The sequence below is a fragment of the Streptomyces sp. GDS52 genome (assembly GCF_052246875.1).
Taxonomy (GTDB): domain Bacteria; phylum Actinomycetota; class Actinomycetes; order Streptomycetales; family Streptomycetaceae; genus Streptomyces; species Streptomyces cathayae.
Genome location: NZ_CM125966.1, coordinates 736,931 through 794,601 on the forward strand (window position 1 = coordinate 736,931; position 57,671 = coordinate 794,601).

At 71.8% G+C, this 57,671-nt stretch carries 43 protein-coding genes and 1 tRNA gene (1 of these 44 cut by a window edge); 16 read left to right on the forward strand and 28 right to left on the reverse strand.

Annotated features, from left to right (window positions below):
• Nucleotides 1–234: 234 nt before the first annotated feature.
• Nucleotides 235–1,134 carry a ribokinase gene (gene rbsK, locus ACTWJ9_RS03395; RefSeq protein WP_387040766.1) on the reverse strand — a complete coding sequence of 300 codons (900 nt, stop codon included), beginning with the start codon at nt 1,132–1,134 and terminating at the stop codon, nt 235–237.
• Entirely contained in the window at nt 1,131–2,201 is a 1,071-nt protein-coding gene (locus tag ACTWJ9_RS03400; RefSeq protein ID WP_443295179.1) for a LacI family DNA-binding transcriptional regulator, read from the reverse strand. Before ACTWJ9_RS03400 ends, rbsK begins: the two co-directional genes overlap by 4 nt.
• Before the next feature lie 414 nt (nt 2,202–2,615).
• Between ACTWJ9_RS03400 and uriH the strand changes: the two genes are divergently transcribed.
• The 3 genes from uriH (at nt 2,616) to ACTWJ9_RS03415 (ending at nt 6,766) form a co-directional block, all read left to right on the forward strand.
• Entirely contained in the window at nt 2,616–3,563 is a 948-nt protein-coding gene (gene uriH, locus ACTWJ9_RS03405) for a uridine-preferring nucleoside hydrolase UriH (protein WP_279332535.1), read from the forward strand.
• On the forward strand, nt 3,560–4,999 hold the full coding sequence (uriT, locus tag ACTWJ9_RS03410; protein ID WP_443295180.1) for a uridine transporter UriT: 1,440 nt from the start codon (nt 3,560–3,562) through the stop codon (nt 4,997–4,999). Before uriH ends, uriT begins: the two co-directional genes overlap by 4 nt.
• A 348-nt stretch (nt 5,000–5,347) precedes the next feature.
• Nucleotides 5,348–6,766 carry an MFS transporter gene (locus tag ACTWJ9_RS03415; protein ID WP_279332537.1) on the forward strand — a complete coding sequence of 473 codons (1,419 nt, stop codon included), beginning with the start codon at nt 5,348–5,350 and terminating at the stop codon, nt 6,764–6,766.
• A gap of 154 nt (nt 6,767–6,920) precedes the next feature.
• Here ACTWJ9_RS03415 and ACTWJ9_RS03420 read toward each other — a convergent pair.
• The 4 genes from ACTWJ9_RS03420 to sucC all read right to left on the reverse strand — a co-directional run bounded on the left by ACTWJ9_RS03420 (nt 6,921) and on the right by sucC (nt 10,819).
• Nucleotides 6,921–7,005, reverse strand: a tRNA-Leu gene (locus tag ACTWJ9_RS03420).
• 141 nt (nt 7,006–7,146) lie between these two features.
• Nucleotides 7,147–8,703, reverse strand: coding sequence for an aldehyde dehydrogenase family protein (locus tag ACTWJ9_RS03425; RefSeq protein ID WP_279332539.1), 1,557 nt, complete (start codon nt 8,701–8,703; stop codon nt 7,147–7,149).
• An 89-nt stretch (nt 8,704–8,792) separates the two neighbouring features.
• Complete coding sequence (gene sucD / locus ACTWJ9_RS03430; RefSeq protein WP_387041361.1) at nt 8,793–9,677, reverse strand: succinate--CoA ligase subunit alpha; 885 nt, start codon at nt 9,675–9,677, stop codon at nt 8,793–8,795.
• 11 nt (nt 9,678–9,688) lie between these two features.
• A complete protein-coding gene (gene sucC / locus ACTWJ9_RS03435; protein ID WP_387041358.1) occupies nt 9,689–10,819 on the reverse strand; it encodes an ADP-forming succinate--CoA ligase subunit beta in 1,131 nt (376 codons plus the stop codon).
• A 225-nt stretch (nt 10,820–11,044) separates the two neighbouring features.
• Between sucC and ACTWJ9_RS03440 the strand changes: the two genes are divergently transcribed.
• From ACTWJ9_RS03440 to ACTWJ9_RS03455, 4 genes are all read left to right on the forward strand, one after another.
• Entirely contained in the window at nt 11,045–12,727 is a 1,683-nt protein-coding gene (locus ACTWJ9_RS03440) for a thiamine pyrophosphate-binding protein (protein ID WP_279332542.1), read from the forward strand.
• A gap of 11 nt (nt 12,728–12,738) precedes the next feature.
• Entirely contained in the window at nt 12,739–13,971 is a 1,233-nt protein-coding gene (frc, locus tag ACTWJ9_RS03445) for a formyl-CoA transferase (RefSeq protein ID WP_279332543.1), read from the forward strand.
• 3 nt (nt 13,972–13,974) lie between these two features.
• Entirely contained in the window at nt 13,975–16,119 is a 2,145-nt protein-coding gene (locus tag ACTWJ9_RS03450; RefSeq protein WP_387041353.1) for an acetate--CoA ligase family protein, read from the forward strand.
• 121 nt (nt 16,120–16,240) lie between these two features.
• Nucleotides 16,241–17,626: an OFA family MFS transporter gene (locus ACTWJ9_RS03455; protein ID WP_279332545.1), complete on the forward strand. Its 1,386-nt coding sequence runs from the start codon at nt 16,241–16,243 to the stop codon at nt 17,624–17,626.
• Nucleotides 17,627–17,753: 127 nt separating this feature from the next.
• Here ACTWJ9_RS03455 and ACTWJ9_RS03460 read toward each other — a convergent pair whose 3' ends face one another.
• The 19 genes from ACTWJ9_RS03460 to ACTWJ9_RS03550 form a co-directional block, all read right to left on the reverse strand.
• On the reverse strand, nt 17,754–18,971 hold the full coding sequence (locus ACTWJ9_RS03460; RefSeq protein ID WP_279332546.1) for a sugar phosphate isomerase/epimerase family protein: 1,218 nt from the start codon (nt 18,969–18,971) through the stop codon (nt 17,754–17,756).
• 158 nt (nt 18,972–19,129) lie between these two features.
• Nucleotides 19,130–20,536 (reverse strand): nucleotide pyrophosphatase/phosphodiesterase family protein, encoded by a 1,407-nt coding sequence (locus ACTWJ9_RS03465; RefSeq protein ID WP_443295181.1) that lies wholly within the window; start codon nt 20,534–20,536, stop codon nt 19,130–19,132.
• The gene (eboE, locus tag ACTWJ9_RS03470; RefSeq protein ID WP_387041845.1) at nt 20,533–21,702 is read right to left on the reverse strand and encodes a metabolite traffic protein EboE; all 1,170 of its coding nucleotides are present in this window, start codon (nt 21,700–21,702) and stop codon (nt 20,533–20,535) included. The genes ACTWJ9_RS03465 and eboE overlap by 4 nt, the downstream gene beginning before the upstream one ends.
• A gap of 3 nt (nt 21,703–21,705) precedes the next feature.
• On the reverse strand, nt 21,706–22,599 hold the full coding sequence (locus tag ACTWJ9_RS03475) for a TatD family hydrolase (protein ID WP_279337856.1): 894 nt from the start codon (nt 22,597–22,599) through the stop codon (nt 21,706–21,708).
• A complete protein-coding gene (locus tag ACTWJ9_RS03480) occupies nt 22,599–23,378 on the reverse strand; it encodes an EboA domain-containing protein (protein ID WP_443295847.1) in 780 nt (259 codons plus the stop codon). Before ACTWJ9_RS03480 ends, ACTWJ9_RS03475 begins: the two co-directional genes overlap by 1 nt.
• A 41-nt stretch (nt 23,379–23,419) precedes the next feature.
• Nucleotides 23,420–24,382 (reverse strand): sugar phosphate isomerase/epimerase family protein, encoded by a 963-nt coding sequence (locus ACTWJ9_RS03485; RefSeq protein WP_279332551.1) that lies wholly within the window; start codon nt 24,380–24,382, stop codon nt 23,420–23,422.
• Nucleotides 24,379–25,452, reverse strand: coding sequence for an SCO3242 family prenyltransferase (locus ACTWJ9_RS03490; protein WP_279332552.1), 1,074 nt, complete (start codon nt 25,450–25,452; stop codon nt 24,379–24,381). Before ACTWJ9_RS03490 ends, ACTWJ9_RS03485 begins: the two co-directional genes overlap by 4 nt.
• Complete coding sequence (locus ACTWJ9_RS03495; RefSeq protein WP_443295182.1) at nt 25,449–26,651, reverse strand: inositol-3-phosphate synthase; 1,203 nt, start codon at nt 26,649–26,651, stop codon at nt 25,449–25,451. Before ACTWJ9_RS03495 ends, ACTWJ9_RS03490 begins: the two co-directional genes overlap by 4 nt.
• Before the next feature lie 162 nt (nt 26,652–26,813).
• On the reverse strand, nt 26,814–30,527 hold the full coding sequence (locus tag ACTWJ9_RS03500; protein ID WP_443295183.1) for a ThuA domain-containing protein: 3,714 nt from the start codon (nt 30,525–30,527) through the stop codon (nt 26,814–26,816).
• A 269-nt stretch (nt 30,528–30,796) separates the two neighbouring features.
• Nucleotides 30,797–31,795 carry a sugar phosphate isomerase/epimerase family protein gene (locus ACTWJ9_RS03505; protein WP_279332555.1) on the reverse strand — a complete coding sequence of 333 codons (999 nt, stop codon included), beginning with the start codon at nt 31,793–31,795 and terminating at the stop codon, nt 30,797–30,799.
• 15 nt (nt 31,796–31,810) lie between these two features.
• On the reverse strand, nt 31,811–33,028 hold the full coding sequence (locus ACTWJ9_RS03510) for a Gfo/Idh/MocA family protein (RefSeq protein ID WP_279332556.1): 1,218 nt from the start codon (nt 33,026–33,028) through the stop codon (nt 31,811–31,813).
• Nucleotides 33,029–33,108: 80 nt separating this feature from the next.
• Nucleotides 33,109–34,158, reverse strand: a complete 1,050-nt coding sequence (locus ACTWJ9_RS03515) for a substrate-binding domain-containing protein (RefSeq protein WP_279332557.1) — start codon at nt 34,156–34,158, stop codon at nt 33,109–33,111.
• Between the two features lie 17 nt (nt 34,159–34,175).
• A complete protein-coding gene (locus ACTWJ9_RS03520) occupies nt 34,176–35,195 on the reverse strand; it encodes an ABC transporter permease (RefSeq protein ID WP_279332558.1) in 1,020 nt (339 codons plus the stop codon).
• Entirely contained in the window at nt 35,192–36,709 is a 1,518-nt protein-coding gene (locus ACTWJ9_RS03525) for a sugar ABC transporter ATP-binding protein (protein WP_388705047.1), read from the reverse strand. The genes ACTWJ9_RS03520 and ACTWJ9_RS03525 overlap by 4 nt, the downstream gene beginning before the upstream one ends.
• A 217-nt stretch (nt 36,710–36,926) precedes the next feature.
• The gene (locus tag ACTWJ9_RS03530) at nt 36,927–38,108 is read right to left on the reverse strand and encodes an ROK family protein (RefSeq protein ID WP_279332560.1); all 1,182 of its coding nucleotides are present in this window, start codon (nt 38,106–38,108) and stop codon (nt 36,927–36,929) included.
• Nucleotides 38,109–38,379: 271 nt separating this feature from the next.
• The gene (locus ACTWJ9_RS03535) at nt 38,380–39,057 is read right to left on the reverse strand and encodes a GntR family transcriptional regulator (RefSeq protein ID WP_279337857.1); all 678 of its coding nucleotides are present in this window, start codon (nt 39,055–39,057) and stop codon (nt 38,380–38,382) included.
• 149 nt (nt 39,058–39,206) lie between these two features.
• Nucleotides 39,207–40,154 (reverse strand): beta-ketoacyl-ACP synthase III, encoded by a 948-nt coding sequence (locus ACTWJ9_RS03540; RefSeq protein WP_279332561.1) that lies wholly within the window; start codon nt 40,152–40,154, stop codon nt 39,207–39,209.
• A 164-nt stretch (nt 40,155–40,318) separates the two neighbouring features.
• Complete coding sequence (locus ACTWJ9_RS03545; RefSeq protein ID WP_202277041.1) at nt 40,319–40,474, reverse strand: MFS transporter small subunit; 156 nt, start codon at nt 40,472–40,474, stop codon at nt 40,319–40,321.
• Nucleotides 40,443–41,804, reverse strand: a complete 1,362-nt coding sequence (locus tag ACTWJ9_RS03550) for an OFA family MFS transporter (RefSeq protein ID WP_387039162.1) — start codon at nt 41,802–41,804, stop codon at nt 40,443–40,445. Before ACTWJ9_RS03550 ends, ACTWJ9_RS03545 begins: the two co-directional genes overlap by 32 nt.
• A 245-nt stretch (nt 41,805–42,049) precedes the next feature.
• Between ACTWJ9_RS03550 and ACTWJ9_RS03555 the strand changes: the two genes are divergently transcribed.
• The 6 genes from ACTWJ9_RS03555 to ACTWJ9_RS03580 all read left to right on the forward strand — a co-directional run bounded on the left by ACTWJ9_RS03555 (nt 42,050) and on the right by ACTWJ9_RS03580 (nt 49,990).
• A complete protein-coding gene (locus tag ACTWJ9_RS03555) occupies nt 42,050–43,021 on the forward strand; it encodes a 2-dehydropantoate 2-reductase (RefSeq protein ID WP_279332563.1) in 972 nt (323 codons plus the stop codon).
• Nucleotides 43,018–44,955, forward strand: a complete 1,938-nt coding sequence (locus tag ACTWJ9_RS03560) for a molybdopterin oxidoreductase family protein (protein WP_279332564.1) — start codon at nt 43,018–43,020, stop codon at nt 44,953–44,955. Before ACTWJ9_RS03555 ends, ACTWJ9_RS03560 begins: the two co-directional genes overlap by 4 nt.
• Nucleotides 44,956–44,981: 26 nt before the next feature.
• Entirely contained in the window at nt 44,982–46,814 is a 1,833-nt protein-coding gene (locus tag ACTWJ9_RS03565) for an NAD(P)H-dependent oxidoreductase subunit E (protein ID WP_443295184.1), read from the forward strand.
• Entirely contained in the window at nt 46,811–47,671 is an 861-nt protein-coding gene (locus tag ACTWJ9_RS03570) for a 2Fe-2S iron-sulfur cluster-binding protein (protein ID WP_279332566.1), read from the forward strand. The genes ACTWJ9_RS03565 and ACTWJ9_RS03570 overlap by 4 nt, the downstream gene beginning before the upstream one ends.
• A gap of 35 nt (nt 47,672–47,706) precedes the next feature.
• Nucleotides 47,707–48,591, forward strand: coding sequence for a formate dehydrogenase accessory sulfurtransferase FdhD (gene fdhD / locus ACTWJ9_RS03575; protein WP_443295185.1), 885 nt, complete (start codon nt 47,707–47,709; stop codon nt 48,589–48,591).
• A 130-nt stretch (nt 48,592–48,721) separates the two neighbouring features.
• Nucleotides 48,722–49,990, forward strand: coding sequence for a DUF4185 domain-containing protein (locus ACTWJ9_RS03580; RefSeq protein ID WP_443295186.1), 1,269 nt, complete (start codon nt 48,722–48,724; stop codon nt 49,988–49,990).
• Here the strand turns inward: ACTWJ9_RS03580 and ACTWJ9_RS03585 are convergent.
• Nucleotides 49,926–50,984, reverse strand: a complete 1,059-nt coding sequence (locus tag ACTWJ9_RS03585; protein ID WP_443295187.1) for a bile acid:sodium symporter family protein — start codon at nt 50,982–50,984, stop codon at nt 49,926–49,928. The two genes, ACTWJ9_RS03580 and ACTWJ9_RS03585, sit on opposite strands and share 65 nt — an antisense overlap.
• Nucleotides 50,985–51,205: 221 nt before the next feature.
• Between ACTWJ9_RS03585 and ACTWJ9_RS03590 the strand changes: the two genes are divergently transcribed.
• Together ACTWJ9_RS03590 and ACTWJ9_RS03595 are read left to right on the forward strand one after the other, a co-directional pair.
• Entirely contained in the window at nt 51,206–52,135 is a 930-nt protein-coding gene (locus ACTWJ9_RS03590) for a LysR family transcriptional regulator (protein ID WP_443295848.1), read from the forward strand.
• Nucleotides 52,136–52,219: 84 nt separating this feature from the next.
• Nucleotides 52,220–53,047, forward strand: coding sequence for an aldo/keto reductase (locus tag ACTWJ9_RS03595; RefSeq protein WP_443295188.1), 828 nt, complete (start codon nt 52,220–52,222; stop codon nt 53,045–53,047).
• A gap of 110 nt (nt 53,048–53,157) precedes the next feature.
• Here ACTWJ9_RS03595 and ACTWJ9_RS03600 read toward each other — a convergent pair whose 3' ends face one another.
• A complete protein-coding gene (locus ACTWJ9_RS03600) occupies nt 53,158–54,069 on the reverse strand; it encodes a class I SAM-dependent methyltransferase (RefSeq protein ID WP_279332572.1) in 912 nt (303 codons plus the stop codon).
• 170 nt (nt 54,070–54,239) lie between these two features.
• Nucleotides 54,240–55,961 carry a glycoside hydrolase family 6 protein gene (locus tag ACTWJ9_RS03605; RefSeq protein WP_387042455.1) on the reverse strand — a complete coding sequence of 574 codons (1,722 nt, stop codon included), beginning with the start codon at nt 55,959–55,961 and terminating at the stop codon, nt 54,240–54,242.
• A 584-nt stretch (nt 55,962–56,545) separates the two neighbouring features.
• On the opposite strand from ACTWJ9_RS03605, the gene ACTWJ9_RS03610 reads away from it, so the two are divergent.
• Nucleotides 56,546–57,671, forward strand: partial view of a glycoside hydrolase family 48 protein gene (locus tag ACTWJ9_RS03610; RefSeq protein ID WP_443295189.1) — the 5' portion only. 1,790 nt of this gene lie beyond the right edge of the window; only the first 1,126 of its 2,916 coding nucleotides appear in the window; it begins with the start codon at nt 56,546–56,548; the stop codon falls past the right edge of the window.

Consider the following 57,671-nt stretch of genomic DNA (forward strand, 5'->3'; position numbering starts at 1 on the left):
TCCCGGTGAGGGTTCATGACATCCGCGTACGCGGCTTCAGGAGACCGCCATTCAACAGGTGCAGGACACATCAAAACGATCTTGTCCGGATTCTTTCTCAAGTTGAGATCTTCGGTGGTCCGCCGTGGGCCGTGCCGAGGCCCCGGGCGCGGATGCGGTGTGGATTCCGCGCGGGCTGCCCTCAGCCCGCGCCACGGCGACGATCTCCCCGGCGCCTCCGGCCGGAACGGCGTTTCAGCTGTTCTTCGCGAGGAAGGCCTCCACCTCGTCGCGGCGGGTGAGGGAGGGCTGGGCGCCCGCCCGGGTGGTGCTGATCGCCGCGGCGGCGCAGGCCCAGCGGGCGGACCGCTCGAGGGTGCGGCCCTCCGCGAGGGCGACGGCGAGCGCGCCGCAGAAGGAGTCACCGGCGGCGGTGGTGTCCACGGGCCGGACGGAGAAGGCGGGGACGTGCAGGTGCGAGGCGCCCTCGAGGAGGAGCACCCCGTCGCCGCCGAGCGTGACGATCACCGCGCCCGCACCGGTCAGTTTCCGGGCCGCGGCGACGACCTCGTCGATCGTCTCCGGTACGGGCGTGCCGGTGAGGGCCGCCAGTTCCGTGCGGTTGGGGACCAGTACGTCGACGTGGGGCGGCGGGACGGCGCCGGCGACGGCGGGGGCCGGGTTGTGCAGCACGATGCCGCCGGCCAGCCGCGCGGCGGCGTGGTTGGCCTCGTCCGGGACCTCCTGCTGGAGGACGGTCACGGCCGCCTTCCGCAGCACGTCCGCCGCGGCCTCGCAGTCGGCGGTGCTCACGCGGGCGTTGGCACCGGGGCTGACGATGATGGTGTTCTCGCCCGCCGGGTCGACGGCGATCAGGGCGCGGCCGGTCGCCACGCCCGGGGTGCGGGTGATGTGCGTGACGTCCACGCCCTCGCTCCGGACGGCGTCGAGCATGACGTCGGCCGCGTCGTCCTCGCCGACCCGGCCGACGAAGGAGACGTTCCCGCCGAGCCGGGCGGCGGCGACGGCCTGGTTGGCGCCCTTGCCGCCGGGGTGCTGGGCCATGTCACCGCCGAGGACCGTCTCACCGGGAACCGGATGCCGGGGAACCGGCGCGACGAGGTCCAGGTTCAGGCTTCCGACGACTGCGATCACTGTTCTACCTCTGGGGTGCGGGTGCTGCGGATGCCGCGAACGCCCCGGGTGTCCTCGGCCGAGGACACCCGGGGTGCGCTGGATGCGCGTACGACGAGTTCGGGGGCGAGACGGACCGACCGGCGCGGCCCGTCGTTCTGTCCGGCCAGCCGGTGGCCGAGCAGGTGCACGGCTTCGGCGGCCAGTGCGCGCACGGGTTGGCGGACGGTGGTCAGGGCCGGGTCGGCGAGATCCATCATGGGGATGTCGTCGAAGCCGGTGACGGCGATGTCGCCCGGGACGTCCCTGCCGAGTTGTCGCAGCCGCTGCAGTACGCCGACCGCGAGGAGGTCGTTGGCGCAGACGACGGCGTCCGGACGGGACGGCAGGATCCGCTCCGCCGCGGTCCGCCCCCACTCCAGCGAGAAGTCGCCGAGTTCGACCTGTCCGGAGCCGCGCGGGAGCAGGGCGCCGGCCTCGGCCTCGTACGCCGCGAGCCGCTCGGCCGCCGCCGAGCCGGTTCCGGCGGCTCCCACGAAGCAGACCCGGCGGCGGCCGGTGGCGACCAGGTGGTCCATGACGAGCGCCATGCCGGTGGCGTTGTCGGTCGCGACCGAGTCGGCGACGCCGGGGCCGCAGCCGCGGTCCAGCAGGACCAGCGGCACGTGGGCCGCGGCCTTCTCCACCGCGGCCCGGCTCCGTTTCCCGTCGACGGGGATGACCAGCAGGGCGTCGACCTGCCGGTCCAGGAGATCGGCGATCCGGGCGGCCTCGATCTCCGGGTCGTCGTCGCAGTCGGCGAGCAGCACGGCACGTCCCTCGGCGTGCAGGGCGTGCTCCACCTCCCGCACGAGAGAGGGGAAGAAGGGGTTGGTGATCTGCGGCAGGACGAGGCCGACGGTGCCGGTGGAGCGGCTGCGCAGGGCGCGGGCGACCTGGTTGGGCCGGTAGCCGAGCTCCTCGGCCGCCTCCCGTACCCGGCGGGCCGTCTCTGCCCCGACCGGACGGGTCCCGGCCAGGACCCGGGAGACCGTGGCGACGGAGCAGCCCGACGCGCGGGCCACCTCCCTCAGGGTGACGTCGGTCACGATGCGGCCCCCTTCGTTCGGTTCGGCTGCGCTGGGCCCGGTCGGGCTTCACCGGGCGGGAAGCGGCCTCCCGGAAACAATTCCGGCAAACGTTATCACCGCACAACTGCCGAGCATCGGCTCATTCACACTCAAGTATGTGATGTCCGACATTGACAAGGGCGCGTGCTTGGGTGAAATTTCTGGAGAACGTTTTCCCACGCTATGGCCCAGGGATGCGGGCGGTGATGTCCGCTCCTGTGGTCGGCGACAGCGATTCCGTACGTGTCGATGCCCCCGGCAGCGCGGCGGGGGCCGCTGCCACCTCCGGCGCCGGAGACGTGAGCCGACGCACCCTCCGCAGTGGCCCGCCCGCGGCCGCCGCTGCGGAGTTCCATCTCCTCACAGACCCGCTAGAGCGAAGGGGCTCTTCCGATGACCAGGAAAATCATCCTCGACTGCGACCCCGGGCACGACGACGCCATCGCACTGCTGCTGGCGCACGGCAACCCCGACATCGACCTGGTCGCCGTCACGACCGTGGTCGGGAACCAGACGCTGGAGAAGGTGACCCGCAACGCCCTGTCCGTGGCGCGCATCGCCGGGATCACCGGTGTGCCCTTCGCCGCCGGCTGCCCGCGACCGCTGGTGCGGGCCATCGAGACAGCGCCGGACATCCACGGCGAGACCGGTCTGGACGGACCGGTGCTGCCCGAGCCGACCCTCGAGCTGGACCGCCGGCACGCCGTCGACCTCATCATCGACACGGTGATGTCGCACGAGCCCGGCGAGATCACCATCGTCCCGACGGCGGGCCTGACCAACATCGCCCTCGCCGCGCGCAAGGAGCCCCGCATCGTCGAGCGGGTCCGCGAGGTCGTCCTGATGGGCGGCGGCTACCACGAGGGCAACTGGAGCGCGGTCGCCGAGTTCAACATCATCATCGACCCCGAGGCCGCCCACATCGTCTTCAACGAGAGCTGGCCGGTCACCATGGTCGGTCTCGACCTGACGCACCAGGCGCTGGCGACGCCCGAGGTCGCCGAGCGGATCGCCGCGGTCGGCACCAAGCCCGCCAAGTTCGTCGGCGAGCTGCTGGACTTCTTCGGCGCCACCTACAAGGAGGCGCAGGGCTTCGAGCACCCGCCCGTGCACGACCCGTGCGCGGTCGCGTACGTGATCGACCCCTCCGTCATGACGGTGCGCAAGGCTCCCGTGGACGTCGAGCTCAGCGGCGGTCTGACCCTGGGCATGACCGTGACGGACTTCCGCGCCCCGGCCCCGGCCGACTGCCACACCCAGGTCGCGGTCGAGCTCGACCGCGAGCGGTTCTGGGACCTCGTGGTGGACGCCCTCGAGCGGATCGGTGACGTCGAGGCATGAGCGCACCCACCACTCTGAACCGGCCCGGCGAGGCGTCGGGCCGGCGCACGACCCGGGTGGGCGTGCTGATGGTCGCGCTCCTCGCGGCCTGTTTCGCCTTCCAGCTCAACGCGAGCATGCTCAGCCCCGCGCTGAAGAACATCGAGGAGAGCTTCGGCGCCAGCTCGGCCGAGATCGGGCTCACCCAGACCGCGTTCTTCACCTCGGCGGCCCTGTTCTCGCTCTTCCTGCCCCGGCTGGGTGACGTCCTCGGCCGCCGCAAGGTCCTGGCCGGCATGCTGGCGGTCATGGCCGTCGGCTGTGTCGTGGCCGCACTGGCGCCGAGCGTGCCCGTGCTCTTCGTCGGCCGCATCATCCAGGGTGTGTCCGGCCCGGTCGTCCCCCTCTGCCTGATCATGCTGCGGCAGGAGGTGAGCGAACCGAAGAAGTACGGCACCCTGCTGGGCGTGATCACCGCCGTCAACGGCGGCATCGCCGGTGTCGACGCCCTCGCCGGGGGCTACCTCGCCGACACCTACGGCTTCCGGTCGGTCTTCTGGACGATGGCCGTCGTGGCGGTCCTCGCCACCGTGCTGGTCGCCACCCTGACCCCCGAGACCAAGGCGCCCAACGCGACCCGGATGGACTGGCCGGGTGTCGCGCTCCTCGTCGTGTCCGTCGGCGCACTGCTCACCGCGCTGAACGAGGCCGGCAAGCTCGCCGACGCCCACTGGCTCCTGGTCGCCGTCCTCATCGTCGTCGGCGCGGTCGCCTTCGCCCTGTTCTGGCGGACCGAAGACCGCAGCACGCACCCGCTGGTCGCCACCCGGCACCTGAAGCAGCGCTCGACCTGGGCGACCCTGCTGACCACCCTGCTCACCATGACGGGCGTGTTCGCCGTCATGAACGGACTGATCCCGGCGCTCGCCCAGGACGGGAACGCCGGACTCGGCATGGGCGCCGAGCAGTCCGCGTGGTGGACCCTCACCCCGTACGCCCTGGCCGGTCTGGCCATGGGGCCCCTCGCCGGCCGGCTCGCCGCCACCTTCGGGTACGGCCGCGTCCTGCGGCTGGGGCTGATCGGGGCCGTGGCGGGTGTGCTGCTGATGATCCTCACGATCGACTCCCAGTCCCGCCCCATGCTGCTGCTGACCTCGATCCTGGTCGGCATCGCCTACGCGGGTGTGGCGAACATCGTGCTCAACGGGCTCGGCATCGTCCTGTCCCCCAAGGACAACCCGGGCTTCCTGCCCGGTCTCAACGCAGGGGCGTTCAACCTCGGCGCCGGTCTCAGCTTCGCACTGCTGTACGCGGTCAAGACCGCGGCCCTGCCGGACGACCCCACGTCGCCCGCCGACTACACCGCCGGCATGATCGCCGGAGTGGTCATCCTGGCCGCCGCCTTCGCGACGTCCTTCATGATCCCGAAGCCGGTGGAGGCCGAGACCCGCGACTGATCCGGACCTTCCGGCACCGCCTCGCTCCGGCGGCACCCGGTGCGGCGACATGACGACGGCCCGCGGCACGGGCCGGGAATTCCTCCCGGTCCGTGCCGCGGGCCGTTCGCCGTTCGCCGTTCGCCCGCCGACTGCCCCGGCCCGCCCCTGCGCGCGCTCAGGACACCCGGCACCACGAATTCGTCTCACATGTCGATACGAGCTGACTGGCACGTGAGATGTCTGAGAGCCTTGAAATGCCTGTACCGTGCACACGACCTTCCCCCGGGGAAGGCTCCTGCTGTCGGACGGACCGTCGGCGGCACACCGCCGGCGTCTGTTCTCCGCCCTCGTGCGAAAGACCGAGAAATGCCCGCACCAGCCACCACCCCAGCCCCGGCGCCCGTCAACTCGCGGTCCCGTGTCCTCGTCGCGAGCCTCATCGGCACGACGATCGAGTTCTACGACTTCTACATCTACGCGACCGCCGCGGTCCTGGTCTTCCCCTCGCTCTTCTTCCCGAACAGCGACCCGACCACCGCACTGCTGTCGTCCTTCGCGGTGTTCGGCGCCGCCATGGTCGCCCGCCCGATCGGCGCCGTCGTCTTCGGACACCTCGGCGACCGGCTCGGCCGCAAGGGCACGCTGGTGGCCTCGCTCCTCACCATGGGCATCGCCACCTTCCTCATCGGCGTGCTGCCCACCTACGCGCAGGCCGGCTGGATCGCGACCGCGCTGCTGGTGCTGATGCGGCTCGCCCAGGGCTTCGCGCTGGGCGGGGAGTGGAGCGGCGCCGCGCTGGTCGCCACGGAGAACGCGCCGAAGAACAAGCGCGCCCTCTACGGCACGTTCCCGCAGCTGGGCGCCCCGCTCGGCTTCATCATCGCCAACGGCCTCTTCCTGATCATCGGCGCGCTGCTGCCGTCCGCCGCGGGCGCCGACCCGTCGCAGCCCTCCGAGGCCTTCCTGAGCTGGGGCTGGCGCATCCCGTTCCTGTTCTCGGCCGTGATGGTCGCGATCGGCCTGTGGGTGCGGATGCGTCTGGTCGAGGCACCGGTCTTCGCCAAGACCCAGGAGGCCGGGCTGGTGCGGAAGCTGCCGCTGGCCACCGTCTTCCGCAACCACTGGAGGCAGCTGGTCCTCGGCACCTTCTTCATGCTGGCGACGTACGTGCTCTTCTACCTGATGACCACGTTCTCGCTGAGCTACGGCCGTACCGCGACGGACGCCGCCGTGCCCGGTCTGGGGTACAGCTACACCACCTTCGTCCTGATGATGATCTTCGGGGTGCTGTTCTTCGCCGCGTTCACCCTGATCTCGGGTCCGCTCGCCGACAAGTACGGCCGCCGCGCCACCCTGATCTGGGTCACCGTCGGAATCCTGGTCTTCGGGCTGGTGTGGGTGCCGCTGATCGGCCTGGGCACGCTGGGCGTGGTGCTGTGGCTGGTGCTCGGCTTCACGCTGATGGGCATGACCTTCGGCCCGATGGGCGCGCTCCTGCCGGAGCTGTTCCCGACGAGCGTGCGCTACACCGGTTCCGGCATCTCGTACAACGTCAGCTCGATCCTCGGCGCGGCCGTCGCCCCGTTCATCGCGGTGGCGCTGTGGGAGGCCGCCGACGGCTCGCCGCGGCTGGTCGGCGTCTACCTCTCCGCGATGGCACTGCTGACCCTGGTCGCCCTGCTCATCGGCAAGGAGACCAAGGACACCGCCCTCGACGAGGGCGAGGCCACCGCCGACGCCGCCGTCGGCCGGGACGAGGTCCCCGCCGCCACCGCGGCCCGCTGAACCCGTCCGGCGTTTCACCGCGGCCCCTTCCCTCGTGCGAGGGAGGGGGCCGCGGTGTCTTCTGTACGGGCGCCGTCGGACAGCGCCCGTGGACACACGAAAAAGGGCCGCGACCGTAAGGTCGAGGCCCTTGCATCCGTATCGTCACTGCGAGTGTCCGAGGGGGGACTTGAACCCCCACGCCCGATAAAGGGCACTAGCACCTCAAGCTAGCGCGTCTGCCATTCCGCCACCCGGACCAGGTGTGTGCCGCCGTGTCAGGGGCGTTCCCCTCGGCGACGTGGACAACCATACCAAGGTTTCGCAGTGCCTTTCACCTGCGTTTCCGTGCCCCGGGCAGGGGTTGCTCGCCCTGCCCGGAGCACGGGGTGCGGGGCTCGTCAGGGCATGAGGTGGTACTCCGGGAAGTTGCCCGGCAGCCGCTCTCCCGCCGGACCCTGTGTCACGGCGCGGACCAGCAGCTCGCCGCCGACGAACGCGCCGCGCCAGGAGGCGCCGAACCCGCCGAACAGTTCGTCCCGGTCGCCACGGGAGCGCGGGGTGCCGTGGCCGACCTTGAACGCGCGGATCTGCGGGGCGAGTCGGTCGTAGGTGGCCCGGTCGTCCGTGGACAGCGTGGCCACCAGTGCGCCGTTGGACGCGTTCATGGCGGCCAGCAGCTCCGCCTCGGTGTCGACCAGGACGATCGTGTCGACCGGCCCGAACGGCTCCGCGTGGTACAGCGGCGACGACGGGGGCGGGTCCAGCAGCGTGACGGGCTGGACGTACGCCGAGGTGTCCTGGCCGGGCAGGAAGCGGGCGTCCGCCTCCTCGCCGTGGTGCAGCGGTACGGCGCCGCGGTCGACGGCCTCGGTGATCTGGTCGCGCAGTTCCTTCGCCTTGGCCGCGTTGATCACCGGCCCGAAGTCCAGCCGCGGGCAGGGGTCGTCGGGGTGCTCCACGGCGAGCGGGTGGCCGATCCTGAGCGTGCGCACCGCGGGGAGGTACGCGGCCAGGAACTCGTCGAACAGCCGGCGCTGGACGACGAAGCGCGGATACGCCGTGCAGCGCTGCTTGCCGTAGTCGAAGAGCTTGGGGACGACCGCCGCGAGCGCGTCCCAGTCCGAGTGGTTCCAGATGCCCCAGGTGTTGAGGCCCTCCTGTTCGAGGATGTGCCGCTTGCCGAGGTCGGCGACGGCCGTGGCCACCGCGGCGCCGGTGTCGCGGCCGCCGACGAAGGAGACGCAGCCGATCTCGGGCGCCCGCAGCAGGGCCTCCGACAGTTCGCCCCCGCTGCCGCTGACGAGGGTCACGGGGATCCCCTCGCGGGCGGCGAGCGCCGCGGCCAGGGTCAGACAGGCGACGCCGCCGTCGGTCGGGGTCTTGGCGATGACCGCGTTGCCCGCCAGCGCCTGGACCAGCAGGGCGTGGACGAGCACGCTCATCGGGTAGTTCCAGCTCGCGATGTTGGACACCGGCCCGTCCAGCGGGGCCCGGCCGGCGACCATGGCGTCGATGCCGTCGACGTACCAGCGCACGCCGTCGATGGCCCGGTCGACGTCCGCCTGGGCGAGCCGCCAGGGTTTGCCGATCTCCCAGACGAGGAGGAGGGCGAGCAGTTCGCGGTGTTCGGTGAGGGCGTCCAGGGTGGCGGCGACGCGGGCGCGGCGTTCCGGCAGCGGGACGTGCCGCCAGGCGCGGTGCTGGTCGAGCGCGGCACGTACGGCGTCCTGGGCGGTGGCCCGGTCCAGGCGCGGCGGGCCGACGACGGGGCTGCCGTCGACGGGGCTGACGGCGGGCAGTGTGCTGCCGTCGGCCTGCCAGGCGGCGTTCCAGAGGTTGAGGACGCGGTCGTCCCGGAAGGCCTCGGGGGCGACGGCGAGGCAGCGCTGCCAGGCGTCGGTCCAGGAGGTGCCGGCTTTGAGGGTGAGAGTGGGTGGGGTGAGGGTGGATGCCATGCGGTTCGCTCCGCTCTCGGTGCACAGTCGAGAGGAGGGGGCCCGGGGGCCGCCCTTGGACAGATGTGCGGCCGGGGTGTGGGGGTGGGTCACCGTCCGGCTTCGAGGACGGCGAGTACGTGTCGTGCCGTTTCCGTGGGTGTGCCACCCACCCGGACGCCGACGGCTTCCAGGGCGTCCTTCTTCGCCTGCGCCGTGCCCGAGGAGCCGGAGACGATCGCGCCCGCATGGCCCATGGTACGGCCCTCCGGTGCGGTGAAGCCCGCGATGTAGGCGACGACCGGCTTGGTGACGTGCTCGCCGATGTAGGCGGCCGCGCGCTCCTCGGCGTCGCCGCCGATCTCGCCGATGAGGACGACGAGGTCGGTGTCGGGGTCCTCCTGGAAGGCGGCGAGACAGTCGATGTGGGTGGTGCCGACGACGGGGTCGCCGCCGATGCCGACGCAGGTCGAGAAGCCGATGTCCCGCAGTTCGTACATGAGCTGGTAGGTGAGCGTGCCGGACTTGGAGACCAGTCCGATGCGGCCCGGTTTGGTGATGTCGGCGGGGATGATGCCGGCGTTGGACTGCCCGGGGGTGATCAGGCCGGGGCAGTTGGGGCCGATGACCCGGGTGCCCTTCTGCCGTGCGTACGTGGTGAAGGCGACGGAGTCGTGGACGGGGATGCCCTCGGTGATGACGACGGCCAGGCCGATGCCGGCGTCGGCCGCCTCCACGACGGCGGCCTTGGCGTGGGCGGGCGGTACGAAGACGACCGTGACGTCGGCTCCGGTCGCCTGTATGCCGTCGGCGACCGATCCGAAGACGGGCACCGCACGGTCGTCGAAGTCGACGGTCCGGCCGGCCTTTCGGGGGTTGACCCCGCCGACGACGTTCGTGCCGGCGGCGAGCATCCGCCGGGTGTGCTTCATGCCCTCGCCGCCGGTCATGCCCTGGACGAGGACCTTGCTCTCCTTGGTGAGGTGGATCGCCATGTCCGCTCTCCTCAGGCTGTGGTGGCGAGTCGGGCCGCGCGGTCGGCGGCGCCGTCCATCGTGGTGACCTGTTCGACCAGCGGGTGGGCACGCTCGTCGAGGATGGCCCGGCCCCGGGCCGCGTTGTTGCCGTCGAGGCGTACGACGAGCGGTTTGGTCAGCCGGACGGTGTCCAGGGCGCGGACGATGCCGTCGGCCACCGCGTCGCAGGCGGTGATGCCGCCGAAGACGTTGACGAAGACGGACTTCACGGCCGGGTCGGAGAGGATGACGGACAGTCCGTCCGCCATGATCTGCGCCGACGCCCCGCCGCCGATGTCGAGGAAGTCGGCGGGGCGGGCCCCGCAGCCGGCGACGACGTCGAGGGTCGACATGACCAGGCCGGCGCCGTTGCCGATGATGCCGACCTCGCCGTCCAGTTTGACGTAGTTGAGGCCCTTCGCCGCCGCGGCCGCCTCCAGCGGGTCGGCGTGGGCCGAGTGCTCCGCTCCCCACCGGGCCTGGCGGAAGCGGGCGTTGTCGTCGAGGGTGACCTTGCCGTCCAGGGCCATGATCCGTCCGTCGCGGGTGCGGACGAGCGGGTTGACCTCGACGAGCAGGGCGTCCTCGCGGACGAGGACCTCCCAGAGCCGGACGAGGACGTCGACGGTCTGCGGCGGGAGGCCCGCCGTCTCGGCGATGCGGGCCGCGGTCGCCGAGGTGACGCCCTCGACGGGGTCGACGGGGATGCGCGCGACGGCCTCGGGGCGGGCTGCGGCGACCTCCTCGATGTCCATGCCGCCCTCGGCGGAGGCGATGGCGAGGAAGCGGCCGGCCGCGCGGTCGAGGACGTAGGAGACGTAGAACTCGTCCTCGATCTCCACGGGCTGGGCCAGCATGACCTCGCCGACCGTGTGCCCCTTGATGTCCATGCCGAGCATCTGGCGTGCCGTCAGTTCGGCGGCGGCCGGGTCGGCGGCGAGCTTGACCCCGCCCGCCTTGCCGCGTCCGCCGGTCTTGACCTGTGCCTTGACGACGACGCGGCCGCCGAGCCGGCGGGCGATCACGCGGGCTTCCTTGGGCGTGTCGGTGACCTCGGCCTTCGGCACCACGATGCCGTGTTCCTCGAAGAGTTGCCTTGCCTGGTGTTCGTACAGGTCCATCTCGGCTCCTGTCTGCGAAGTCGCCGGAAGGTCGCTGGGAGAAGCCGGGGTCCGGCGTGGGAAAAGTGGCGCGCACCCCCTGGACACCACTCATGGGATGCGGGATAACAAGCTTCATACAGTATTCGTCGACTGTATGCAATGTACTGCGAGAGCGGTGCGCGAGTAGTGCGCGAGTAGTTCGCGAGAGCGTTCCCACCCCCTATGAAGGGACAGGACTTCGCCATGCCCGACGACACACAGGACCTGATCTCAGGCGGTCACCTCGTCGCCAAGGCCCTCAAGGCCGAGGGCGTCGACCGCATCTACACGCTGTGCGGCGGCCACATCATCGACATCTACGACGGCTGCGTGGACGAGGGCATCGAGGTCGTCGACGTACGTCACGAACAGGTGGCCGCGCACGCGGCCGACGGCTACGCCCGGATCACCGGCAAGCCCGGCTGCGCGGTCGTCACCGCGGGCCCCGGCACCACCGACGCCGTCACCGGCGTCGCCAACGCCTTCCGCGCCGAGTCGCCGATGCTGCTGATCGGCGGTCAGGGAGCCCTGACCCAGCACAAGATGGGGTCCCTGCAGGACCTGCCGCACGTCGACATGATGAACCCCATCACCAAGTTCGCGGCGACCGTGCCGGACACGGCACGCGCGGCGGACATGGTGTCGATGGCCTACCGCGAGTGCTACCACGGCGCGCCCGGCCCCTCCTTCCTGGAGATCCCGCGCGACGTCCTGGACGCCAAGGTCCCGGCGTCCGCGGCACGCGTGCCGCGGCAGGGCGCCTACCGCGCCTCGACGCGCTCGGCCGGCGACCCCGAGGCCGTCGAGAAGCTCGCCGACCTGCTGACGCACGCCGAGAAGCCGGCCATCCTGCTCGGCAGCCAGGTGTGGACCACCCGCGGGACCGAGGCGGCCGTCGAACTCGTCCGCGCCCTCGACATCCCCGCCTACATGAACGGCGCGGGACGCGGCACCCTGCCGCCCGGCGACCCGCACCACTTCCAGCTGTCACGCCGGTACGCCTTCACGAACGCCGACGTCATCGTGATCGTCGGCACGCCCTTCGACTTCCGCATGGGCTACGGCAAGCGGCTGTCGCCGACGGCGACCGTCGTGCAGATCGACCTCGACTACCGCACCGTCGGCAAGAACCGCGACATCGACCTCGGCATCGTCGGCGACGCGGGGCTGGTGCTGAAGTCGGTGACCGAGGCGGTGTCCGGAAGGATCAACGGCGGTGCCTCCCAGCGCAAGGAGTGGCTGGACGAGCTGCGCGCGGCCGAGCAGACCGCGCTGGAGAAGCGGCTGCCGCAGCTCAGGTCCAACGCCTCGCCCATCCACCCCTACCGGCTGGTCAGCGAGATCAACGACTTCCTCACCGAGGACTCGATCTACATCGGGGACGGCGGCGACATCGTCACCTTCTCCGGGCAGGTCGTCCAGCCCAGGTCGCCCGGCCACTGGATGGACCCGGGCCCGCTGGGCACCCTCGGCGTCGGTGTCCCCTTCGTGCTCGCGGCCAAGCAGGCCCGGCCCGACAAGGAGGTCGTCGCCCTCTTCGGCGACGGTGCCTTCTCCCTGACCGGCTGGGACTTCGAGACCCTCGTCCGCTACGACCTGCCCTTCGTCGGCATCGTCGGCAACAACTCCTCGATGAACCAGATCCGTTACGGCCAGGCCGCCAAGTACGGCAAGGAACGGGAGCGGGTCGGCAACACCCTCGGCGACGTCCCGTACGACAAGTTCGCGCAGATGCTGGGCGGTCACGGCGAGGAGGTCCGCGACCCCGCCGACATCGGCCCCGCGCTGCGCCGGGCCCGCGAGTCGGGCAAGCCGTCCCTGATCAACGTCTGGGTGGACCCGGACGCGTACGCCCCCGGAACCATGAACCAGACGATGTACAAGTGAGGTGCACGCCCATGACCGCCAAGGCACTTGACGGCATCCGCGTCCTGGACATGACGCACGTCCAGTCCGGGCCCTCCGCGACCCAGCTGCTGGCCTGGCTCGGCGCGGACGTCGTCAAACTGGAGGCCCCCACCGGGGACATCACGCGCACACAGCTGCGCGACCTCCCGGACGTCGACTCCCTCTACTTCACGATGCTCAACTGCAACAAGCGGAGCATCACCCTCAACACCAAGACCGAGCGCGGCAAGGAGATCCTCACCGAGCTGATCCGGCGCTCGGACGTCATGGTCGAGAACTTCGGACCGGGCGCCGTCGATCGGATGGGCTTCACCTGGGACCGCGTCAAGGAGATCAATCCACGGATCGTCTACGCCTCCATCAAGGGGTTCGGCGAGGGCCCGTACACCGACTTCAAGGCGTACGAGGTCGTCGCGCAGGCCATGGGCGGGTCGATGTCGACCACCGGTTTCGAGGACGGGCCGCCGCTGGCGACGGGGGCCCAGATCGGGGACTCGGGCACGGGCATCCACGTGGTGGCGGGCATCCTCGCCGCCCTGTTCCAGCGGGAGCACACCGGGCGCGGGCAGCGGGTGAACGTGGCCATGCAGCACGCGGTGCTCAACCTCTGCCGGGTGAAGCTGCGCGACCAGCAGCGCCTGACCCACGGTCCGCTCGCCGAATATCCCAACGAGGACTTCGGCGACGAGGTTCCCCGGTCCGGAAACGCCTCCGGCGGCGGGCAGCCCGGCTGGGCGGTCAGGTGCGCGCCGGGCGGACCGAACGACTACGTGTACGTCATCGTGCAGCCCGTCGGCTGGAAGCCGATCAGCGAGCTGATCGGCCGGCCGGAGCTGGCCGAGGACCCCGACTGGGCGACCCCCCGGGCACGGCTGCCCAGGCTGGGCAAGATGTTCCAGCTGATCGAGGAGTGGTCCTCGACGCTGCCCAAGTGGGAGGTGCTGGAGCGGCTGAACGCGCGCAACATCCCGTGCGGGCCGATCCTGTCCACCAAGGAGATCATCGAGGACGCCTCGCTGGCCGCGAACGGGATGGTCGTCACCGTCCCGCACCCCGAACGCGGCGCGTTCGTCACCGTCGGCAGCCCGCTGAAGCTCTCCGACTCCCCCGTCGACGTGGTCGCCTCCCCACTGCTCGGCGAGCACAACGAAGAGGTGTTCGTCGGCGAGCTCGGAATCGGCGACGAGGAACTGCGTCTGCTCAAGTCGAACGGGGTGATCTGAGTGATGGCCGAGGACCGCACGCTCCGGGTGCGCGCACTGCTCGACGCGGTGCGCGCCGACGGGCGCACCGCCCTCACCGCGCCCGAGGGCAAGGTGCTGGCGGACGCGTACGGGATCGCCGTACCGGGTGAGGAGCTGGCGACGGACGTCGAGGAGGCCGTGGCGTACGCGGCGCGGTTCGGCGGGCCCGTCGTGATGAAGATCGTCTCACCGGACATCCTGCACAAGACCGACGCCGGCGGTGTGATCGTCGGTGTGGAGGGCGCGGCCGATGTGCGGGCGGCGTTCTGCCGGATCGTGGAGAACGCGCGTGCCTACGACCCCGCCGCCCGGATCGACGGTGTGCAGGTGCAGGAGCTGCTGCCGCAGGGGCAGGAGGTCATCGTCGGCGCGGTCACCGATCCGACGTTCGGGAAGGTGGTGGCGTTCGGGCTCGGCGGGGTGCTCGTCGAGGTGCTCAAGGACGTCACCTTCCGGCTCGCGCCGGTGGAGGCCGACGAGGCTCTGTCGATGCTGGACTCGATCCGGTCGGCGGAGATCCTGCGCGGGGTGCGCGGCCGGGAGGGCGTGGACCGGTGGGCGGTCGCCGAGCAGATCCGCCGGGTGTCGCAACTCGTCACGGACTTCCCGGAGATCGCCGAGGTGGACCTCAACCCGGTGATCGCCACCCCGGGCGGGGCCGTCGCCGCGGACATCCGGGTGATCCTGTCCACCGAGACGCCCAGGGAGCGCCGCCAGTACTCGCGCGAGGAGATCCTGACCTCGATGCGGCGGCTGATGCAGCCGCGTTCGGTGGCGGTGATCGGCGCCTCCAACGAGGCGGGCAAGATCGGCAACTCGGTGATGCGCAACCTCGTCGACGGCGGTTTCGCCGGGGAGATCCACCCGGTGAACCCCAAGGCCGATGACATTCTGGGCCGCAAGGCGTACAAGAGTGTCACGGACGTCCCCGGTGAGGTGGATGTGGCGGTCTTCGCGATCCCCGCCAGGTTCGTGGCCGCGGCGCTGGAGGAGGTGGGGCGCAAGAAGATCCCGAACGCCGTCCTCATCCCCTCCGGGTTCGCCGAGACCGGTGAGCACGAACTCCAGGACGAGATCGTGGCGATCGCCGAGCGGCACGGTGTCCGGCTGCTCGGGCCCAACATCTACGGCTACTACTCGACCTGGCAGGACCTGTGCGCCACGTTCTGCACGCCGTACGACGTCAAGGGCGGGGTCGCGCTGACCTCGCAGTCGGGCGGCATCGGGATGGCCATCCTGGGCTTCGCCCGCACCACCAGGACGGGTGTGTCGGCGATCGTCGGGCTGGGCAACAAGTCGGACCTGGACGAGGACGACCTGCTGACCTGGTTCGGGGAGGACCCGCGCACCGACTGCATCGCCATGCACCTGGAGGACCTCAAGGACGGGCGGGCGTTCGTGCGGGCCGCGCGGGAGACCGTGCCGAAGAAGCCGGTCGTGGTCCTGAAGGCGGGGCGTACGGCGGCGGGCGCGAAGGCCGCGGGCTCGCACACCGGCGCCCTGGCGGGTGACGACGCCGTGTACGACGACATCCTGCGGCAGGCCGGTGTGATCCGCGCGCCGGGTCTGCACGACATGCTCGAGTACGCGCGCGCGTTGCCGGTGCTGCCCACCCCGAAGGGCGACAACGTCGTGATCATCACGGGGGCGGGGGGCAGCGGGGTGCTGCTGTCGGACGCGGTGACGGACAACGGGCTGTCGCTGATGGCGATCCCGCCGGATCTGGACACGGCGTTCCGGGCGTTCATCCCGCCGTTCGGGGCGGCCGGCAACCCGGTGGACATCACCGGGGGCGAGCCGCCGTCGACGTACGAGGCGACGATCCGGCTGGGTCTCGAGGACCCGCGCATCCACGCGCTGGTCCTCGGTTACTGGCACACGATCGTCACGCCTCCCATGGTGTTCGCCGAGCTCACCGCGCGGGTGGTGGCCGAGTTCCGCGAACGGGGCGTCGAGAAGCCGGTGGTGGCGTCGCTCGCGGGTGACGTGGAGGTCGAGGAGGCGTGCCAGTACCTCTTCGAGCGGGGGGTCGTGGCGTACCCGTACACGACCGAGCAGCCGGTGGCCGTGCTCGGCGCGAAGTACCGCTGGGCGCGTGCGGCGGGGTTGTTGGGGGGCGGTTCATGAGATGAGCGGAAAGGGGCCGGCCGACGGTGCGCGTCGGCCGGCCCCGGGACCCGAATGCGCACGAAAGGCATGGGACAGGGGGCGCTGGCCAGAACTTTCGACGCAAGGGGTGCAACACGACATGACAACGACTGATCTACGTAGTCCGGTTCCCTACCGGGAGGTGGCCGACGCGAACGGACGCGTCTACCGCCTCGGTGAGACCGACGTCGACATCATGGGCCGCAAGCGCAAGTGGATGGTCATCCTGCCCTGGGTCGGCATGATGGGCATCAGCTCGGCGGAGTACGCGTTCGCGTCCGCCGAGGACACCCTGCACACGGCTCACTCGTGGAGCAGCGCGCACATCTTCTGGATGCTGGGGGTCTGGGTCTTCTTCCAGGCGGCGGTGGCCTTCCCGGCGGGCAAACTGCGGGAGAGCGGCCGGCTGCCGGCCCGCTGGGCGATGATGTGCGGTGCGGTGGGTACCCTGCTGGGCTATCTCTCGCTCGCCTTCGCACCGCATGTGATCGTCGCGTATCTCGGCTTCGGCATGTTCAGCGGTATGGGCGCCGGCATGGTGTACGCGACCTGCGTGAACATGGTCGCCAAGTGGTATCCGGAACGCAAGGGCGGCAAGACCGGCTTCGTGAACGGCGGTTTCGCCTACGGTTCGGTGCCGTTCGTCTTCCTCTTCACCGGCTTCATGGACCTCACCAACTTCCGGTGGGTGCTGGTCTCCGTGGGTGTGTTCCTGGCCGGTGTGGTGGCGGTGTCCGGCTACTTCTTCAAGGACCCGCCGAAGAACTGGTGGCCGGCCGACATCGACCCGCTGAAGAAGCCGACCGACGCACGCACCCGGCGCGCGCTGGAGAAGAACCCGCCGGCCGTGCACCAGTACACCCCCAAGGAGGCGTGGCGGACCGGCCGGGTGGCGCTGATGTGGTTCTGCCTGCTGTGCACCTCGGGCGTGAACATCTTCGGCATCGCCTTCCAGGTGCCCTTCGGCGACGACGCGGGCTTCGCCGGAGGCATCGTGGCGACCGCCATGTCCCTGAAGGCGATCGTCAACGGCACCGGCCGCGGTGTCATCGGCTGGCTCTCCGACCGGTACGGCCGCAAGCAGTGCCTGATCTTCGTCTGTATCGTCCTCGGGCTGTCCCAGTACGGCATCCTGTTCTCCGGGAACATCGGGAACCTGCCGCTGTTCCTGCTGTTCTCGTCCATCTCCGGCTTCGGCGGCGGTGCCATCTTCCCGATGTTCGCGGCGATGACCGCCGACTACTTCGGTGAGAACAACAACGCCTCCAACTACGGCCTGGTGTACTCCTCGAAGCTGGTCTCCGGTCTGCTCGGGTCCGGCATGGGCGCCGTCGTGGTGGCCACCTGGGACTACGCGGGCGCGTTCATCCTCGCCGGTTCGATCTCCCTGTTCGCCGGTTGCGTGGCCGTGTTCCTGCATCCCCCGGGGCGGCCGAAGGCCCGCATCGTCCCGAACCCGCAGCCGCTCGGTGACGAGACGGCCTGACCCCTCCGGTCGCCGCCGACGCCGCATACCGTCCCTGCTGCGGAGTACCGCACGAGAGTTTCGTCCACACGGACCGGGCGGCCCCTCCCGCAGCATGCGGGAGGGGCCGCCCGGTCCGTGTTCCCGGTCAGCGGCGCCGCCGGCGCAGGGCCGCCAGGTTGTCGTAGCTGATCTTGGCCTCGCGCAGCGACTGCCCGGGGTCGGTGTCGCTCGGGGCGGTGTCGTCCTCGACCATCGGGTTGCGGTAGTTCCGCTCCCCGACCCGGGAGAAGAACGTCGTGTAGTCGATGACGCCGGTTCCGAAGGGCACCATCTCGTAGCCCATGCCGTTGGTCGTGCTGACGACGCCGTCCTTGGCGTGGAACAGCGGGTAGCGCTTGTTGTGGCGGGCGACCAGGCCGGCCGGGTCGAAGACGTTCCTGCGGGTGGAACCGTCGTGGGCGGTGTACGTGTGGAACTTGTACTGGGCGACATGCGCCCAGAAGATGTCCATCTCCAGCCAGACGAGCTTCGGGTCGGTGACCTTGAGGAAGTACTCCAGCTTCCGGATGCCCGAGCTGCGGGTCGGCCGGCCCTGGTCGTCCAGCGGTCCGCCGTCGAGCAGGAAGCCGTAGGCGCCGTCGTGGTTGTGGGTGTAGAGCTTGATGCCCTCGCGGCGGGCGATCGCGCCGAGGGCGTTCCACTTGTCGGCGGCCACGTCCCAGTCGGCGCGGTGGGAGCTGCCGGTGGGGTCGCCGCCGGTGCCCATGTGGTCCAGGCCGAGGATGTTGGCGATCTCCAGGTGCTTCTTGAAGGTCTCCTTGTCCGCCGTGGTCAGCGGCCAGGAGGACGGGATGAAGCCGTGGTTGCCCTGGGCGCGCAGGCCGTAGTCGTCCAGCCAGCGGCGCAGCAGCTTCGCTCCCGCCACGGACTCCAGGCTCGCCCCTCCGGGTGCGTTCGCGTGCTGGTTGTAGCCGGCGAACTCCACCTGGCGGTAGCCGTGGCGGGCCAGCTGCTTGAACACCTCGCGGAAGCCGGAGGGCAGGTCGGTGGACAGGGGGTCGCGGCCGGTGGCGTCACGCACGGTGTAGAGGATGATGCCGCGCTTGTGCGGCGGGACGAGCACCTGCCCGCCGCGGTCGTGGCCGTGGTCGTGCCCGTGGTCGTGGTCTCTGCCGCGGTCGTGGGCCAGGGCGGGGGCGGCGCCGAAGACGGGGAGCGCGACGGCTCCGGCCGCCACGGCGGTGCAGGTGCTGAGGAAGCGGCGCCGGTCCACGCCCAGGGAGCGGCGCAGTCCCTCGTCCGGGGCATCGGCGGCCGAGGCGGTGACGGCCTCGGTGCGGGAGGGGTCGGAGTACGGGGTCACAAGTGGCCTGCCTTCTCGGTCGTGGCCGGTTCCGGTGCCGCCGGGACCGGCCGTTGTCAGTGCCGTGTGTTTCACTCTCCGTAGCTGGATCGCTGGATCTCGGAGGCGTCTGTGTGGTGGTGCGTCCGTCGTGGTGGGGCGTCAGCCGTGGTGGTGTGTCAGCCGAGTCCGGCGAGCCGGAGCAGGAGTTGTTTGACATCGGTGGCCGCGACGCGGTCTCCGACGGCACGGGGGGTGGAGCAGATGAGGAGCGGACCGTCGTCGTCGCTCGCGGGGAGGCGGCCGTGGCTGCCGCGAATAGGTGTGGGGTCCAGGGGCACGACCGCCATGCGATAGCGCATGCCGAGTTTCTTGCGCGCCAGCGCGGTGGCCGCCTTGACCTTGACGTACGGGTCGAGGGGATCCATGAAGAGTTCGACCGGGTCGTAGCCGGGTTTGCGGTGGATCTCGACGAGCTGCGCGAAGTCGGGCGCGCGGTCGTCGTCGAGCCAGTAGTAGTACGTGAACCAGGCGTCGGGTTCGGCGACGGCGACCAGTTCGCCGGCGCGCGGGTGGTCGAGGTGGTGCGCCTTCTTGCCCTCGTCGTCGAGGAGTTGGTCGATGCCGGGGAGCCCTTCGAGGGCGGCCCGGGTGGCGTCGAGGTCCTCGGGGCGGCGCACGTAGACGTGGGCGATCTGGTGGTCGGCGACCGCGAAGGCGCGCGAGGCCATCGGGTCGAGGTACTCCATGCCGTCCTGCGTGTGCACCTCCAGCAGGCCCGCGCGGCGCAGGGCGCGGTTGATGTCCACGGTCCGGTTCACCCGGGTGATGCCGTACTCGGACAGGGCGACGACGGTGCGGCCCTCGGCACGTGCGTCGTCGAGCAGCGGGGCCAGGGCGGCGTCCAGGTCCGCGGCGGCTTTCAGGGAGCGGGGGTCGTCGGGGCCGAAGCGCTGCAGGTCGTAGTCGAGGTGAGGGAGGTAGCACAGGGTCAGGTCGGGGTGGCGGGTGCGGTTGATGTGGCGGGTCGCGTCGATGATCCACCGGCTGGAGACGAGGTCCGCGCCGGGGCCCCAGAAGTGGAAGAGCGGGAAGGTGCCGAACTTCTCGGTGAGTTCGTCGTGCAGGGCGGACGGCCGGGTGTAGCAGTCGGGTTCCTTGCGGCCGTCGGCGTAGTAGACCGGGCGGGGGGTGACGGTGATGTCGGTGTCGGCGCCCATGGCGTACCACCAGCAGATGTTGGCGACGGTGTAGCCGGGGTGGGCACGGCGGGCGGCGTCCCAGAGTTTGTCGCCGGCGACGAGGCCGTTGTGCTGGCGCCACAGCAGGACGTCGCCGAGTTCGCGGAAGTACCAGCCGTTGCCGACGATGCCGTGCTCGGAGGGGAGGGTGCCGGTGAGGAAGGTGGACTGGGCGGCGCAGGTGACGGCGGGCAGCACGGTGCCGAGCGGGGCGCGGGAGCCGGACTGGCCGAGGGCCTTGAGGTGGGGCATGTGGTCGAGGAGACGGGGGGTGAGACCGACGACGTCGAGGACGAGGAGGGGGGTGGGGTCGGCGGCGCGGTCCGTTGTGGGGTCCGGGGTCAAGGGAGTTCCTTCAGGCCTAGGTCCGTCAGCAGGTCGCGGGCGAGGGTGAGTTCGGCGGCGATGCCGTCGGCGAGCTGGGCGCGGCCCCGGGGCCGCAGCTCGGGCGGGAGGGCCTGCCAGGTGTAGGTCTCGACCTCGAGGTGGCGGGTGAGCGGGTGCGAGCCGCCGACGAGCCGGGTCAGGGCGGATTTCAGCACGGGCAGCGTGGAGGTGAGGGGCGCGGTGGGGGCCGCGTGCAGCGGGACGTGGAAGTGGGCGCGCCAGGGTGCCGCGTCGGGCAGGGTGTCGCCGGCCAGGGCTTCGGCCAGGTCGTCGGTGCCGCGCGGGCCGGCGGCGGTGGACGTGCGGGTCTGGTGCAGGAAGCGGGGTTCGGCGAAGGCCGCCAGGGCCTCGCGGACCTCGGGGAGGTGGGGCTGTTCGGCGTGCAGTGCGGCGGACAGCTGGGACTTGACCACGGGGACACCGGCCCGGGTCAGGTCGTCCAGGGCGGTGTGCGGGTCTTCGAAGGAGGTGGCGAGGTGGCAGGTGTCGACACAGATGCCGATGCGGTCGTGGCCGATCGCGGTGAGCGGTGCGATGGCGTCGTGGGTGGTTTCGACGACGCAGCCGGGTTCCGGCTCCAGGGCGATGCGGATCGAGCGGCCGGTCAGCTCCTGGAGCGCGTCGAGGCGTTCGGCGAGGGTGCGCAGGGCGGTGCGGGCCGTCTCCGCTCGCTGCCCGTCGTAGGCGGTGCGCCAGGCCAGCGGCAGGGTGGAGATGCTGCCGTCGGGGACGTCGTCGGGGAGCAGTCCGGCGAGCAGGCGGGCCAGCGAGGTGGTGTGCTCCAGGCGCTCGGGGTCGGCCCAGTCCGGCTTGTAGACGCGGTACTTGACCTCCTCTGCGCCGAAACCCTCGTAGGGGAAGCCGTTGAGGGTGACGACCTCGAGGCCGCGCCGGTCGAGTTCGCAGCGCAGGCCGCGCAGCGCGGACGGGTCGGTGACCAGGGCGTGGGCGGCGTCCTTGGCGAGCCACAGGCCGATGCCGAGCCTGTCCCGGCCGAGGCGGCGCCGGACGGGCTCGCAGTGGTCCCGCAGCTGGGCGAGGACGCCGTCGAGGGTCTCGGCGGGGTGGACGTTGGTGCAGTAGGCCAGGTGGACGGTGGAGCCGTCGGGGTGGCGGAAACGCATGGCTCACGCCTCCGCGGCGGGGGCGCCGGCGGCCCGCGCGGGCTCGTCCCTGGGCGCGCCGCGCAGGATGGAGTTGCCCTCGTGGGTGGCCTCGGTGGCGGTGACGTCGAGGGCGAGCCGGCCGCTGAGTCCGTAGAAGGCGACGGGGTTGCGCCACAGCACCCGGTCGACGTCGTCGTCGGTGAAGCCCTCGGCGAGCATCAGGTCGGCGACCTTGCGGGTCTTGAGCGGGTCGCTCTTCCCCCAGTCGGCCGCGGAGTTGACCAGGACCCGCTCGGGGCCGTGGGCGCGCAGGATCGCGACCATCCGCTCCTCGTCCATCTTGGTGTCGGGATAGACGGAGAAGCCCAGCCAGCAGCCGCTGTCCTTGGCCTCCTTGACGGTGGTCTCGTTGAGGTGGTCCATCAGGACGCGGTCCATGGGCAGCGCGGACTCCCGGACGACGTCGAGCGTGCGGCGCAGACCGGCGAGCTTGTCGCGGTGCGGGGTGTGCACCATCGCGGGCAGGCCGTGGTCGGCGGCGAGCTGGAGCTGGGCGGCGAGCGCGGTGTCCTCGGCGGGGGTCATGGAGTCGTAGCCGATCTCGCCGACGGCCACGACGTTGTCCTTGACGAGATACCGGGGCAGCAGGTCGAGGACGGGCGTGCAGCGCGGGTCGTTGGCCTCCTTGGGATTGAGCGCGAGGGTGCAGTGGTGGGCGATGCCGTACTGGGCGGCCCGGAAGGGTTCCCAGCCCAGGAGGGCGTCGAAGTAGTCGAGGAAGGAGGCCGGCGAGGTGCGGGGCTGGCCGAGCCAGAAGGCGGGCTCGACGACGGCGCGGACACCCGCCGCGTACATGGCCTCGTAGTCGTCGGTGGTCCGCGAGGTCATGTGGATGTGGGGGTCGAAGAGGCGCATCATGACTCCTTGCCGTGGGGGTGGCGGGCGTCGCGGGCGTCGCGGTGGTCGTCCGTGGCGGGCGTCGGGGTGGCGGACTCGGGCCGGATCAGGGCCTGTACGCGGTGCAGGTCCTCCGGGACGGGGCGGCCCGCGGCGGTGCGTTCGTCGGCGTAGTCGCCGAGCATGCGGGCGAGTTCGCCGTCGCCCCGGGCGCGCCGGGGCAGGTCCGTCACCCGGTCCACGTCGACGCCGGTGAACAGGCACTTCAGTACGGCGTGCCGCCAGGCGTGGGCGTCGAGGTGCCGGGCGCAGTACGGGCCGACGGCGGCGGAGACGAGCCGGGTGTCGTTGGTGCGCAGCGCGTCCTCGAGGAGCGGGCGGGCCTCGGGGCCGGGCACGAGGTGGGGCAGGGCGTGCAGGACGGCCCGGCGTTCGTCGGCGGTGCCCTGGTGGTACACCCGGGTCAGCGCCTCGAGGTCGGCGCGGGCCGCGTGCAGGATCAGGACGCGGGCGGCATCGGCGTGGGCAGGGCCGCAGCGGCGGCCGGCCTCGGCCAGGCGCAGCTCCCAGACGGAGATGGGCCCGTGGGTGCCGGGGCGGCCGGCCGCCTCGTCCAGGGCCTGGTCCAGCCAGGCGCGAGCGGCCGTGTCGAGGCGGGCGGAGAGAGAACGGTGCAGTTCGGCGAGCGGGGTGACGGCGGGGTGGAGCGGGGTGGCGGGAGCGGCGGGGGTGGTGCCGTCGGCTGCCGGGGCCGCCGAGGCTCCCGGAGGGCGGGGGGCCGCCTCGGGGCCGCTCAGGGTGGCTGCCTCCGGGGTGGCCGGGGTGGCACGGGGGTGGTTCACGGGGTGCTGCTCCCTTCGGGGGTGGCGGAGGGATCGCCGGGTGGGGGCGCGGGGGCGGGAGCCGTGCCGGCGCCGATGGTGGTCGCGGCGGTGTGGGCCGCGGCGTGGAGGAACGGGAGGGAACGGGCCGCGAAGTGGGGGCCCGCGTGGGAGTGGCGGGGCAGTTCGACGACGGTCAGGCCCTGGTAGCCGGTGGCGGCGAGGGCCGCGAGGAGGGGCGGGAAGTCGATCTCGCCGTCTCCGAAGGGCAGGTGTTCGTGGACGCCGCGGCGCATGTCCTCGATCTGGACGTGGCGCAGCCAGGGGGCGGCGTCGCGTACGCAGTCGGCGGGAGGGAGGGGTTCGAGGCACTGGCAGTGGCCGAGGTCCAGGGTGAGGCCGAGGGGTTCGGGGTCACCGAGCGTGCGGCGCAGGTGGTGGAAGTCGGCGAGGGTGGCGAGGAGGTGGCCGGGTTCGGGTTCGACGGCGAGCGGGACGCCGGCGGTGGCGGCGGCGTCCAGGACGGGGGTGAGGGTCTCGGCGAGGCGTTCCCAGGCGGTGTCCTCGTCCGTGCCGTCGGGGAGGGTGCCGCTGAAGCAATGTACGGCGTGCGCTCCGAGGTCGGCGGCGACGCGGACCGCCCGCAGGAGGAGGTCGACGCGGCGGGCGCGGTCGTCCGGGTCGGGGTCCAGCAGTGACGGGCCGTGCTTGCGGCGGGGGTCGAGCACATAGCGGGCGCCGGTCTCCACGGTGACGCCGAGCCCGAGCGCGTCCAGCCGGTGCGCGACCCGGCGGGTGCGGGCGGCGAGGTCCGGGGCGAGCGGGTCGAGGTGCATGTGGTCGAGGGTCAGTCCGACCCCGTCGTAGCCGAGGTCGGCGAGGAGGGCGAGGGCGTCGTCGAGCCGGAGGTCGGCGAGGCCGTTGGTGCCGTAGCCGAAGCGGAGCGGGGGCGAGGGGACGCCGTTCGGGTTCCGGCTCACGTGATGCTCACCTTCCTCATGGCGGACCTCCTCGCGAACATCCGGCCGGCCGGGGCCAGGGCCGCGACGAGCAGGGAGGTGACGGCCGAGCCGGAGCGGGCGGCGAGCGCGGCCTGGAGCGGGATCGTGGCCCGGATGCCGCTCCCGACGGCGCGTTGGGTGAGTGGGGGCGAGGGGTTGAGCGTGGCGTGGAGGTAGGGCCGGGCGGCCGTGGCGGCGTAGGCGGCGCCCAGGGCGGTGGCGAGGACGACGGTGGCCCTGGGCAGGCCCTCGGCCGGGCTGGAGCCCGGCAGGCCGGGGGCGGCTGCTGCCCGCCGGCCTGCCGGGGGTCGGGTGGGGCGGGCGGCCAGTCGTGTCAGCGCCCCCGTCGTCGCGAGGGCCGCCAGCGGCGCCAGGACCGAACCGCCGGTGGTCTCCCGGCGGGAGACGGCCGTGACCGCGAGGGTGTGCGTGCCGAGCAGTGCGGCGGAGGGCAGGGCGGACCGGGTGTTGCCGCCGGTGGCGGCCGCGCCCAGGAGCAGGTCCAGTCCGCGGGCGGCGGCCATGGCCGCGGGGCCGGCGGGGGTGTGCTTCAGGGCGAGGTCGTAGGCCCAGACGGTCGCCGCCAGGGGCGCGGCCACCGCGAGGGCGGGGCGTCCCGCGGCGGCGGCGAGCGCCAGTCCGGCGCCGGTGAGGGCACCGGCGGCGGTGAGGGCGGCGGCCGGGCGGATGCGGCCGGACGGAAGCGGGCGGTGCGGGCGTTCCACGGCGTCCTCGGCGCGGTCCGCCCAGTCGTTCAGGGCCATGCCGGCCTCGTACAGGCACAGGGAGGAGCCGATGGCGAGCAGGGTGCGGGGCCCGGGGCGCGCGCCGGCCGCCGCCGCCCCGGCCAGGGCGTCACCGGGGACGGTGAACAGCGCGGGCAGCCGCAGCAGTTCGGCCCAGGCGCCCGCGCGGCCGGAGCGGGGGCGGGAGGTGCGGGGCGCGGGGCCGGGGAGGGGCGGGGCGGCGTGCCCGGGGGTCGGGCCGTCCGCCGCTGCCGCCCCGGCCGACGCGGGCGTGTCCCGCGTCGGGGCGGCCGGGCGGTTCATCGCCGCACCCCGCGGTCGTCGGTGCCGTCCCGCAGCCGCCCCGCGAAGCGCCTCAGCTCCGCGTACTGCTCGGCCAGCGAGGACGGGCCGTCCCCCACCGGGTCCTTGAAGTAGAAGCCCAGCTCGCTCAGCGGGCCGGACAGGCCCCGCTGCCGGGCGCGGACGGTCAGCCGGGCCAGGTCGAGGACGAGCGGCGCGGCGAGCGCCGAGTCGCAGCCCTGCCAGGTGGTCTGCAGGATCATGCGGGCGCCGAGGAAGCCGTCGAAGGCGATGTGGTCCCAGGCCGTCTTCCAGTCGCCGAGCGCGGGGACGTCGTCGATGTGGACCTCGCCCTCGGGTGTGGTGCCGAGGGTGTCGGCGAGGACGCGGTCCTTGCCGGCGTTCTTGGCGGCGGCGGCCGCGGGGTCGGCGAGGGCGGCACCGTCGCCGCCGCCCAGGAGGTTGGTGCCGGACCAGGCCCGCACGGCGAGGGCGCGCTGCAGGAACATCGGGCCGAGCACGGAGCGCAGCAGGGTCTGCCCGGTCTTGCCGTCGCGGCCCGCGTACGGCAGGCCCGAGGACTCGGCGAGCGGGGCCAGCGCCGGGTGGTGCAGGCCCGTGGAGGGGGTGAAGTTGACGTAGGGGCAGCCGGCGCGCAGGGCGGCCGCCGCGTAGCGGGAGCTCGGCGGCAGGGAGCCGTCGGTGGGAGCGGGCTCGGTGGAGGCGACGTTCACCACGACGGCGCCCGCGAGGCCCTGGCGGTGCACGAAGTCGCGGATGTCGGCCGCGAACACGTCGATCAGTTCGTCGTCCTGGCGGCCCGATCCGCCGTCCGTGTCACCGGGCAGGGGGCCGCCGGGTCTGATCTCCCGGTCGGCGGCGACGAGTTCGGCGTGCACGGCGGAGGGCAGGCCGTGCGGCAGGACGCCGCCGGCGGCGAGGTGCTCGGCACGTTTGGGCAGCGGGCAGTCGACGGTGTCGTGGCCGCCGAAGACGAGGGAGGACAGCGGCGGCAGGCCGCACGAGGTGAAGTCGGGGGTCTCGGTGACCATGCCGGTCGGCGGGTGGAGTCCGGCGGTGACGGCGGCGCAGCCCGCGATAGCGGTCGTGGCCACGGATCCGCGCGCCCCGACGAGCCAGACGCCGAAACGCGGGGCCGGGGAAGGGGAAGGGGCGGGGGAAGGGGCGGGGGTGGTGGGGAGGGACGGTCCGGCGGACATGGGCAGCCTCCTTGTCGTACGCGAACCGGGTGTGAGCGCCGGAAGCGGGCCCGCAAGGGCCCGGCGGGGTGCCGGGCACGGGGCCCGGCGGGACGGCGGGCGGAGGTCCGGCGTCCTCCGCCCGCCGCCGTTCCGGTGGCCCTCAGGGCCTCTCGAAAGGCCCTAGGAGGGCAGTTCCTTCAGCTGGATGTCGCGGAAGGAGACCTGGTCGCCGGCGCCGTGGTTCTGCAGGCCGATGTGGCCGTCGGTCAGGCTCCGCTCGGGGTCCTTGTTGGTGAAGTCGTTGATCTTGACTCCGTTGAGGAACACCTGGAGGCGTTCGCCCTGGACCTTGATCTCGTAGGAGTTCCACTGGCCGGGCGGACGCAGGACCTGGTCACGGGCCTTGGTGTTCGCCGACTTGAACGAGTAGACGGAGCCCGTGGTGCGGTCGGGCGCGTCCGTGGCGTCGATCTGGATCTCGTAGCCCTTGTTCACCGCGGACCAGGGGTCGTCGGAGGCCGGGAAGCCCACGAAGACACCGGAGTTGTCGTCGCCCCGCATCTTCCAGTCGAGCTTGAGGGAGTACGACGTCAGCTCCTTGGCCTGGTACCAGAGCAGGCCCATGCCGCCCTCGGACTCCAGGGTGCCGTCCTTGACGTTGAACTTACCGGGGCCGGCCTGCTTCCAGCCGTCCAGGGTCTGGCCGTTGAAGATCGCCCGGTAGCCCTTGGCGGGCTTGCAGTCCGCCTTGACCTGGCCGGTGGCGTACTGCAGACCGCCGAGCAGATGGGTGCGGAAGGCCTCTTCGGCGTAGGACTCCTTGGTGTGGCCACCGCCGGTGTAGAAGGAGCGGCCGCCGCCGTAGCTCTGGCACCAGGCGATCGGGTGGTCGCCCTTCATGGTGCCGCCCTGGTACGTCGTCTCGTCCAGGGTGGCGAGGACCTTGGCCTGCTCACGCGGGTTGGTGCGGTAGTTGTACCACTCGTCGGTGCGCTCCCAGGCGTCGTCCAGGTGCGCGGTGGACGGGTGGTCGTGGTCCTCGACGCGCACGGTGGCCTTCTGGATGGCCGGGTGCGAGTCGAAGTACGCGCCGACGAGGCCGCCGTAGAACTCCCAGTCGTACTCGGTGTCGGCGGCGGCGTGGATGCCCATGTATCCGCCGCCGTTCTTGACGTAGTTCTCGAACGCCTTCTGCTGGGCGGCGTTCAGCACGTCACCGGTGGTGGACAGGAAGGCCACCGCGTCGTACTTGGCGAGGTTGGCCGTGGTGAACTGTCCGGCCTCCTCGGTCGCGTCGACCGTGATGCCGGCCGGGGCGCCGAGTTCCTTGAGGGCGGCGATGCCGGCCGGGATCGAGTCGTGCCGGAAGCCGGCCGTCCTGGAGAAGACCAGGACCTTCTTGCCGGCCTTGAACGGCTGGGTGGAGAACTCGAAGTCGTCCACGTCGTACAGCGCGCCGTCGCCGCCCCGGAAGACCAGGTAGATCTCCGTGGTCTTCTTCGGCAGGGACCGCAGCGGCACGTCGACGTTCTGGAACGTCTCCCAGCCGCCGGTCGGCGGGATGTACGCCGAGCCGTGCAGTTTGCCGTCGGGCGAGCCGGTGCGCAGCTCGACGAAGCCGCCGGCGCCACCGGAGGAGGCCCGCACGGTCAGCTTCTTCTGCCCGTCGAACCGGTAGGGGCTGAAGGAGATCCAGTCGCCGTCGTGGATGTCGCCGACGGTCTTGCCGCCGTGGGCGCCGGTCTTGTCGATCACCGATACGCCCTGCTGGGTGGTGAAGTGCTCGGCCTGGCGGTGCAGCGGCTGGAGCACGGTGCGCGCGGTGCCGGTCAGGGCCTCCTGGCCGTTCGCCCCGCCGTCGGTGTAGTTGGCGCCGACGACACCGTAGATGTTGGCGTTGGGGTCGTGACCGCCGTCACCGGGGGGCGGCTTGAGGGTGCCCTCGCAGCCCGTCTCACTGGTCAGCTCGTGGGCGTGGGAGTCGTGGCCGAGGCTGTAGACGACCTTGACCTTGGAGCAGTCGACCTTCTCCTCGGGGTCGGTGACGGTCACCTTGAACGGGACGGGCTCGCCGAAGGCGGCCAGAGCTCCGTTGCCCGGAACGCCGATCGTCACCTTGGGCTCGGTGTTGCCGACCACGATGCGGACGCTGGCGTTGCCGGTGTTGCCCTCGGGGTCCTTGGCGGTGAAGGTCGCGGTGTAGGTGCCGATCTTCTTGTACTTGTGGGTGGGCTTGAGGCCCTCGCCCTTGGTTCCGTCGCCGAAGTCCCAGCTGTAGGTGAGATCCGGGGAGTCGGCGTCCTTGGCGGAGGCGGTGAAGGCGACCTTGAGGCCGGCCGCGCCGGAGGTCTTGTCCGCGCCCACCTCGGCGATCGGGGAGAAGCCGTCCTGGGCGTTCTCGATCCGGTACAGCCCGGAGTTGTCGTCGCCCTGGAACCAGGAGAGGCCGTAGTCCAGGACGTAGAGCGCGCCGTCGGGACCGAAGTCCATGTCCATGATCTGGGTGCCGGTCCACGGGAAGTCGTTGATCTTCTCGACGGAGCCGTCTTCTGTCTGCTCGATCCGCTTGATCCAGCGGCGGCCGAACTCGCCCGCGAAGAAGTCGCCGTCGTACGCCTCGGGGAACTTCACCTTGGAGTCGAGGTCCGGGTCGTAGTGGTAGACCGGGCCGGCCATCGGGGACTCGGAGCCGCTGCCGAACTCGGGCACGCTGCCGCCGTCGTACGGGATCCAGGCGGGCTGGGCGGGCGGCAGGTCGGTGAGACCGGTGTTGTGCGGCGAGGTGTTCCTCGGGGCGTCGCAGTCGAACTTCTCGCCGGAGGTCTTGGTGGCGAAGTCGTAGTCGACGTAGGCGTCGTTGTCGCCGGTGCAGAACGGCCAGCCGAAGTTGGCGGGCTCGGTGACCTTGGCGAACTCGACCTGTCCCGCCGGGCCCCGCTTCGGGTCGGCGGCGCCGGCGTCGGGACCGTAGTCGCCGACGTAGACGGTGCCGGTCTTCTCGTCGACGCTGATCCGGAACGGGTTGCGGAAGCCCATCGCGTAGATCTCGGGGCGGGTCTTCTCGGTGCCGGGGGCGAAGAGGTTGCCCTCCGGGACGGTGTACGAGCCGTCCTCGGCGACCTTGATGCGGAGGAGCTTGCCGCGCAGGTCGTTGGTGTTGCCGGAGCTGCGGCGGGCGTCGAAGGCGGGGTTGCGGCCGGGCCGCTCGTCGATCGGCGTGTAGCCGTCGGAGGCGAAGGGGTTGGTGTCGTCGCCGGTGGACAGGTAGAGGTTGCCCTCGGCGTCGAAGTCGATGTCGCCGCCGACGTGGCAGCAGATGCCGCGGGACGCCTCGACGTCCAGGACCTTCTTCTCGCTGGCCAGGTCCAGCGTGCCGTTGGGGTTGAGGACGAACCGGGAGAGGCGGTTGACGCCGTCGAACTTCGCGAAGTCCGCGGCGGTGCCGGTCTCCGGGGCGTCGCCCGCGGGGGTGTCGAGCGGCGGGGCGTAGTAGAGGTAGACCGCCCGGTTGTTCTCGAAGTCCGGGTCGATGCCGACGCCCTGCAGGCCCTCCTCGTCATGGCTGTAGACGGGGACCTTGCCGGCGACCTTGGTGACGCCGCCCTGGTCGGTGAGGCGCAGGGTGCCGTCGCGCGAGGTGTGCAGGACGCTGCGGTCCGGGAGCACGGCGAGCGACATCGGCTCGCCCGTCTCGGGCTCGCCCTTGGCGAGCGGCACCTGCTGGAACTGCCCCTCGGTGGCGGCCGGTTCGTCGTGCTCCGGGTGGCCCGGGTGGGCGCCGGCGACGGTCGCCGGGGTGCCCACGGCCAGCATCAGGCCGGTGAGCAGGGCGAGGGCGGTGCGAAGTTTGGGACGTCTCGTGGTGTGGGTGGGTTCGAGTCTGCTTCTGTGCACGAAGTCCCTCCGGGAACGGGGTGGGGCCGTACGGAACGAGTGCGAAGACGTGCGGTGCGTGCGGACGCCGGGGTGCGTCGTCACCCCGAAGGCGCGGGTGTCCTGAACACTTCAGGGACGGTAACCGCGTTCTTCCGAAACGAACACCCCTTGGGTCAGGGCTGGTTGAACTTTTCCCCGACACAGGACAAAGCAGGATCCGGACATGCCGGGCCGGGGACCGGCGGATGCTCCGGCCCCCGCCCCCGACCTGCCGCCGGGCGCGCGGTTCAGCTGTTGAACGCGGCGTCGAAGGACGCGCTGGGCGGCTCGAAGTCGTACGCCTTGAGCCGGGTCAGCGCCTCCGGGGCGCCCTGGAGCCGGTCCATGCCGGCGTCCTCCCATTCGACGGAGACCGGGCCCCGGTAGTCGATGGAGCGCAGCATGCGGAAGACGTCCTCCCAGGGGACGTCGCCGTGGCCGGCGGAGACGAAGTCCCAGCCGCGACGGGGGTCGCCCCAGGGCAGGTGGGAGCCGAGGCGGCCGTTGCGGCCGTCGAGGCGTTTGCGGGCCTCCTTGCAGTCCACGTGGTAGATCCGGTCGCGGAAGTCCCACAGGAAGCCGACCGGGTCGAGGTCCTGCCACACGAAGTGGGAGGGGTCGAAGTTGAGTCCGAAGGCCGGCCGATGGTCGACCGCCTCCAGGGTGCGCACGGTGGTCCAGTAGTCGTAGGCGATCTCGCTGGGGTGCACCTCGTGCGCGAACCGCACGCCCTCGGCGTCGAAGACGTCCAGGATCGGGTTCCAGCGCGTCGCGAAGTCCTCGTAGCCGCGGTCGATCATCGACTCGGGAGCGGGCGGGAACATGGCGACCAGGTGCCAGATCGCCGACCCGGTGAATCCGATGACGGTGTCGACGCCGAGGAGGGCCGCGGCGCGCGCGGTGTCCTTGATCTCGGCGGCGGCCCGCTGCCGTACGCCCTCGGGTTCGCCGTCGCCCCAGATCCTGGCGGGCAGGATGGCCTGGTGGCGCTCGTCGATGATGGCGTCGCACACCGCCTGGCCGACCAGGTGGTTGGAGATCGCCCAGCACCTGAGGCCGTACTTGTCGAGGAGCTGGTGCCGGGAGGCGACGTAGGACGGGTCGGCGAGTGCCTTGTCGACCTCGAAGTGGTCACCCCAGCAGGCGAGTTCGAGACCGTCGTAGCCGAAGTCGCGGGCGAGTCGGCAGACCTCCTCCAGGGGCAGGTCCGCCCACTGTCCGGTGAACAGCGTGAAGTTGCGCGGCATCGGTGTCCGTCCTCCTCAGGCGGCGATCGTCGTGTAGAGGGAGTTCTTCTCGGCGCTCTCCTCCACGGCCGCGAGCACGCGTTGCACCTGCAGCCCGTCGGCGAAGGAGGGTTCGGGTGTGCGGCCGTCGGCGACGGCGTGGACCAGGTCGCGGGCCTGGTGCACGAAGGTGTGCTCGTAGCCGAGGCCGTGGCCCGGCGGCCACCAGGCGTCCAGGTAGGGGTGGTCGGGTTCGGTGACGAGGATGCGGCGGAACCCCGCGTACGCGCCGGGCTCGGTGCCGTCGTGGTAGGAGAGCTCGTTGAGCCGTTCCAGGTCGAAGGCCAACGAGCCGCGCTCGCCGTTGAGTTCGATGCGCAGGGCGTTCTTGCGGCCGGTGGCGTACCGGGTGGCCTCGAAGGAGGCGAGGGCGCCGGAGGCGAAGCGGCCGGTGAACAGGGCGGCGTCGTCGACGGTGACCTGGCCGGTTCCGGTGCCGTTGACGGCGGTCGGCCCGCCGGCGGGCGCGGTGGGCAGCGGCCGCCGGCGGACGAACGTCTCGGTGAGCGCGGAGACGCCCGCCAGCGGCTCCCCCGCCAGGTACTGCGCCAGGTCGACGATGTGCGCGCCGAGGTCGCCGAGCGAGCCGGAGCCGGCCTGTTCCCGGCGCAGCCGCCAGGTCAGCGGGAACGCGGGGTCCACCAGCCAGTCCTGGAGGTACGCCACCCGTACGTGCCGCAGGGTGCCGATCCGGCCCTCGGCCACCATCCGCCGGGCCAGCGCGGTCGCGGGCACCCGGCGGTAGTTGAAGCCGACCATCGCCAACCGGCCCCGCCTCTGGGCCTCTTCGGCGGCGCGGACCATCGCCTCGGCCTCGGCCACGGTGTTGGCGAGGGGCTTCTCGCACAGCACGTGCTTGCCCGCGGCGAGGGCGGCCAGCGCGATCTCGGCGTGGCTGTCGCCCGGGGTGCAGATGTCGACGAGGTCGACGTCGTCCCGTTCGACCAGGGCACGCCAGTCGGTCTCGGTGTCCGCCCAGCCGTGGCGGTCGGCCGCCGCACGCACCGCGATGGCGTCCCGGCCGCAGATCACGGCCAGTTCGGGGCTCAGCGGCAGGTCGAAGACGCGGCCCGCGGTGCGCCAGCCCTGGGAGTGGGCGGCGCCCATGAAGGCGTAGCCGACCATGCCGACGCGCAGGGGTGGCTTCCCCGTTTCCGCGCCGTCTGCCCCATCTGACTGCTGCGGCTGTGCCATACGGATGTCCTCCTCGTCGTCGCGGCGGGCGGGGGTGGGCCCCGCCCGGTGGGCTGGTCAGGCCCGTGGGGCGGGGCTCGTCACTTGAAGCCGGTGGACATGTACTGGTCGACGTTCTCCTTGTCGACCACGGCCGAGTAGCAGGTCAGCGAGGTGGGGATCTCGAACTCGGCGAGGCCGCCGATCCCCTTGCCCTGGCCGAGGGCGCGGGCGAGGTCGATCGCGGAGGCGGCCATCGACGGCGGGTACAGCACCGTCGCCTTCAGGACTCCGTCGTCCGCCTTGATGGCCTCGAAGGCGGAGAGCGCGCCCGCCCCGCCGACCATCAGGAAGTCGTCGCGCCCGGCCTGCTCGATGGCGCGCAGCGCGCCCACGCCCTGGTCGTCGTCGTGGTTCCACAGCGCGTCGACCTTCGACTGCGCCTGGAGGAGCTGGGCCATCTTGGCCTGGCCCGACTCGACGGTGAACTCGGCGGCCTGGCGGGCCACCTTCTTGATGTTGGGGTAGTTCTTCAGTGCGTCGTCGAAGCCCTGGGTGCGCTGCTTGGTGAGCTCCAGGTTGTCCAGGCCGGCCAGTTCGATGACCCGGGCGTCCGGGGTGTCCTTGAGCTTCTCGCCGATGTAGTGCCCGGCGTTCAGGCCCATCCCGTAGTTGTCGCCGCCGATCCAGCAGCGGTAGGCCTGCGGGGTGTTGAAGACGCGGTCGAGGTTGACCACGGGGATGCCGGCCCGCATCGCCTTCAGCCCGACCTGGGTGAGCGCCTTGCCGTCGGCGGGCAGCACCACCAGGACGTCGACCTTCTTGTTGATGAGGGTCTCGATCTGGCCGATCTGCTGGGCGGTGTCGTTGGAGCCCTCGGTGGTCTCCATGGTGACGTCGGAGTACTTCTCGGCGCGCTTCTTGGCCTGCTCGTTGATGGCGTTGAGCCAGCCGTGGTCGGCCTGCGGTCCGGCGAAGCCGATGGTGACCGGCTTGCCGGGCTTGTCGTCGGCCACCGGCTGGTCGTTGGCGGTCGGCTTCGCGTCGCTCGGCTCGTTGCTGGTGCAGCCGGTGACGAACACACCGGCGGACACGGCGGCGGCTCCGAAGAGCAGTCCTCTGCGGCTCGTGGAAGGCGTCGGCTCTGGCATGGCGGTGAACCCTTTCGTCAGGTCGTGCTCGCGGTACGGCGCTGGACCAGCACGGCGGCGACGATGATCGCGCCCTTGGCGATCTGCTGGACGTCGCTCTGCAGGTTGTTCAGGGCGAAGATGTTGGTGATCGTGGTGAAGATCAGGACGCCCAGCACGGAGCCGACGATGGTGCCGCGGCCTCCGGTGAGAAGGGTGCCGCCGATGATCGCGGCGGCGATGGCGTCGAGTTCGTAGAGGTTGCCGTTGGTGTTCTGGCCGGAGCCGGCCAGGACGATCAGCAGGAAGGCGGCGATGCCGCAGCACAGCCCGGACAGCAGGTAGAGGTACAGCCGCTGGCGGCGGACGTCGATGCCGGCGAGCCGGGCCGCCTCCGGGTTGCCTCCGACGGCGACGGTGCGGCGCCCGAAGGTGGTCCGGTTGAGCACCAGCCAGCCGATGACGGTGACCGCCGCGAACACCAGGACCAGGGGCGGGATGCCCAGGACGTAGGAGTCGCGTTCACCGAGGTCGAGGACCCCGTCGATGGTGACGACCTGGGTCCGCCCGTCGGTGATCAGCAGGGCCAGACCACGGGCCGAGGCGAGCATGGCCAGCGTCGCGATGAACGGGACCATCCCGCCGTAGGCGATGAGCACCCCGTTGACCAGGCCGCAGCCCAGTCCGACGAGGACGGCGGTGAACAGGATGCCGGTGAAGCCGAACTCCTGGGTGGCCACGGTGGTCGCCCACACCGAGGACAGGGCGACGATCGCGCCGACCGACAGGTCGATGCCGCCGGAGGTGATGACGAAGGTCATGCCGACGGTGACGACACCGATGACGGAGGCCTGGGTGAGCACGAGTTGGAGGTTGCGGGTGTCCAGGAACTCGTCGGGTCTGGTGATGCCGCCGATGAGGACGAGTACGGCGAGCACGCCGAGCAGTGACAGCGTACGGAGGTCGGCGCGGAACAACACGGCGCGCCAGGCGGGTGTTTCGCCGGTGGCGGGCACCTTGTCGGTGCGTTCCCGCGGCGGGGAGACGGGCTGCGTCATGACGCCGGGCTTCCTTCCATGACGAGGTCGAGTACACGGTGTTCGTCGAGTTCCCGGGCGGGCGCCGTGTGGACGACGTCGCCTTCCCGGAGCACCAGGACGCGGTCGGCGAGGCCGAGCACCTCGGGCACCTCGCTGGAGACGAGCAGTACCGCGAGGCCTTCGTCCGCCAGGCGGCGGACGACCGCGTACAGCTCGGCGCGGGCGCCGACGTCGACGCCGCGGGTGGGTTCGTCCAGCAGCAGCACCCGGCAGCCGCGCAGCAGCCAGCGGGCGAGCACGGCCTTCTGCTGGTTGCCGCCGGACAGGGTGCGCACGGGCACGTCCGGGTTGTCCGGCCGGAGCGACAGCTCACGGGTGGCGGCGCGGGCGGCGCTCAGTTCCGCACCCCGGTCGATCCAGCCGGCGCGGGAGAAGCGGGACATGGCGGAGACCGACACGTTGCGGGTGACGGACTCCAGCATGAGCAGGGCCTGCGCCTTGCGTTCCTCGGGGGCGAGCCCGATCCCGGCGCGCACGGCGGCGCGGACGCTGCCCGGCCGCAGCGGGCGTCCGTCGACCAGGACACGGCCGGTGTCCGGTCTGCGGGCCCCGTAGACGGTCTCCAGGATCTCGGAGCGCCCGGAGCCGACCAGACCGGCGAGCCCGACGATCTCCCCGGGGCGCAGCTGGAGGTCGAGAGGGGCGAACTCGCCCTTGCGGGACAGCCCTTCGACGGTCAGCACCGGTTCGCCGGTCGGCGGGGAGTCGGGCCGTTCGGGGAAGACGTACTCGACGTCGCGGCCGGTCATCAGGGAGACCACCTCGCGGGTCGGGGTGGACTTCGCGGGCAGCCCGCCCGCGACGGCCCGGCCGTCCTTCAGCACGGTCACCCGGTCCCCGATGCGCCGGATCTCCTCGAGGCGGTGCGAGATGTAGACGACGGCGACTCCGTCGGCGGTGAGATCGTCGACGATGCGGAAGAGGTTCTCGACCTCGTCCGGGTCGAGCGCCGCCGACGGTTCGTCCATCACGATGAGACGCACGTCGTGCGAGAGTGCCCGCGCCATCGAGACGATCTGCTGCTGCGCCGCCGACAACTCCCCCACCAGCCGGGTCGGTTCGATCTCCGGGTGTCCGAGCCGGGTCAGCAGCCGGCTCGTCGCCTCCCTGGACGTCCTCGGGCGGACCACGAACCCGGCGGTCGTCGGCTCCTGGCCGAGGTGGACGTTCTCGGCGACCGTCATGTGCTCCACCAGGTCGAGTTCCTGGTAGATGGTGGCGATACCCAGGCGCATGGCGGCGATCGGCGAGCGCAGGGTGACCGCTTCTCCACGCCAGCGGATCGTGCCCGTGTCGGGCTGGTGGGCGCCGGCCAGCACCTTGATCAGGGTGGACTTGCCGGCGCCGTTCTGGCCGAGCAGGCAGTGCACCTCGCCGGCCTGGACGTCGAGGTCGACGCCGTCCAGGGCCCGGACTCCGGGGAACGACTTGGTGATGCCGGACATGCTGAGCAGCGGTGGTTCGGGTGCCATGCGGATTCCCCTCGGCGGGCGTGCGGGCCGGTGTCAGGGCGCGGTCGGGCCGACGTTGTCGGAGCAGGGGTGGAGCGGTGGAGCCGTACGTGGTGCCGGTGCGCTGTTCCGTGCGGTGAAACGGTGCGAGCGAGGTGGGCGGTGCCGGCGGCGCGGACTGCGTGAGTGGTGCGAACTACGTGAGCGGTGCGAACGGTGCGGTGGTGCCGTGGGCTGCTTACGCGGGTGAGAACAGGTGGTCGCTGATGAGCCGGGCCGCGCCGATGACTCCGGCGGTGGGACCCAACTCCCCCAGGACGATGGGCAGGTTGCCGGTCGCCAGGGGCAGCGACTGGCGGTAGACCTGGGTACGGATGGCGGCGAGCAGGGTGTGGCCGAGACCGGTCACCCCGCCGCCGATCACCACCAGGCCGGGGTTGAAGAAACTGACCAGGCCGGCGATGACCTGGCCGGTGCGGTTGCCGCCCTCGCGGATCAGGTCGAGGGCGGTGGCGTCCCCCGCGGCGGCCGCGGCGGCGACGTCGACGGCGCTGAGCGTGCCGTTCGTCTCCAGGCGGCTCGCGAGTTCGGCGGAGAGCCCCTGTTCGGCGGCCTCCATGGCGTCCCGGGCGAGGGCCGCGCCGCTGAAGTGGGCCTCCAGACAGCCCCGGTTGCCGCAGGCGCACGGGCGGCCGTCGGGTACGGCCTGGATGTGCCCGATGTCGCCGGCGCTGCCCGTCGTACCGCGGTAGACCTCACCGCCGACGACGATGCCGCAGCCGATGCCGGTGCCGATCTTGACGCAGAGGAAGTCGCCGACGGTGCGGGCGACGCCCGCGTGCTGCTCCCCCATCGCCATCAGGTTCACGTCGTTGTCGACCATGACCGGACAGCCGAGGTCCTGGCTGAGCGCCTCCCGTACGGGGAAGCCGTCCCAGCCGGGCATGATCGGCGGTGCCACCGGGACACCCTCGGGGAAGCGGACCGGGCCCGGGACGCCGATACCGGCGCCGTCGAACCCCTCGGCGAGTCCGGTGGCCTTCAACTTCGCCGCCATGGCCAGGACTTGTTCGAACACCGCGACCGGTCCGTCACGGACGTCGATGGGCTGGTTGAGATGCCCGAGGATCTCCAGTTCGGCGTTGGTGACCGCGACGTCGACCGAGGTCGCGCCGATGTCCACGCCGAGCAGGCGCAGGTGCGGGTTGAGGCGGATGTTGTGGGAGCGCCGGCCGCCGCGCGAGGCGGCGAGTCCGTCGGCCACGACGAGTTCCGTCTCCAGCAGCCGGTCCACCTCCACGGCCAGCTTCGACCGGGAGAGGTCGACCTGGTCGCCCAGCTGGGCACGGGAGTTGGGGCCACCGTCGCGCAACAGCCGGAGCAGTCGGGCCTGATGTGCGTTCGCGGGTCGTGCGGTCATACGTCTCACGAACCCCTCCCCGCCTCGGTCGGCCTGTGCGCGCCGGATTCCGGCCACGTGTGTGGCGTGCTTTCGGAGGGAACGTAGCAGCGGCTGCCGGGGGTGGGAAGAAGTCGCGCAGGAATTGGCCCCCACTTTTTCCACTCACAGGACAAAGGGGTCCGCGCGGAGCCACGCGGGCCCCTTCCCGCGGTCGGGTTCCCGCGCCCTGGAAGCGTGGTCAGGACCTCACCGCCGCCAGGACGCCGGTGCCGTCAGGAGGCCGGTGCCGTCAGGACGTCGCCTGCGCGAGGTACGAACGCCGGGTGTGCTCGGTGTGTTCGCGCATGAGCCGCTCGGCCAGCTGCTCGTCGCGGGCGGCGACGGCGGCGATCAGGTCGCGGTGCTCGGCCCAGGACCGGCCTCCGCGCTGCCGGGCGACGGGGGCGTGGTACCAGCGCACCCGGCGGCCGACCTGGGCGGCGAGTTCGGCGAGGACCGCGTTGCCGGCCAGGTCCATGATCTTGGCGTGGAAACGGGCGTTGAGGACGACGGCGGCCTCCACGTCGTCGGAGGCGACGGCCTCCAGGCCCAGCGCCAGGATCTCCTCCAGGGCCTCGATGCCCGCGCTGTCGGCGTTGAGCGCGGCGAGCCTGGCGGCCTCGGCCTCCAGCAGCGTGCGCACGGTGAGGAGTTGGTCGGCCTCCTGCTCCGTGGGTTCGTGCACGAACGCGCCCTGCGCGGGGCGCAGATCGACCCAGCCCTCGGTGTTCAGCCGCTGCAGCGCCTCGCGTACCGGCTGCCGGGAGACCCCGAGGTGACCGGCGAGTTCGCTCTCGACCAGATGCTGGCCGGGCTGGAGGGCGCGCGTGGTGATGAGCTCGAGCAGTGCCTCGTAGACCCGGTCCCGCAGCGGTCCCGGTCGTTCGAGCTTGGGCACCGCCCCCTGGGGCAGTCCGGTCGACAGCATCACGGTCCCCCTCCTCGGCAGCCCGCGCCCGGCCGCACGGCCGGTCGTTCGGCGCCGCCAGTAGTGATTGTCTTTCGTCTACAGTCTACGGCGCCCGTACACCAGGGAGAGGGGGAGTCGATCGCGTCACACCCGTACGAGGGGGATCTTCAGGGGCAGCGGACGACCTGCCCCGCGTAGGACAGGTTCCCGCCGAAGCCGAACAGCAGGACCGGGTCGCCGGACGCCACCGCGCCCCGCTCGACGAGCTTGGCGAAGGCGAGCGGGATGCTCGCGGCCGACGTGTTGCCCGACTCGGTGACGTCGCGGGCGACGACGGCGTTGACGGCGCCGATCTTGAGCGCGAGGGGTTCGATGATCCGCAGGTTGGCCTGGTGCAGCACCACCCCGGCGAGCTCCTCCGGTGTCAGTCCCGCCTTCTCGCAGGCCTGGCGGGCGATGGCCGGCAGTTTCGTGGTCGCCCAGCGGTACACGCTCTGCCCCTCCTGGGCGAACCGGGGCGGCGTCCCCTCGATCCGCACCGCGTTGCCCATCTCCGGCACCGAGCCCCACAGCACGGGCCCGATCCCGGTCTCCTCGGGGGTCTCGGCCGCCTCGACGACCGCGGCGCCCGCCCCGTCGCCGACGAGCACGCAGGTGGAGCGGTCGGTCCAGTCCGCCACCTCGGACATCTTGTCGGCGCCGATGACCAGCGCGCGGCGCGCGGCGCCGGCCCGCACGGCGTGGTCGGCGGTGGCCAGCGCATGGGTGAACCCGGCGCACACCACGTTGACGTCCATCGCGGCGGGCCCGGGGATGCCGAGGCGGGCGGCGACCCGGGCCGCCATGTTGGGCGAGCGGTCGATCGCGGTGGACGTGGCGACCAGCACCAGGTCGATCTCCGCGGGGGTGCGGCCGGCCGCCGCCAGCGCCTTGGCCGCGGCGTGTGCGGCCAGGTCGTCGACGGGCTCCTCGGGGCCCGCGATGTGGCGGGTGCGGATGCCGACCCGGCTCGTGATCCACTCGTCGCTGGTGTCGACCATGCCCGCCAGTTCCTCGTTGGTGAGCACCCGGGCGGGCTGGTAGTGGCCGACGGCGGCGATGCGCGAGCCGATCATGGGTGGGTCCCCCTCGTGTTGCGGTTGCGGGATCCACCAGTCTGGTCAGTGACCGGCGGGTACACCGACAGGTGATGCGACAGGAATCGGGCGCCGGGCTTGTCGGCTTCGGTCAGGCCCGCGGACGCCCGGACACGCGTCCCGATGTGCCCGGACACCGCCCGTCATCCGGTGAACAGTTGTGTCGCCTTCCGTACGAGTTCGTACAGCCCGTAGGCGAGCGGTACCCCCACCCACAGCCAGGCGAAGGTGATCAGCCCGCGGCGGGCGGGGCCGGCCCCGCCCGCGTCAGGCGGACTCGTGCTGCTGTCGCCGGTCATCGGCGGCCTCCTTCGTCAGGTCGGGGCGGGGGACGTGGTGGCGGGGATGCACGGGCCGGACGAGTTCGTTGGCGACGAAACCGACCACGAGCAGGCCGATCATGATGAGGAACGACAGCCCGTACAGCGACGAGCCGTGCTTCCCCGCCTCCTCCTGCCGGTCGGCGACCCAGTTCACGATGAGCGGTCCGAGCACGCCGGCCGTGGACCACGCGGTGAGCAGCCGTCCGTGGATGGCGCCGACCTGGTAGGTGCCGAAGAGGTCCTTCAGATACGCCGGGGCCGCGGCGAAACCGCCTCCGTAGAAGGAGAGGATGACCAGCGCGCACAGCACGAACAGCGGCTTGGAGGTGTCGCCGAACATCGCGATCAGGGTGTACATCAGCGCGCCGACGCCCAGGTAGAGGCGGTAGACGTTCTTCCGGCCGATCACGTCGGAGGCGGAGGACCAGCCGATGCGGCCCGCCATGTTCGCCGCCGACAGCAGGGCGACGAAGCCGGCGGCCGCGGTCACCGACACCGGCGCGGAGGTGTCCGCGAAGAAGTCGGTGATCATCGGGGCCGCCTTCTCGAGGATCCCGATGCCGGCGGTGACGTTCGTGCAGAGCGCCAGCCACAGCAGCCAGAACTGCGGGGTGCGCAGGGCGCCGCGGGCCGAGACCTGCGGACCGGTGAGAGCGGCGGCCGCCGGGGCGTGGGCCGTCGGAGCCTGGCCGGTCGGCCGCGGGAGGCGCGGCACCCGCACCAGCACCACGCCGAGCAGCATGAACAGGGCGTACGTCAGCCCGTGCACGAGGAAGGCCAGGGCGATGCCGGTGTGGCCGGTGCCGAAGGACTCGAGCATCTGCGCCGACCACGGCGAGGCGATCAGCGCGCCGCCGCCGAAGCCCATGATGGCGATTCCGGTGGCCATGCCGGGCCGGTCCGGGAACCACTTGATCAGGGTCGACACGGGCGAGATGTAGCCGATGCCGAGGCCGACGCCGCCCACGAAGCCGTAGCCGAGGACGATCAGCCAGTACTGCTCGGTGGCCGCGCCGAGGGCGGAGAGCAGGAAGCCGGAGGAGAAGCAGACGAGGGCGACGGTCATCGCCCAGCGCGGCCCCTTGCGCTCCACGAGGGTGCCGCCGAACGCGGCGGACAGGCCCAGCATGACGATGCCGAGCTGGAACGGCAGCGCGCTCTGGGTGCCGCTGAGGCCGAGGGCGGACTCCAGCGGCGGTTTGAACACGCTCCAGGCGTAGGCCTGGCCGATGGAGAGGTGGACCGAGAGGGCGGCGGGCGGAACGAGCCAGCGGCTCCAGCCCGGGGGTGCGAGGGGAGGGCTCATGGAACCCGGACGGTAGGGAGAGCCCGGGTGGTTGAAAACCCATCGGGTCGACGGTATGCGGTGAACGGTATGCAGTCTGCGGCGAACGGTCGGACCGCACGGCGGCCGGAACGCGGGCGTGCGCGAACCCTTGCTGAGCCCACCTCCATACTGTAGACAATATTTCGTCGACATTCGTCATACGCCGGATCCGGCCGTCGGCCTCCACCTCCGCGGTACTCCCTCGACCGAACGGAGCGTTCCCAGTGAAAGTGGCAGTTCTCGGCGCCGGGGCCATCGGCGCCTACGTCGGCGCCGCGCTCCATCGCGCGGGCGCCGATGTGCACCTCGTCGCCCGTGGACCGCATCTGGCGGCCATGAGGCAGCACGGCGTGCGGGTGCTCAGCCCGCGCGGCGACTTCACGGCGCGCCCCCACGCGACCGACGACCCGGCCGAGATCGGCCCGGTCGACTACGTCTTCCTCGGCCTCAAGGCCAACGCGTACGCGGCGTGCGGGCCGCTGATCGCACCCCTGTTGCACGACACCACGGCGGTCGTGGCCGCCCAGAACGGCATTCCCTGGTGGTACTTCCACCGGCACGGCGGCCCCCACGACGGCCACCGCCTGGAAAGCGTGGACCCCGGCGGCTCGGTCAGTGCGGTGCTCGCGCCCCGGCGGGCGGTCGGCTGTGTCGTCTACGCCGCCACCGAGCTCGAAGGGCCCGGCGTCGTACGGCACCTGGAGGGCACCCGGTTCTCGATCGGGGAGCCCGACCGCAGTGTCTCCGCGCGCTGCCTCGCGTTCAGCGGGGCGATGGTGGACGGCGGGCTGAAGTGCCCGGTGGAGCCCGAACTGCGCGGCGACATCTGGATCAAGCTGCTCGGCAACATCTCCTTCAACCCGATCAGCGCCCTCGCCCGCGCGACCATGCGGCAGATGTGCCTGCACGGCGGTACCCGCAGGGTCATCGAGATCATGATGAACGAGACGCTCTCGGTCGCCCGCGCCCTCGGCTGCGAGGTCGGCGTGTCCGTGGAGCGCCGGCTGGCCGGCGCCGAGCGCGTCGGCGACCACCGCACGTCCACGCTCCAGGACCTGGAGCGCGGCAAACCGCTCGAACTCGACGTATTGCTCGCCGCCGTCGTCGAGTTGGCGGACATCACCGGCGTGGAGGTGCCCACCCTGCGCACCGTGCACGCCCTCTCGGACCTGCTCGCGCTGAGGAGCGCCGCATGAAGAGCACCAGGAAACGCGACCGGAGCCCGAAGACCTACACCAGGCTCACCCATCCCCTGGTCCGCGACGCGCGTGACGAGCCGTTCCGGCGGGCCACCTGGGACGAGGCCCTGGAGCGGGCCGCCCGGGGAATCGGCGCCGCGCGCGGCGCGTTCGGGATGTTCTCCTGTGCCCGCGCGACCAACGAGATGAACTACGTGGCGCAGAAGTTCGCCCGGGTCGTCATGGGCACCCACAACGTCGACTCCTGCAACCGCACCTGTCACGCCCCGTCCGTGGCCGGGCTGTCGGCCGCGTTCGGCTCCGGCGGCGGGACCTCGTCGTACGAGGAGATCGAGCACACCGACGTCATCGTGATGTGGGGTTCCAACGCCCGCTTCGCACACCCGATCTTCTTCCAGCACGCACTGAAGGGCATCCACAACGGCGCCCGTATGTACGCGGTCGACCCGCGGCGGACGTCGACCGCCGAGTGGGCGGAGAGCTGGCTCGGGCTGAACGTCGGCACGGACATCCCGATGGCGCACGCGATCGGCCGCGAGATCATCCACGCCGGCCTGGTCAACGAGGCGTTCGTCCGGGGGGCGACGACCGGGTTCGAGGAGTACCGGGAACTCGTCGAACCGTGGACGCTGTCCCTCGCCGAGAAGGTGACGGGCGTACCGGCCGCCGCGATACGGGAGTTGGCGCACGCCTACGCCCGCGCCGAGCGCGCCCAGCTGTGCTGGACCCTGGGCATCACCGAGCACCACAACGGCACCGACAACGTCCGCGCCCTGGTCAACCTCTCCCTGCTCACCGGCCACGTCGGCCGCTACGGCGCCGGTCTGCAGCCGCTGCGCGGCCAGAACAACGTGCAGGGCGGCGGCGACATGGGGGCGATCCCCAACCGGCTGCCCGGCTTCCAGGACTTCCTCGACCCGGCGATCCGGCTGAAGTTCGAGTCCGCCTGGGACACCGTCCTCCCGCCGCGTTACGGGATGACGCTGACGGAGATGTTCGAGGCCATGGACGACGGTTCGCTGCGGGCCGTCTACTGCATCGGGGAGAACCCGGCGCAGTCCGAGGCGGACGCCGAGCAGGCGGTACGGCGGCTGAGCGGGCTGGACTTCCTGGTGGTGCAGGACATCTTCCTGACGAGGACCGCCGAACTCGCGGACGTCGTCCTGCCGGCCACCGCGGGGTGGGCGGAGACCGACGGCACCACCACCAACAGCGAGCGCAGGGTGCAGCGGGTCCGCCGGGCGGTGGTGCCGCCCGGTGAGGCACGCGAGGACATCGACATCATCTGCGATCTCGCCACCCGCCTCGGCCACGACTGGAAGTACGCCGACGCCGAGGCCGTCTGGGACGAACTGCGGTCCGTCTCCCCCGACCACCACGGCATGACCTACGGACGGCTGGAGGAGCACCAGGGCATCCAGTGGCCGTGCCCGAGCACCGACGCGCTCGAACCGCCGTATCTGCACGGCAGGTTGTGGGACCCGGACCCGGAGCGGCGGGGCAGGCCCGCGCCGTTCGGGATCGTGCAGCACGATCCGCCGGTCGACCTCACCGACGAGGAGTACCCGATCCGGCTCACCACGGGACGCCGGCTCGACTCGTACAACACCGGTGTGCAGAGCGGTGGTTACTCCTCGCCCCTGCGGCGCGGCGAGGCCGTCGAGCTGTGCCCGGAGGACGCCGAGCGCTACGGAGTGGCGGTCGGCGAGCAGGTGCGGGTGACGTCCCGGCGCGGGTCGGTGCTGGCGCCGGTGTGGGTGGACACCGCGCTGCGGCCGGGGCTCGCCTTCATGAGTTTCCACTTCCCCGACGAGGTGGACACCAACGTGCTGACCATCGAGGCCAACTGCCCCATCGCCGGAACCGCGGAGTTCAAGGCCTCGGCGATCCGGATCGAGAAGCTCCCGGCTCCGAGCCCCGTGATCCAGTGATCCCGTGATCCAGTGAGGTGACGCAAGTGGACCTGCGCTTCGGTGACAGCAAACCGACGGACGAGGAGCGGGCGGCGGTCGACGCGCTGCTCGGTCCTCCCGAGTCCTCGTGGGAGGGTGCCGACCGCGACGGGATGCGGGCCGGCGATCTGAGGTGGGCCCGTGGCGGGCGGGAGGCCCGGGACCGCCGCGACCAGCTGCTGCCGGGGCTGCACGCGGTCAACGACCGGGTGGGCTGGATCAGCGAGGGCGCCCTGGACTACCTGTGCCGGCGGCTGACGGTGCCGCCGTCGGAGGCGTACGGGGTCGCCACGTTCTACGCGATGTTCTCCGTCAGGCCGCGCCCGGCGACCGTGCTGCACGTGTGCACGGACCTCGCGTGCGCGGCGGCCGGGGCCGGGGCGCTGTGCGCCGGGATCGAGTCGCGGCTCGGGCCCGGCAGCGGGGTGAGCGTCGAGCGCAGCCCCTGCCTGGGCCTGTGCGAGCGCGCCCCGGCGGCCCTGGCGATCAGGGCCGGGGAACCGGTGTGTACGGCGGTGTCGGCGCCGGCGACGGTGGACTCGGCGGTGCTCGCGGCGAGCGCGCCCGACGCCGCCCCCGAGGAGCCGGCCGCGGCGATGGCGGTGCCCCAGGCGGGGGACCCCTCGCTGACGCTGCTGCGCCGGGTCGGCGCGGTCGACCCGGCCTCGCTGGACGACTACCGCGCCCACGGCGGCTACGCGGCCCTGCGCCGGGCCTTCGCACTGGGGCCGGCCGGGGTGATCCGGGAGGTCACCGACTCGGGCCTGCTCGGACGGGGCGGCGCCGCCTTCCCCACCGGCCGCAAGTGGCAGGCCACCGCCTCCCAGCCGGACCGGCCGCACTATCTCGTGTGCAACGCCGACGAGTCCGAGCCCGGGACCTTCAAGGACCGGGTGATCATGGAGGGCGATCCGTACGCGCTGGTGGAGGCGATGACCATCGCCGCCTACGCGACCGGCGCGCACCGGGGGTACCTCTACCTGCGCGGTGAGTACCCGCGGGCGCTCCACCGCATGCGGCACGCCATCGACCGGGCACGGGCGCGCGGCCTGCTGGGCGACGACGTCCTCGGCCAGGGGTACGCCTTCGACATCGAGATCCGGCGCGGCGCGGGCGCGTACATCTGCGGTGAGGAGACCGCGCTGTTCAACTCCATCGAGGGCTACCGGGGCGAGCCCCGCTCCAAGCCCCCCTTCCCGGTGGAGAAGGGCCTGTTCGGCAAGCCGACGGTGGAGAACAACGTCGAGACGCTCGTCAACGTCCTGCCCGTCCTGACGATGGGCGCCCCGGCGTACGCGGCGATCGGCACCGGGCGGTCCACCGGCCCCAAGCTGTTCTGCGTGTCCGGCAGCGTCGGCCGGCCCGGGATCTACGAACTGCCGTTCGGCGCGACGCTGGGCGAGCTGCTGGAGCTGGCCGAGGTGCGCGACGGGCTGCGGGCGGTGCTGCTCGGCGGGGCGGCCGGTGGCTTCGTGCGCGCCGACGAACTGGACATCCCGCTCACCTTCGAGGGCACCCGCCAGGCGGGTGCGACGCTCGGCTCGGGGGTCGTGATGGCCTTCGACGACACCGTGCCGCTGCCCCGGCTGCTGCTGCGCATCGCGCAGTTCTTCCGCGACGAGTCCTGCGGGCAGTGCGTGCCGTGCCGGGTCGGGACCGTGCGCCAGGAGGAGGCGCTCACCCGGATGGTGGAACGCACCGGTTCCGGCGCCGCCGGTGACATCGCCCTGCTGCGCGAGGTGGGCAGCGCGATGCGGGACGCCTCGATCTGCGGTCTGGGCCAGACCGCGTGGAACGCCGTGGAATCCGCCATCGACCGTCTGGGGGCCTACGAATGACCGTGACACCGCTGGGGATTCCCCGCCGCCTGCTGGAGTTCACCCTGGACGGCGAGCCGGTCCGGGCGCCCGAGGGGTCGACGATCCTGGACGCCTGCCGGGCGGCCGGGAAGGACATCCCGACGCTGTGCGAGGGCGACACGCTGACACCGAAGAACGCGTGCCGGGTGTGTGTGGTGGAGGTCGAGGGCTCGCGCACGCTGGTCCCGGCCTGCTCGCGCAGGGCCGAGCCGGGCATGGAGGTGCGGACCGGCACCGAGCGGGCCCGGCACAGCCGGAAGGTGGTCCTCGAACTGCTCGCGTCCTCCGTCGACCTGTCGACGACCCCGCGGGCCGCCGAGTGGATCAAGGAGTACGAGGCGAAACCGGACCGCTTCGGCCCGGACGCGGCCCGCGTCGACGAGGAGCCGAGGGTCGACAACGACCTGTACGTGCGCGACTACGGCAAGTGCATCCTCTGCTACAAGTGCGTGGACGCCTGCGGCGACCAGTGGCAGAACTCCTTCGCGATCTCCGTCGCGGGCCGCGGTTTCGACGCGCGGATCGCGGTCGAGCACGACGGTCCGCTGACCGAGTCGGCGTGCGTGTACTGCGGGAACTGCATCGAGGTGTGCCCGACGGGCGCCCTGTCGTTCAAGTCGGAGTTCGACATGCGGGCGGCCGGCACCTGGAACGAGGCGGCGCAGACACGGACGACGACGGTGTGCGCGTACTGCGGAGTGGGCTGCAACCTCACGCTGCACGTACAGGACAATGAGATCGTGAAGGTCAGCTCACCGCACGACAATCCGGTGACCCACGGCAACCTGTGCATCAAGGGCCGTTTCGGCTATCAGCACGTACAGAACCGGGACTGACACCAGGCACGACCAGGAGACTGGGGACTGGGGACATGGGACGAGTCACAGAACGACGCAAGGTGGTCCGCATCCGGGACGGGGTGGTGTCCACCCGCCCGGACACGCTCGTCACCGAGGAGCCCCTGGAGATCCGGCTGAACGGGAAGCCGCTGGCGATCACGATGCGCACCCCGGGTGACGACTTCGCGCTGGCCGTCGGCTTCCTGGTCAGCGAGGGCGTCCTGGCGACGGCGTCCGACCTGCGGAACGTCGTGTACTGCGCGGGGGCGACGCGTGGGGGCACCTCCCGCTCGAGCGGAGCCGAGAGTGGGGGAGGGGTGAACACGTACAACGTGGTCGATGTGCAGACCGCCCCCGGCGTGCGGATCCCGGACATCACGCTCGAGCGCAACGTGTACACGACCTCGTCCTGCGGTCTGTGCGGCAAGGCAAGCCTGGACGCGGTGCGCACCACGACCCGCCACCCCATCGCCGACAGTCCGCCCCTGCGCCTCACCCCGGAGCTGCTGGCCGGTCTGCCCGACCGGCTGCGCGCCTCCCAGCAGGTCTTCGACCGGACGGGCGGCCTGCACGCGGCGGCCCTGTTCGACGAGGACGGCGAGCTGCTGGACGTGCGGGAGGACGTGGGCCGGCACAACGCGGTCGACAAGCTGGTCGGCCGCGCGCTGCAGCACGGGAACCTGCCGCTGTCCCGGACCGTCCTGATGGTCTCCGGCCGGGCCTCCTTCGAACTGGCGCAGAAGGCGGTCATGGCGGGCATCCCGGTGCTGGCGGCCGTCTCCGCGCCGTCCTCGCTGGCCGTGGACCTGGCGGCGGAGACGGGGCTGACCCTCGTGGGGTTCCTGCGGGGCAGTTCCATGAACGTGTACGCGGGTGAGGACCGGATCGTCCTGCGGACCGCGGTCTCCCAGGGCTGACCGGTTCCCCGCGGCACGGCGGCGGGGTCCCTCCCGGCGGGGAGCGCCCCCTGCGCCGTGGGGACCCCGCCTCGATGTGTGACCACCGCGCCGTGGACCCGGGCCACTTCGGCCACTAGCGTCCCGGGGTGTGCCCGACGACACAGCACGAGCAGGCGTACGAGCAGGGGTGCGCCCACGGAGGGGGACGGCGGCGACGCGTCTGCTGCTCGCGGCGGCGCTGGCGCTGGTCCTCGGCGCCGTGCTGCTCTTCGTCCTGCCGGAGAACGACGACCGGGGACGGAACGACGGCGTCTGCGCGCCGCGCACCGTCGCCTCCTGGGCGGCGGAGGACGCCCTCACCGCCGAGTTCGCCCGCTACGGCGACGACGCCGCACGCACCGACGACTGGACGGGCGGCGACGGCACCCACTCGGTGCGGCTGCCCGACGGCCGGCTGCTGTGGCTGTTCTCCGACACCTACCTGGGCCACGTGTACGGTCCGCCCAACCCGGTCGGCGAGTCCCACGCCTGGCGGGACCCCGCCACTCCGCTGGTGCGCAACTCGGCCGTGCTGATGCGCGACGGCCGGCTGGAGACCACCCTTCCCGCCCCGCTCTTCCCCGACCCCGCGCCGGACCAGTGGCGCTGGCCGGTCGCCGCCCGGGTCGAGCCCCGCTCCCCCGGCTCCGCGGAGCGGGTCGTCCGGGTCGTGCTGTGGGTGCGTACGGCCGGGCAGTCCCCATGGATCTACGGCGTGCCCACCGCCACCGAGGTCGCCACGCTCTCCCTGCCCGAGCTGCGCCTGGAGTCGGTGGTGGAGGTGCTCGACCAGCGGAACGTCCCCGATCCGTCCCGCCGGGTCCTGTTCGGCACCACCCTGGTCGAGGAGGACGGCTGGACGTACGTCTTCGGCGGCGACGACGGCCGGGCCGTCTCCCGCGGGGCCTCCCACGCGTACGTGGCGCGGGTCGTGGAGGGCGGGCTCGCCGATCCGGCGGCCTGGGAGTACTGGGACGGCTCGGCCTGGCAGACCCGCGCCCGCCCGCGCCCGGTCCTCGGCGACGGACACCGCACCGGCGTGGGCAGCGCCTTCTCCGTGGTGCGGGACGACGGGCGGTACGTCCTGTTCACGATGGCCGCGGGCGTCGAGGGGCTGACCACGGTGGCGTCGTACTGGTCCTGCTCCCCCGCCGGCCCGTGGCACGGACCGGGGAAGGAGTTCGCTCCCGCGCTGCCGCACGGTGGGACCGGCGCCTACAACCCACAGGCCCACCCGGAACTGAGCGACGACGGACGGCTGGTGCTCAGCTACGACGTCAACCTGCTCGAGCCGTCCGGCGCCGCGGTGCCGCTCAGCCGGAACGTGTCCCTGTACCGGCCCCGGTTCGTGACGGTCCGACTGGGATCCGGACGGTGACGTCCACGTCCTCGGCCACGGCCGCGGCCTCGGCGGTCCCCGCGTCGAGGGGGTCGGGGTCGTGCGAGCGGCGTCCGGCGATCACCGCGCAGACCATCAGCTGCATCTGGTGGAACAGCATCAGCGGCAGCACGGCCAGCGAGGCCTGCGCGCCGAACAGCACGCTCGCCATGGGCAGTCCGGCGGCCAGGGACTTCTTCGAACCCGCGAACTGGATCACGATCCGGTCCGCCCGGCCGAACCTCAGCGCCTTGGCGCCGTACCAGGTCAGCAGCAGCATCACGGCCAGCAGGACGGCCTCGACGGCGAGCAGGCCGCCCAGCCGGGCCGGACTCACCTGGTTCCAGACGCCCCGCACCATTCCCTGGCTGAACGCGGTGTAGACGACGAGCAGGATCGAGCCCCGGTCGACCAGGGCGAGCACCTTGCGGTGGCGGGTGACGAACCCCCCGATCCAGCGGCGCAGCACCTGTCCGGCGACGAACGGCACCAGCAGTTGCAGCACGATCTTCGTCACCGAGCCGGCGGAGAACCCGCCGGCGCCCCCGCCCAGCAGCACCGCCGCGAGCAAGGGGGTCGCCACGATGCCGACGAGCGAGGAGAAGGAGCCGGCGCAGATCGCGGCGGGCACGTTGCCGCGGGCGAGGGAGGTGAAGGCGATGGACGACTGGACGGTGGACGGGACGAGCGTGAGGAAGAGCAGGCCCTGGTACAGGGGGTCGGTCAGCAGGACCGGGACGAACCCGCGGGCGGCCAGGCCGAGCAGCGGGAAGACGAGGAAGGTGCAGGCCAGGACGGTGCCGTGGAGCCGCCAGTGTCTCAGTCCGTCCAGTGCCTCACGGGTGGAGAGCCGGGCGCCGTAGAGGAAGAAGAGGAGGGCGATGGCGGCGGTGGAGGCACCGGAGGCGAGCTCGGCGCCGGTGCCGCGGGCCGGGAGCAGTGCGGCCAGGCCCACCGTCCCGAGCAGGAGCAGGATGTACGGGTCGATCGGCATCCGACTCGGCCGGTGCGGGCGTTTCACGGTGTTTCACTTGCTCCGTTCACTCGGGGCACTTCGGGACTCCTCGGGCCGCTCGGCCGTTCTTCGGGGCTCCGCCGCGCGAGCACGGCAAGCCCCTCTCCATCCTGCTCCCTCCCGCCGTGATCGGGAATCCCGTACACCGCTCTCACTGTCATCGCGTTCCGCGATAACCTGCCGGGGTGTCCGAGACCGAGATGTACGACCCGACGCAGCTGCGGACGTTCCTGTCCGTGGCGCACACGCTGTCCTTCACCCGGGCCGCCCGGCGCCTCGGGCTGCGGCAGTCCACGGTCAGCCAGCACGTGCGGCGCTTGGAGGACGCCACCGGGCGGCAGCTGTTCACCCGGGACACCCACTCCGTGGAGCTCACCGAGGACGGCGAGGCGATGCTCGGCTTCGCCCGGCGGATCCTGGACGTGCACGAGCAGGCGGCGCAGTTCTTCGCCGGCACCCGGCTGCGCGGCCGGCTGCGGTTCGGCGCGTCGGAGGACTTCGTCCTGACCAGGCTGCCGGAGATCCTGGAGCGGTTCCGGTACGAGCACCCGGAGGTCGACCTGGAGCTCACGGTCGAGCTGTCGGGCACGCTGCACGAGAAGCTGGCCGCGGGCGAGCTGGACCTGGTGCTGGCCAAGCGGCGGCCGAAGGACCCCCGGGGTGAGCTGGTGTGGCGCGACGAACTGGTGTGGATCGGCGCGCGGGGGCTGCGCCTGGAACCGGGCCGTCCGGTGCCGCTGATCGTCTATCCGCCGCCGGGCATCACCCGCGAGCTCGCGCTGCGGGCGCTGGAGCGGCAGGGCCGCGCGTGGCGGATCGTGTGCACCAGCGGCAGCCTCAACGGCCTGCTCGCGGCGGCCCACGCCGGGCTCGGCGTGATGGTGCACTCGCGCGGGCTGATCCCGCCGGGGCTGGTGCGGATACCGGACCGGGCGGGGCTGCCGGAGCCGGGCCGGGTGGACTTCGTGGTGGCGCACGGCCGGCGGCGCCCCTCGGCGCAGGGTGCGGCGCACGCGCTGGCGGCGGCGATCCTGGCGGGCGGGGACCGGTTGAAGCGCAGGGCCGTCGAGAAGGCGTACGAGAAGGAGGCGGCGGAGGAAACGGAGGCGGCGGCGCTGTACCGCAGGTGAGTCGTGCCGTCCGGAATGCATCGGGAGCCATGATCGTTGACGATGGGCGTGTCATCCGATCACCACCCGAAGGATCGAGAGCTCGTGAGCAAGGTCCCCCCGATCACTCTGAACAACGGCGTCGAGATGCCCCAACTGGGCTTCGGCGTCTGGCAGGTGCCGGACGCGGAGGCCGAGACGGCCGTCGCGGCGGCACTGGAGGCGGGCTACCGCAGCATCGACACCGCGGCGGCGTACGGCAACGAGGAGGGCACGGGCCGGGCGATCGCGGCCTCGGGGGTCCCCCGCGAGGACCTCTTCGTCACCACCAAGCTCTGGAACACCGACCACGGTTACGACTCCACCCTGCGCGCCTTCGACGCGTCCCTGTCGAAGCTCGGGCTGGACCATGTGGATCTGTACCTCATCCACTGGCCGACGCCGGCCCGGGGCCGCTACGTCGACACGTACCGGGCGTTCGAGAAGCTCTACGCCGAGGGCCGGGTCCGCGCCATCGGCGTGTCGAACTTCCAGCGCGAGCACCTGGAGCACCTGATCGCCGAGACGTCGGTCGTGCCGGCGGTCGACCAGATCGAGCTGCACCCGCATCTTCAGCAGCGCGCCGCCCGCGAGTACCACGCGCAGCAGGGCATCGCCACCGAGGCCTGGTCGCCTCTGGGCCAGGGCAAGAGCCTGCTGGAGGTCCCGGCGATCGTGGCCATCGCGCAGAAGCACGGCCGTACTCCCGCCCAGGTCGTGCTGCGCTGGCACATCCAGCTCGGCAACGTCGTCATCCCCAAGTCGGTGACGCCGTCCCGCATCGAGGAGAACATCGACGTCTTCGGGTTCAGCCTGGACACCGAGGACCTCGCGGCGATCAGTGCCCTCGACGAGGGCCGGCGGCTGGGCCCGGACCCGGCGACGCTGAACTGATCTCCGGACCGGCCTCCGGGTGCCCCGGTCCTCCGGGACACGGATGCGGCGGCCTCCCCTGTGCGGGGGAGGCCGCCGCGTCCATGTGGCGCCACCGGCCCGGACGGGTCCTACACCGGGCGGACGGCCGTGTGGACCGTGTGGGCCGCCAGGTAGAAGACGTCGGGGCGCTGGTGGAGGCTCGCCTCGTCGGCCGGGTCGAGGAGGCGGTCGAGGGTGGCGCGGTCGTCGGCGTCCAGTTCCCCGGAGAGTCTGTCGCGGGTGCGGGTGAGCCTCTCGACGACGTGGGCACGGACACGGTCGTCGGCCGGGGCGGGGAGGTCGAGGAGGAAGGTGCGGGAGCGGGTGTGGTGCAGACCGACCGCGGTCAGCAGCGCCGGCCAGTCCTCGGTGTGCGCGACGGAGTCCGGCAGTTCGGCGCGCATGCGGGTGAACCAGTCGGCCTCCACGGCGTCCATGCGGGCCTGGAGTCCGGGCCGGCCGATGCCGATGTCGCGCGGCAGGAACCGGGTGGGCAGCCCGCCCTCCATCACGGCCAGCGTGCCGCCGGGCGCGAGCCGGGCGGCGTAGGCGGCGAGTGCGGCGCGCTGGTCGCCCAGGTGGTGGACGCTGCGGCTGGCCCACAACAGGTCGGCGGGGTACTCCAGTTCGTCGAGCACACCGGGCAGTTCACCGGCGAGGGTGCCGAAGCGGTCGCCGACGCCGTACCGGGCGGCGCGCTCCGCCGCCCGCTCCAGCAGCGGGGCGGAACCGTCGGCGGCCACGATGCGGGCACCCTCGAAGACCTCGGCGAACAGGCACGCGATGACGCCCGGCCCACTGCCCGCGTCCACGATCAGTCCCGGTTCCGTCACCTCCTTCGCGAGCCAGCCGAGGGCCCGCTCGTACAGGGGCGTGAACAGTTCGGCCTCCGATTCGAGCAGGGCGGCCATCTCCGCCCAGTCGATGTCGGTGTGCGTGTGCGTGTCCGCACCCGTGTCCGTGCCCGGGTGCTCGTGCTGGTGGTGATGGTGGTGCGCCATGGTGGTCAGCCTCTCCGCTCGGATGCGCACAGAGTGCGCCGACGCACCGGGCAGGGGCCAATGATGTTGCCGCTTTCGCAAAACGGTTTCCCGAAACGGGTCGGTCCGCCGGGGCCGGGGACGGGCGCGCGGCCCGGTCCCTCGGCCCCGGCGGACCAGGGGTCGGCCGGTCAGGACAGCGGCGGGTACGCGTTCCTCATCAGCTCCTGGAACTGGGCGGAGAACCAGTGCCCGGAGATCGGGGCGTCCGGCAGGGCGCCCGACATGCTGTTGTCGTTCCTCGGGTTACCCGTGTACGTCGGGTCGCACATCCGGTCGAAACCCTTGCCCTCGTCGTTGTCGATGACCTTGCTCGCGCCATCGGACTCGCCCGGGGGCTTCATCCACACGTAGGCGTCGATCCCGGGCTCCGGTGCGGCCTTCGGCCGCTCTCCGAGGCCCGCACCCTTCTGGTTGCACCAGTTGCCCGTGTTGAATCGACGGTCGTAGCGGCCGCCGTCGACGTAGGTGTCCACGCTGGTCGTGGCGCCGGGCCCGGCGGGCCGGGCGGTACCGCCCCAGCCGTTGCGGGAGGTGTCGATCAGCATGCCGATCTTCGAGTCGAAGCCGAGCGAGACCAGCTCCTGGCGCAGGGCCTTGGCGTACGACAGCTCGTCGACGTAACGGTTCCAGCTGACCCACTTGGACTCGCGCACGGACTTGCCGGCCACGGTCTGGTCGATCGAGAAGTTGTTCTCCTTGAGCGCGCTGTAGTTGGCGGTGTTGGCGATGAAGCCGTGGACGTCGGCCACGGTCGCGCCCTCGGCGGTGGCGGCCTGCTTGAAGACCTGGGCGGAGGCCCCGAAGTTGTCGTCCCAGCCCAGCCAGCCGTGGTGGCCGGCGTCCACGTAGTTGTAGACGTTGGGCACGTCGCCGAGCTTGTTCAGGGCGTAGCCCACGCCCTTGACGTAGTTGCCGTTGGCCTTCATCACATCGCAGTCGGGCGTGGCGGTGGCCCGCGGGGAGACGTTGGTGACCAGGTTGGGCAGCGAGTCGATCTCGACCGTGGTGACGATCCGCAGCGAGGCGTACTTCGGGTCGGCGAGGATCTTGGCGATCGGGTCGATGTACTGCGTCTTGTACTTGTCGATCTCCGTGGGGCCGAGTTCGCCGTTGGAGGCGAGGGCGGAGCAGTCACGGCCGGGCAGGTTGTAGATGACCACCTGGAAGACGAGTTCGCCCGAGCCCTTCTGCCGCAGGGCCTCGTCGAGGTGGGCACGCAGCCCCATCTTGCCGTTGGCCCCGTTGATGGCGGCGGTGCGGTCCAGCCAGACACCGGTGGGCTGGTTCGCGATGCGGCTGCCGCCCGGTTCGGCTGCCGCGTTCGCGGACCACTCGGGGTTCACGTACACCTTGGCGCCGCTGTAGGGGTTGTCGACCCGGCTGCCGGGGTCGGTCGGATCGGTCGGGTCCGTGGGGTCGGTCGGGCCGCCGTCGTCGACGTTGCACGTGACACCGTCGAGCGTGAAGGTGGCGGGAATCGCGTTGCTGCCGCTGTAGGTGCCCTGGAAGCCGAAGCTGGCCGAACCACCGGTGCCCAGCGCGCCGTTGTAGGACTCGTTGGCGGCGGTGACGTTGGCGCCGGACTGGGTGACCTTGGCGTTCCAGGCGCTGGTGACCCGCTGGTTGCCGGCGTAGGACCACTTCAGCTGCCACGAGGACTTGGCGGAGCCGAGGTTGGTGACCGTCACGGCGGCGGTGAAGCCGCTGTCCCACTGGTTCTGCACCCGGTAGTCGACGGTGCAGGGGACGGCGGCGGCGCCCACGTCGCCGGGGACGGCGGCGTAGGCCGTCCCGGCGGCGCCGGCGACCAGCGCCATGGCAGCGAGGAGCGCGGTTCTGGTACGACTCATGAGTGCGGGTTTCCTATCCGTAGGGGGCTGTCCGAAGAGGGCTGTCCGTCGGGGCGCGCGTGGCTCGCGCGGCCCGGTGCCGTACGGCGTGGGGGTGCCTCGGGGCTCGGGATCAGGACGGGGTCCGGTCCGCGGTCCGGGATGTTCGGGGCCGGACCGGCCATGAGGGGTCCCACAGGAGTGCGCTGTCCCCGCGTCGGGGGTACGGGTGGCGCCGTCGAGCCGGGACACCGCGGATCCGGTGCCGGCGTCCCTCGGGGAGACGGTGGCGGAGTGCTCCACCGGGCATGGCTGGGGGCGGGGCGATAAGTACTGAACGCGGGGGGTGCCGCATGAGCGACTCCTTGCAGCTCAAACGCGCCGTGACGGACGCGTCGACTGATGGAACCGCTCCCACTGGTGCCATGAAGCTAGCGCCAAGTGACGGCAAAGAACAGGGGAGTCACCGACTTTCGCCCAACTCGGACCGTCGAATCTTTTCGACTCTTCACAAGCCTTGACCGCCCTGGACCCCGTCCCCACTATGGGAGCGCTCCCACTGGTTCAAGCCTTGACCTCTCCGAGTCGCAGGAGGAACCAGCACCATGCGCCCCCCACCCAGAAGACGCCGCGGCGTGCGGCGGCTGTGGACCGCCGCGGCGGCCGCTCTCGCGCTTCCGCTGACCATGCTGTCCTCAGGATCGACACCCGCTCAGGCTGCGGCTGTCCAGTGCAGCGTGGACTACCGGACCAATGACTGGGGTTCCGGTTTCACCGCGGATCTGACCCTCACCAACCGAGCCGCGGACGCCATCGACGGCTGGACCCTCACCTACGCCTACACGGGCAACCAGCAACTCGTGAACGGCTGGAACGGCAGCTGGAGCCAGTCCGGGAAGACCGTGACCGTACGGGACGCCGGGCACAACGCGCGGATCGCGGCCGGTGGCGCCGTCACCACCGGCGCGCAGTTCGCCTACAGCGGCGGCAACGCCGCACCCACGTCCTTCGCGATCAACGGCACCCCCTGCACCGGGGCCCACCAGCCGCCGATCACCGTGCTGACCAGCCCGGAGGCCGGCGCCGTCTACACCCGGGGCGAGCCGGTCCCGCTCGCGGCGACCGCCGCGGCGGCCGACAACGCCACCATCAGCAAGGTGGAGTTCTACGACGACACCCGGCTGCTGGGCACGGACACGAGCGCGCCCTTCACCCTTTCCGTCGCCGAATTGTCCGTGGGCAGTCATTCACTGACGGCGAAGGCGTACGACAGCCTGGGAGCCTCCGCGAGCTCCACCCCGGTCGGCATCACCGTCGCCTCGGGCCCCGCTGTGGTCGCCACTCCGTCCCAACTGGGCGTGCAGCAGGGCAAGTCGGGCACGTACGAGGTGAAGCTGTCCAAGCAGCCGAGCGCGAACACGACCGTCACGACGACCCGGGCGAGCGGCAACTCGGGCCTGTCGGTGTCCGCCGGCGGCTCGCTCACCTTCACCCCGTCGAACTGGAACACCGCGCAGCGGGTGACCATCGCCGCCGACGCCTCGGGCAGCGGCTCGGCCGTCTTCGAGTCCTCGGCACCCGGCCACGCCAAGGCGGCGGTCACGGTGACACAGCTGGGCGCGGCGAAGACGTACGACGCCCGCTTCCTGGAGCTGTACGGGAAGATCACCGACCCGGCCAGCGGCTACTTCTCCCCCGAGGGCATCCCGTACCACTCGGTGGAGACGCTGA

Bases quoted from the DNA above. Each gene is read 5' to 3' on its own strand.
- uriH (WP_279332535.1), top strand. From the start codon at position 2,616: ATGACCAGGAAAATCATCCTCGACTGCGACCCCGGGCACGACGACGCC.
- uriT (WP_443295180.1), top strand. From the start codon at position 3,560: ATGAGCGCACCCACCACTCTGAACCGGCCCGGCGAGGCGTCGGGCCGG.
- ACTWJ9_RS03415 (WP_279332537.1), top strand. From the start codon at position 5,348: ATGCCCGCACCAGCCACCACCCCAGCCCCGGCGCCCGTCAACTCGCGG.
- ACTWJ9_RS03425 (WP_279332539.1), bottom strand. From the start codon at position 8,703: ATGGCATCCACCCTCACCCCACCCACTCTCACCCTCAAAGCCGGCACC.
- sucD (WP_387041361.1), bottom strand. From the start codon at position 9,677: ATGGCGATCCACCTCACCAAGGAGAGCAAGGTCCTCGTCCAGGGCATG.
- sucC (WP_387041358.1), bottom strand. From the start codon at position 10,819: ATGGACCTGTACGAACACCAGGCAAGGCAACTCTTCGAGGAACACGGC.
- ACTWJ9_RS03440 (WP_279332542.1), top strand. From the start codon at position 11,045: ATGCCCGACGACACACAGGACCTGATCTCAGGCGGTCACCTCGTCGCC.
- frc (WP_279332543.1), top strand. From the start codon at position 12,739: ATGACCGCCAAGGCACTTGACGGCATCCGCGTCCTGGACATGACGCAC.
- ACTWJ9_RS03450 (WP_387041353.1), top strand. From the start codon at position 13,975: ATGGCCGAGGACCGCACGCTCCGGGTGCGCGCACTGCTCGACGCGGTG.
- ACTWJ9_RS03455 (WP_279332545.1), top strand. From the start codon at position 16,241: ATGACAACGACTGATCTACGTAGTCCGGTTCCCTACCGGGAGGTGGCC.
- eboE (WP_387041845.1), bottom strand. From the start codon at position 21,702: ATGCGTTTCCGCCACCCCGACGGCTCCACCGTCCACCTGGCCTACTGC.
- ACTWJ9_RS03475 (WP_279337856.1), bottom strand. From the start codon at position 22,599: ATGCGCCTCTTCGACCCCCACATCCACATGACCTCGCGGACCACCGAC.
- ACTWJ9_RS03490 (WP_279332552.1), bottom strand. From the start codon at position 25,452: ATGAACCGCCCGGCCGCCCCGACGCGGGACACGCCCGCGTCGGCCGGG.
- ACTWJ9_RS03495 (WP_443295182.1), bottom strand. From the start codon at position 26,651: ATGTCCGCCGGACCGTCCCTCCCCACCACCCCCGCCCCTTCCCCCGCC.
- ACTWJ9_RS03505 (WP_279332555.1), bottom strand. From the start codon at position 31,795: ATGCCGCGCAACTTCACGCTGTTCACCGGACAGTGGGCGGACCTGCCC.
- ACTWJ9_RS03510 (WP_279332556.1), bottom strand. From the start codon at position 33,028: ATGGCACAGCCGCAGCAGTCAGATGGGGCAGACGGCGCGGAAACGGGG.
- ACTWJ9_RS03515 (WP_279332557.1), bottom strand. From the start codon at position 34,158: ATGCCAGAGCCGACGCCTTCCACGAGCCGCAGAGGACTGCTCTTCGGA.
- ACTWJ9_RS03520 (WP_279332558.1), bottom strand. From the start codon at position 35,195: ATGACGCAGCCCGTCTCCCCGCCGCGGGAACGCACCGACAAGGTGCCC.
- ACTWJ9_RS03525 (WP_388705047.1), bottom strand. From the start codon at position 36,709: ATGGCACCCGAACCACCGCTGCTCAGCATGTCCGGCATCACCAAGTCG.
- ACTWJ9_RS03530 (WP_279332560.1), bottom strand. From the start codon at position 38,108: ATGACCGCACGACCCGCGAACGCACATCAGGCCCGACTGCTCCGGCTG.
- ACTWJ9_RS03535 (WP_279337857.1), bottom strand. From the start codon at position 39,057: ATGCTGTCGACCGGACTGCCCCAGGGGGCGGTGCCCAAGCTCGAACGA.
- ACTWJ9_RS03540 (WP_279332561.1), bottom strand. From the start codon at position 40,154: ATGATCGGCTCGCGCATCGCCGCCGTCGGCCACTACCAGCCCGCCCGG.
- ACTWJ9_RS03545 (WP_202277041.1), bottom strand. From the start codon at position 40,474: ATGACCGGCGACAGCAGCACGAGTCCGCCTGACGCGGGCGGGGCCGGC.
- ACTWJ9_RS03550 (WP_387039162.1), bottom strand. From the start codon at position 41,804: ATGAGCCCTCCCCTCGCACCCCCGGGCTGGAGCCGCTGGCTCGTTCCG.
- ACTWJ9_RS03560 (WP_279332564.1), top strand. From the start codon at position 43,018: ATGAAGAGCACCAGGAAACGCGACCGGAGCCCGAAGACCTACACCAGG.
- ACTWJ9_RS03570 (WP_279332566.1), top strand. From the start codon at position 46,811: ATGACCGTGACACCGCTGGGGATTCCCCGCCGCCTGCTGGAGTTCACC.
- fdhD (WP_443295185.1), top strand. From the start codon at position 47,707: ATGGGACGAGTCACAGAACGACGCAAGGTGGTCCGCATCCGGGACGGG.
- ACTWJ9_RS03585 (WP_443295187.1), bottom strand. From the start codon at position 50,984: ATGCCGATCGACCCGTACATCCTGCTCCTGCTCGGGACGGTGGGCCTG.
- ACTWJ9_RS03590 (WP_443295848.1), top strand. From the start codon at position 51,206: ATGTACGACCCGACGCAGCTGCGGACGTTCCTGTCCGTGGCGCACACG.
- ACTWJ9_RS03600 (WP_279332572.1), bottom strand. From the start codon at position 54,069: ATGGCGCACCACCATCACCACCAGCACGAGCACCCGGGCACGGACACG.
- ACTWJ9_RS03605 (WP_387042455.1), bottom strand. From the start codon at position 55,961: ATGAGTCGTACCAGAACCGCGCTCCTCGCTGCCATGGCGCTGGTCGCC.